The organism is Erythrobacter sp. HKB08 (genome assembly GCF_004114695.1).
GTDB lineage: Bacteria > Pseudomonadota > Alphaproteobacteria > Sphingomonadales > Sphingomonadaceae > Parerythrobacter_A.
In genome coordinates, this window is record NZ_CP035310.1 from 957,583 (window position 1) to 1,012,473 (window position 54,891).

51 protein-coding genes, 2 tRNA genes and 1 pseudogene (2 of these 54 cut by a window edge) are annotated in these 54,891 nt (G+C 63.7%); 32 read left to right on the top strand and 22 right to left on the bottom strand.

All coding sequences use genetic code 11. The features are described 5' to 3' along the window. Positions 1-5, top strand: partial view of an isopenicillin N synthase family oxygenase gene (locus EO245_RS04510; RefSeq protein WP_128891809.1) — the final stretch only. The gene continues 913 nt to the left of window position 1, outside the view; the window shows 5 of its 918 coding nt (coding positions 914-918); its start codon lies beyond the left edge, outside the window; the stop codon is at positions 3-5. A gap of 248 nt (positions 6-253) precedes the next feature. Next, entirely contained in the window at positions 254-3,694 is a 3,441-nt protein-coding gene (locus EO245_RS04515) for a TonB-dependent receptor (protein ID WP_128891810.1), read from the top strand. 85 nt (positions 3,695-3,779) lie between these two features. On the opposite strand, the gene EO245_RS04520 is transcribed toward EO245_RS04515, so the two are convergent. Then, on the bottom strand, positions 3,780-6,581 hold the full coding sequence (locus EO245_RS04520; protein WP_128891811.1) for an MASE1 domain-containing protein: 2,802 nt from the start codon (positions 6,579-6,581) through the stop codon (positions 3,780-3,782). Between the two features lie 82 nt (positions 6,582-6,663). Here EO245_RS04520 and EO245_RS04525 point away from each other — a divergent pair, with 82 nt between their 5' ends. The 4 genes from EO245_RS04525 to EO245_RS04540 all read left to right on the top strand — a co-directional run bounded on the left by EO245_RS04525 (position 6,664) and on the right by EO245_RS04540 (position 9,799). After that, positions 6,664-7,389, top strand: a complete 726-nt coding sequence (locus EO245_RS04525) for a hypothetical protein (protein WP_128891812.1) — start codon at positions 6,664-6,666, stop codon at positions 7,387-7,389. Between the two features lie 66 nt (positions 7,390-7,455). Next, on the top strand, positions 7,456-8,493 hold the full coding sequence (locus EO245_RS04530; protein ID WP_128891813.1) for a mannose-1-phosphate guanylyltransferase: 1,038 nt from the start codon (positions 7,456-7,458) through the stop codon (positions 8,491-8,493). Next, on the top strand, positions 8,490-9,284 hold the full coding sequence (locus EO245_RS04535; protein ID WP_128891814.1) for a class I mannose-6-phosphate isomerase: 795 nt from the start codon (positions 8,490-8,492) through the stop codon (positions 9,282-9,284). The genes EO245_RS04530 and EO245_RS04535 overlap by 4 nt, the downstream gene beginning before the upstream one ends. Before the next feature lie 74 nt (positions 9,285-9,358). Then, complete coding sequence (locus EO245_RS04540; protein ID WP_128891815.1) at positions 9,359-9,799, top strand: DUF2721 domain-containing protein; 441 nt, start codon at positions 9,359-9,361, stop codon at positions 9,797-9,799. Here EO245_RS04540 and EO245_RS04545 read toward each other — a convergent pair. The 3 genes from EO245_RS04545 to EO245_RS04555 are packed head-to-tail and all read right to left on the bottom strand — an operon-like array spanning position 9,796 to position 12,070. Continuing rightward, complete coding sequence (locus EO245_RS04545) at positions 9,796-10,107, bottom strand: polyhydroxyalkanoic acid system family protein (protein WP_128891816.1); 312 nt, start codon at positions 10,105-10,107, stop codon at positions 9,796-9,798. The genes EO245_RS04540 and EO245_RS04545 overlap by 4 nt on opposite strands. After that, positions 10,107-10,856 carry a hypothetical protein gene (locus EO245_RS04550; RefSeq protein ID WP_128891817.1) on the bottom strand — a complete coding sequence of 250 codons (750 nt, stop codon included), beginning with the start codon at positions 10,854-10,856 and terminating at the stop codon, positions 10,107-10,109. Before EO245_RS04550 ends, EO245_RS04545 begins: the two co-directional genes overlap by 1 nt. Then, the gene (locus EO245_RS04555) at positions 10,856-12,070 is read right to left on the bottom strand and encodes a toxic anion resistance protein (RefSeq protein ID WP_128891818.1); all 1,215 of its coding nucleotides are present in this window, start codon (positions 12,068-12,070) and stop codon (positions 10,856-10,858) included. Before EO245_RS04555 ends, EO245_RS04550 begins: the two co-directional genes overlap by 1 nt. 163 nt (positions 12,071-12,233) lie before the next feature. Between EO245_RS04555 and EO245_RS04560 the strand changes: the two genes are divergently transcribed. Next, the gene (locus EO245_RS04560; protein ID WP_128891819.1) at positions 12,234-13,763 is read left to right on the top strand and encodes a TIGR00341 family protein; all 1,530 of its coding nucleotides are present in this window, start codon (positions 12,234-12,236) and stop codon (positions 13,761-13,763) included. An 8-nt stretch (positions 13,764-13,771) separates the two neighbouring features. On the opposite strand, the gene EO245_RS04565 is transcribed toward EO245_RS04560, so the two are convergent. Continuing rightward, positions 13,772-15,511, bottom strand: a complete 1,740-nt coding sequence (locus EO245_RS04565; protein ID WP_128891820.1) for a fatty acyl-AMP ligase — start codon at positions 15,509-15,511, stop codon at positions 13,772-13,774. A 268-nt stretch (positions 15,512-15,779) separates the two neighbouring features. Between EO245_RS04565 and EO245_RS04570 the strand changes: the two genes are divergently transcribed. The 4 genes and pseudogenes from EO245_RS04570 to EO245_RS13505 form a co-directional block, all read left to right on the top strand. Beyond that, complete coding sequence (locus EO245_RS04570) at positions 15,780-16,214, top strand: regulatory protein RecX (protein ID WP_370246175.1); 435 nt, start codon at positions 15,780-15,782, stop codon at positions 16,212-16,214. 5 nt (positions 16,215-16,219) lie between these two features. Beyond that, on the top strand, positions 16,220-16,726 hold the full coding sequence (locus EO245_RS04575; RefSeq protein ID WP_128891821.1) for a DUF192 domain-containing protein: 507 nt from the start codon (positions 16,220-16,222) through the stop codon (positions 16,724-16,726). Positions 16,727-16,773: 47 nt separating this feature from the next. Next, entirely contained in the window at positions 16,774-17,169 is a 396-nt protein-coding gene (locus EO245_RS04580) for an NADH:ubiquinone oxidoreductase subunit NDUFA12 (RefSeq protein ID WP_128891822.1), read from the top strand. A 176-nt stretch (positions 17,170-17,345) separates the two neighbouring features. Then, positions 17,346-17,582, top strand: a pseudogene (locus tag EO245_RS13505) (DUF2155 domain-containing protein); the annotation flags it as partial. Positions 17,583-17,617: 35 nt separating this feature from the next. Here the strand turns inward: EO245_RS13505 and aat are convergent. Continuing rightward, positions 17,618-18,403 (bottom strand): leucyl/phenylalanyl-tRNA--protein transferase, encoded by a 786-nt coding sequence (aat, locus tag EO245_RS04590; RefSeq protein WP_234026959.1) that lies wholly within the window; start codon positions 18,401-18,403, stop codon positions 17,618-17,620. A gap of 74 nt (positions 18,404-18,477) precedes the next feature. On the opposite strand from aat, the gene EO245_RS04595 reads away from it, so the two are divergent. Both EO245_RS04595 and EO245_RS13365 read left to right on the top strand, forming a co-directional pair. Next, positions 18,478-18,553: transfer RNA gene (locus EO245_RS04595), tRNA-Trp, on the top strand. A gap of 117 nt (positions 18,554-18,670) precedes the next feature. Then, positions 18,671-18,820, top strand: coding sequence for a hypothetical protein (locus EO245_RS13365; RefSeq protein WP_164931262.1), 150 nt, complete (start codon positions 18,671-18,673; stop codon positions 18,818-18,820). A 74-nt stretch (positions 18,821-18,894) separates the two neighbouring features. Here the strand turns inward: EO245_RS13365 and EO245_RS04600 are convergent, their stop codons facing one another. Beyond that, a complete protein-coding gene (locus EO245_RS04600; RefSeq protein ID WP_128891823.1) occupies positions 18,895-20,418 on the bottom strand; it encodes a sodium:alanine symporter family protein in 1,524 nt (507 codons plus the stop codon). A 242-nt stretch (positions 20,419-20,660) separates the two neighbouring features. On the opposite strand from EO245_RS04600, the gene secE reads away from it, so the two are divergent. Beyond that, on the top strand, positions 20,661-20,870 hold the full coding sequence (gene secE, locus EO245_RS04605; protein ID WP_128891824.1) for a preprotein translocase subunit SecE: 210 nt from the start codon (positions 20,661-20,663) through the stop codon (positions 20,868-20,870). A 19-nt stretch (positions 20,871-20,889) separates the two neighbouring features. Beyond that, entirely contained in the window at positions 20,890-21,426 is a 537-nt protein-coding gene (gene nusG / locus EO245_RS04610) for a transcription termination/antitermination protein NusG (RefSeq protein ID WP_128891825.1), read from the top strand. 90 nt (positions 21,427-21,516) lie between these two features. Here the strand turns inward: nusG and EO245_RS04615 are convergent, their stop codons facing one another. After that, positions 21,517-22,209: a PspA/IM30 family protein gene (locus tag EO245_RS04615; protein ID WP_128891826.1), complete on the bottom strand. Its 693-nt coding sequence runs from the start codon at positions 22,207-22,209 to the stop codon at positions 21,517-21,519. A 372-nt stretch (positions 22,210-22,581) separates the two neighbouring features. On the opposite strand from EO245_RS04615, the gene rplK reads away from it, so the two are divergent. The 3 genes from rplK to EO245_RS04630 all read left to right on the top strand — a co-directional run bounded on the left by rplK (position 22,582) and on the right by EO245_RS04630 (position 24,339). Further along, complete coding sequence (gene rplK, locus EO245_RS04620; RefSeq protein WP_128891827.1) at positions 22,582-23,013, top strand: 50S ribosomal protein L11; 432 nt, start codon at positions 22,582-22,584, stop codon at positions 23,011-23,013. 4 nt (positions 23,014-23,017) lie between these two features. Beyond that, positions 23,018-23,710 carry a 50S ribosomal protein L1 gene (gene rplA, locus EO245_RS04625; RefSeq protein ID WP_128891828.1) on the top strand — a complete coding sequence of 231 codons (693 nt, stop codon included), beginning with the start codon at positions 23,018-23,020 and terminating at the stop codon, positions 23,708-23,710. A 98-nt stretch (positions 23,711-23,808) separates the two neighbouring features. Next, positions 23,809-24,339, top strand: coding sequence for a hypothetical protein (locus EO245_RS04630; protein WP_128891829.1), 531 nt, complete (start codon positions 23,809-23,811; stop codon positions 24,337-24,339). Positions 24,340-24,352: 13 nt separating this feature from the next. On the opposite strand, the gene EO245_RS04635 is transcribed toward EO245_RS04630, so the two are convergent. Both EO245_RS04635 and EO245_RS04640 read right to left on the bottom strand, forming a co-directional pair. After that, on the bottom strand, positions 24,353-25,120 hold the full coding sequence (locus EO245_RS04635; RefSeq protein WP_128891830.1) for a molybdopterin-binding protein: 768 nt from the start codon (positions 25,118-25,120) through the stop codon (positions 24,353-24,355). Between the two features lie 59 nt (positions 25,121-25,179). Continuing rightward, positions 25,180-26,682 (bottom strand): NAD(P)/FAD-dependent oxidoreductase, encoded by a 1,503-nt coding sequence (locus tag EO245_RS04640; RefSeq protein ID WP_128891831.1) that lies wholly within the window; start codon positions 26,680-26,682, stop codon positions 25,180-25,182. 114 nt (positions 26,683-26,796) lie between these two features. Here EO245_RS04640 and EO245_RS04645 point away from each other — a divergent pair, with 114 nt between their 5' ends. Continuing rightward, positions 26,797-28,809: a TonB-dependent receptor gene (locus EO245_RS04645; RefSeq protein WP_128891832.1), complete on the top strand. Its 2,013-nt coding sequence runs from the start codon at positions 26,797-26,799 to the stop codon at positions 28,807-28,809. Here EO245_RS04645 and EO245_RS04650 read toward each other — a convergent pair. After that, positions 28,803-29,846 (bottom strand): ACP S-malonyltransferase, encoded by a 1,044-nt coding sequence (locus EO245_RS04650; protein WP_128891833.1) that lies wholly within the window; start codon positions 29,844-29,846, stop codon positions 28,803-28,805. The genes EO245_RS04645 and EO245_RS04650 overlap by 7 nt on opposite strands. Beyond that, entirely contained in the window at positions 29,843-32,032 is a 2,190-nt protein-coding gene (locus tag EO245_RS04655; protein WP_128891834.1) for a thiamine pyrophosphate-dependent enzyme, read from the bottom strand. Before EO245_RS04655 ends, EO245_RS04650 begins: the two co-directional genes overlap by 4 nt. A gap of 151 nt (positions 32,033-32,183) precedes the next feature. On the opposite strand from EO245_RS04655, the gene EO245_RS04660 reads away from it, so the two are divergent. From EO245_RS04660 to EO245_RS04680, 5 genes are read left to right on the top strand one after another with little or no spacing between them, the layout of a single operon-like run. Further along, a complete protein-coding gene (locus EO245_RS04660; protein ID WP_128891835.1) occupies positions 32,184-33,125 on the top strand; it encodes a hypothetical protein in 942 nt (313 codons plus the stop codon). Further along, positions 33,122-33,994: a ThiF family adenylyltransferase gene (locus tag EO245_RS04665; protein ID WP_128891836.1), complete on the top strand. Its 873-nt coding sequence runs from the start codon at positions 33,122-33,124 to the stop codon at positions 33,992-33,994. Before EO245_RS04660 ends, EO245_RS04665 begins: the two co-directional genes overlap by 4 nt. After that, a complete protein-coding gene (locus EO245_RS04670) occupies positions 33,991-35,124 on the top strand; it encodes a hypothetical protein (RefSeq protein WP_128891837.1) in 1,134 nt (377 codons plus the stop codon). Before EO245_RS04665 ends, EO245_RS04670 begins: the two co-directional genes overlap by 4 nt. Positions 35,125-35,147: 23 nt before the next feature. After that, positions 35,148-36,212 carry a GNAT family N-acetyltransferase gene (locus EO245_RS04675; protein WP_234026960.1) on the top strand — a complete coding sequence of 355 codons (1,065 nt, stop codon included), beginning with the start codon at positions 35,148-35,150 and terminating at the stop codon, positions 36,210-36,212. Beyond that, complete coding sequence (locus EO245_RS04680) at positions 36,209-37,183, top strand: hypothetical protein (RefSeq protein WP_128891839.1); 975 nt, start codon at positions 36,209-36,211, stop codon at positions 37,181-37,183. Before EO245_RS04675 ends, EO245_RS04680 begins: the two co-directional genes overlap by 4 nt. Here EO245_RS04680 and EO245_RS04685 read toward each other — a convergent pair. From EO245_RS04685 to EO245_RS04700, 4 genes are all read right to left on the bottom strand, one after another. After that, positions 37,180-38,808 (bottom strand): hypothetical protein, encoded by a 1,629-nt coding sequence (locus EO245_RS04685; RefSeq protein ID WP_128891840.1) that lies wholly within the window; start codon positions 38,806-38,808, stop codon positions 37,180-37,182. The genes EO245_RS04680 and EO245_RS04685 overlap by 4 nt on opposite strands. Before the next feature lie 175 nt (positions 38,809-38,983). Next, the gene (locus EO245_RS04690) at positions 38,984-39,448 is read right to left on the bottom strand and encodes an META domain-containing protein (RefSeq protein ID WP_128891841.1); all 465 of its coding nucleotides are present in this window, start codon (positions 39,446-39,448) and stop codon (positions 38,984-38,986) included. Positions 39,449-39,548: 100 nt separating this feature from the next. After that, positions 39,549-40,178, bottom strand: a complete 630-nt coding sequence (locus tag EO245_RS04695; protein WP_128891842.1) for a hypothetical protein — start codon at positions 40,176-40,178, stop codon at positions 39,549-39,551. Positions 40,179-41,184: 1,006 nt separating this feature from the next. Further along, positions 41,185-41,658, bottom strand: coding sequence for a MarR family winged helix-turn-helix transcriptional regulator (locus EO245_RS04700; protein WP_128891843.1), 474 nt, complete (start codon positions 41,656-41,658; stop codon positions 41,185-41,187). A gap of 77 nt (positions 41,659-41,735) precedes the next feature. On the opposite strand from EO245_RS04700, the gene EO245_RS04705 reads away from it, so the two are divergent. The 6 genes from EO245_RS04705 to EO245_RS04730 all read left to right on the top strand — a co-directional run bounded on the left by EO245_RS04705 (position 41,736) and on the right by EO245_RS04730 (position 48,337). Then, positions 41,736-42,623, top strand: a complete 888-nt coding sequence (locus tag EO245_RS04705; RefSeq protein ID WP_128891844.1) for an alpha/beta fold hydrolase — start codon at positions 41,736-41,738, stop codon at positions 42,621-42,623. Beyond that, complete coding sequence (locus tag EO245_RS04710; RefSeq protein ID WP_128891845.1) at positions 42,620-43,033, top strand: hotdog fold thioesterase; 414 nt, start codon at positions 42,620-42,622, stop codon at positions 43,031-43,033. Before EO245_RS04705 ends, EO245_RS04710 begins: the two co-directional genes overlap by 4 nt. Continuing rightward, complete coding sequence (locus EO245_RS04715) at positions 43,027-44,139, top strand: efflux RND transporter periplasmic adaptor subunit (protein WP_128891846.1); 1,113 nt, start codon at positions 43,027-43,029, stop codon at positions 44,137-44,139. Before EO245_RS04710 ends, EO245_RS04715 begins: the two co-directional genes overlap by 7 nt. Before the next feature lies 1 nt (position 44,140). Then, positions 44,141-47,233 carry an efflux RND transporter permease subunit gene (locus tag EO245_RS04720; protein WP_255416952.1) on the top strand — a complete coding sequence of 1,031 codons (3,093 nt, stop codon included), beginning with the start codon at positions 44,141-44,143 and terminating at the stop codon, positions 47,231-47,233. A 536-nt stretch (positions 47,234-47,769) separates the two neighbouring features. Further along, entirely contained in the window at positions 47,770-48,099 is a 330-nt protein-coding gene (locus tag EO245_RS04725; protein WP_128891848.1) for a hypothetical protein, read from the top strand. Further along, positions 48,089-48,337, top strand: a complete 249-nt coding sequence (locus tag EO245_RS04730) for a helix-turn-helix transcriptional regulator (RefSeq protein ID WP_370246176.1) — start codon at positions 48,089-48,091, stop codon at positions 48,335-48,337. The genes EO245_RS04725 and EO245_RS04730 overlap by 11 nt, the downstream gene beginning before the upstream one ends. A 28-nt stretch (positions 48,338-48,365) precedes the next feature. Here EO245_RS04730 and EO245_RS04735 read toward each other — a convergent pair whose 3' ends face one another. Both EO245_RS04735 and EO245_RS04740 read right to left on the bottom strand, forming a co-directional pair. After that, positions 48,366-49,526, bottom strand: a complete 1,161-nt coding sequence (locus tag EO245_RS04735; RefSeq protein WP_128891849.1) for a site-specific integrase — start codon at positions 49,524-49,526, stop codon at positions 48,366-48,368. Positions 49,527-49,691: 165 nt separating this feature from the next. Then, positions 49,692-49,782: transfer RNA gene (locus EO245_RS04740), tRNA-Ser, on the bottom strand. 212 nt (positions 49,783-49,994) lie between these two features. Between EO245_RS04740 and EO245_RS04745 the strand changes: the two genes are divergently transcribed. Together EO245_RS04745 and EO245_RS04750 are read left to right on the top strand one after the other, a co-directional pair. After that, a complete protein-coding gene (locus tag EO245_RS04745) occupies positions 49,995-50,852 on the top strand; it encodes a DUF1134 domain-containing protein (RefSeq protein WP_128891850.1) in 858 nt (285 codons plus the stop codon). Between the two features lie 75 nt (positions 50,853-50,927). Continuing rightward, positions 50,928-52,106, top strand: a complete 1,179-nt coding sequence (locus tag EO245_RS04750) for an aromatic amino acid transaminase (RefSeq protein ID WP_128891851.1) — start codon at positions 50,928-50,930, stop codon at positions 52,104-52,106. Here EO245_RS04750 and EO245_RS04755 read toward each other — a convergent pair. The 4 genes in view from EO245_RS04755 to EO245_RS04770 are tightly spaced (at most 48 nt apart) and all read right to left on the bottom strand, a layout consistent with a single transcriptional unit that may run on beyond the window. Then, complete coding sequence (locus EO245_RS04755; RefSeq protein ID WP_128891852.1) at positions 52,103-52,723, bottom strand: riboflavin synthase; 621 nt, start codon at positions 52,721-52,723, stop codon at positions 52,103-52,105. The genes EO245_RS04750 and EO245_RS04755 overlap by 4 nt on opposite strands. A gap of 11 nt (positions 52,724-52,734) precedes the next feature. Next, complete coding sequence (gene ribD, locus EO245_RS04760) at positions 52,735-53,712, bottom strand: bifunctional diaminohydroxyphosphoribosylaminopyrimidine deaminase/5-amino-6-(5-phosphoribosylamino)uracil reductase RibD (protein ID WP_370246179.1); 978 nt, start codon at positions 53,710-53,712, stop codon at positions 52,735-52,737. Next, positions 53,690-54,154: a hypothetical protein gene (locus EO245_RS04765; RefSeq protein WP_128891853.1), complete on the bottom strand. Its 465-nt coding sequence runs from the start codon at positions 54,152-54,154 to the stop codon at positions 53,690-53,692. Before EO245_RS04765 ends, ribD begins: the two co-directional genes overlap by 23 nt. A gap of 48 nt (positions 54,155-54,202) precedes the next feature. Next, positions 54,203-54,891, bottom strand: partial view of a M48 family metallopeptidase gene (locus EO245_RS04770; RefSeq protein WP_128891854.1) — the 3' portion only. 34 nt of this gene lie beyond the right edge of the window; the window shows 689 of its 723 coding nt (coding positions 35-723); the start codon falls outside the window, past its right edge; its stop codon occupies positions 54,203-54,205.

The window sequence follows — 54,891 nt, forward strand, 5'->3', positions numbered from 1 at the left end:
CCTGATTCGGTCCCTCCGGGCGGAGACTTCCTCCCGGGGCAAATTGATTCGTGCCTGTTGCATTGCAGCAACAGTGCTAAATCACTGATTTGTCACATTTAATCGGTATGTGACCTGCCTGTGCATAAGAATCGGGCCGGATGTCATTGTCTGGTCACAAAATGTCCTTTTGCGCGTCACTTATCGAACCTATCGGGCCGTCATCCGCAACCCGACCGTTTCACTCGAGCACCAAACAGGGACTGTCTCACTCATGAAACTCAAATATCTCCTGGCAGCGAGCGTTGTCAGCCTGTCGGCGACCACCATGGTCGCGGCTCCGGCTGCCGCGCAGCAGATCACCTCTGGCATCGAAGGCCAGGTAACCACCACCACCGGCGAAGCGATCTCCGGCGCAACGGTCACCGTGACCGACACGCGTACCGGCCAGACCCGCACGCTGACCACCGGCACTGACGGCAACTTCCGCGTCAGCTCGCTGGTCCCCGGCGGTCCCTACACCATCACGGTTACGGCAGGCGGCTACGAAGGCCAGTCGGTCGAAGGCCAGTTCATCAACATCTCGGGTAACACCGACTTCACCTTCGAGCTGTCCGACGCGACTGCCGGTGCAGCTGCCGAGAACTTCATCGTCGTCACCGGCGAGCGCGCCAACGTGCAGCAGCTCGCTGTCGGCCCGGGCACCGCGTTCGGCGAGCAGACACTCGAGAACTTCCCGAGCCTGACCCGCGACGTTCGCGACATTATCCGCCTCGACCCGCGTGTCAGCCTCGAGCGTGACAACGAAGTCGACCGTATCTCGTGCCTCGGCGGTAACGACCGTTCGAACACCTTCACCGTCGACGGTATCGTCCAGGCCGACGTGTTCGGCCTCAACGGCACGCCGTTCGCAGCGCGTAACGCACTGCCGCTTCCCTACGACGTGGTTCGCGAAACCTCGGTCGAGTTTGCTCCGTTCGACGTCGAGTACTCGGACTTCACCGGCTGTCTCGTGAACGTCGTCACCAAGTCGGGTACCAACCAGTTCCACGGTTCGGCGTTCTTCACGCTGCGTAACTCGGACCTGCGCGGCGACTCGCTCGACGGCAATGCCGACATCGTTTCCGAATTCGAAGAGAAGCGCTGGGGTGCGACCCTGGGCGGCCCGATCATCCCCGATCGCGTCTTCTTCTATGCCGGTTACGAAGAAACCGACCTTGGCGATGCCAACGAGTTCGGCCCGGCCGGCGGCGGTTTCGCCAACGAAGCCGACTTCGTCACCCAGGCGCAGTTCGACCGTTTCGCGCAGATCGCGCGTGACGTTTACGGCCAGGATGTCGGCGGCTACCCGCGCACCCTGCCGGAATCGAGCGTCCGTTACTTCGGCCGTATCGACGCCTACATCAGCGACGACCACCGTCTCGAAGCGACCTACCAGCGCCTCGAAGAAACCAATGTCGAGAGCGACACGGGCGGCCAGAACCTGACCGGCCTCAACTCGTTCGAGGACGAAGGTACGGTTTCGGACTACTACTCGGTCCGTCTCTACAGCGACTGGAGCGACACGATCTCGACCGAGCTGCGCCTGAGCCGCGCAGAAGTCGGCGACGTCCAGGGCCCGGTCGGTTTCGGCGAAGCACAGTCGGACAACCCGACCGTGCGTCTTGCAGTCGGCGTCGAGCCGGTTGCTGGCCAGACCACGCAGAACGGCATCCTCAGCACCGGCCCGGGCATCTTCCGCTCGGCCAACGCGCTGAACACCACGGTCGACCAGGCGAAGTTCCAGATGAACATCGACGCCGGTTCGGGCCACCTGTTCAAGATCGGTGCCGAAATCAACGACCTAGAAGTCTACAACCTGTTCGCCATCAACGCGACCGGTACGCTGTTCTTCCGCAACCTTGACGATTTCGAGAACGGCATCGTTGCTTCGGGCGGCTTCTCCAGCGTCTTCGCTGGCGCTGACGACCTGATCGGCGGCGGTCTCGGCGGCGGTGTCATTTCCGCTACCCCGACCGGTGACATCAACGAAGCGGCTGCAACCTTCAACCGCACCATCTACTCGGTCTATGCACAGGACGAGTGGCAGGCCACCGACCAGCTCTCGCTGACCGCCGGTCTCCGCGTCCAGTTCTACGACGGTGATGCGCCGCGTGCGAACCCGCAGTTCCTCAACCGTTACGGCTTCACGAACGCCAACCCGTTCAGCAAGCTCGACCCGGTCCTGCTGCCGCGCTTCTCGGCCACTTACGAGTTCGACAACTCCGGCTTCTTCAGCAACTCGCGACTGACCGGCGGTGTCGGCATCTTCGCGGGCGGCGACCCGGTGGTGTACTTCTCGAACGCCTTCTCGAACAACGGCTTCTCGACCGGTGAAGGTTCGACCTTCGACGGCGAGTGCGCCGGCCTGCTCGACGGCAACGGCAACTTCGACGTCGTCACCAACGGTTCGTTCACGGGCTTCCCGACCTGCGCGATCACCGCAGGCTCGAACCAGGCTGCTGCGGGTCTCGCCGACACGCAGTCGACCGACCCGGACTTCGACGTCCCGACGGCGGTTCGTGCGAACCTCGGTTTCCAGAGCGACTTCGGTACGGAAACCGGCTTCTTCAGCGACTGGCGCCTGAACCTCGACTACATCTACACGCGGTTCAACGACACGCTGAACTTCGTCGATCTGTCGCAGGCTCCGGACCCGAGCCGTGGCCTCAACGGCTTCACCGTCGATGGTCGCCCGATCTACCGTGCGATCGATCCGTCGAACACCGGTTGTGACGCGACCCTCGAAGGCACCGGCGGCACCCCGCCGGTCTGGACTAATCTTTCGCCGGCGTGCTTCAACACCCGCCGCGACGACGAAATCCAGCTGACCAACGGCCCGAGCTACGAAAGCCACGCGGCGTCGATCCTGCTGTCGAAGAACTTCCGCAGCGGTATCTTCACCGAGGGCGGCAATGCCGGCCTGCGCTTCGGCTACGCCTACACGAACTCGAAGAACAACCGGAACGTCGGTTCGTCGACCGCTACCTCGTCCTTCGACGTGACCGCGGCCTTCGATCGCCAGAACCCGGCCATCTCGACTTCGAACTACGAGACCCGCCACAACTTCACCGCGTCGTTCTACCTTCGCGAGGAGTTCTTCGGCGACTACGGCACCACCTTCGGCATGTACTTCCGTGCACGTGAAGGCCGTCCGTACAGCCTGACCTTCGATGGTGGTGGCGTCTTCAACGACAGCTCGTCGGGTTCGGACAACGCCCTGCTCTACATCCCGTCGGGCCCGGCCGATCCGAACGTTTCGCCGCTGTCGGACGCTGCCGCGGTTGCTTCGCTGCTCGACTACCTGAACAACAGCGATGTGGCCTCGCAGTGCGACATCGACTTCGGTGAGAGCATCGAGCGTAACTCGTGCCGCAACGACTGGTCGTTCGACCTCGACCTGCGCTTCAGCCAGGAACTGCCGTTCCTCGGTAGCGTGACCGGCCTGGTCGACGATCGCATCGAGCTGTTCGCCGACTTCGACAACTTCCTCAACTTCATCGACGACGGCGCAAACATCACCCGTTTCCGCACCGAGTTCCTCGATCTGGTTGACGGCGGCGTCGATAACCAGGGTCGCTACATCATCCGCGGCTTCAACCCGGACGACCGCGAGTTCATCTCGACCTCGAGCTCGATCTGGCGCATCCAGGTCGGCGTCCGCTACGAGTTCTAATCGAACCCGAGCGGTACACGGTACCAGACAGGCGGCGGTCCCTTCGGGGGCCGCCGTTTGCTTTTGGGGGGCGCGGCGTCTGGCTTCAGGCTGCGTCGAGCAGTTCCTCGGCAAGCCGGTTGCGGACCTTGAAAGATACGTCGGCCTTGAGCGCGCGTTCGAGCGCCCCGGCTTTCTCGCCAAGGTCATCTTCGCCGAACATACCGGCGGTCCCGGCAAGCTTGTGAACCGTCCGGGCCAGCTCCTCCGCTAGCTCGCCCTCCAGCCGGTCCTGCCTCAAGGCAGCCGCTACCGCTTCAAGCGCTTCCGTCCGGCGCATCTGCCAGCGTTCTTCCAGCGTCGGCTCGGCACCCTCGGTGCGCTGCTTTTCAATCGGTGTCGTTTCTTCCGGCGTGGCCGCACGTTCGACGATCCGCGTCCGTAACCAGCGCTGCAGGGTCGCGACCAGGTCCTTGAACTGCAGCGGTTTGGCGAGATGGGCCTGCATCCCGCTGTCGAGCGCGGCCCTGATATCGTCTTCATAGGCATTGGCGGTCAGCGCCACGATCGGCAGTTCGTCGGCTCCAATCCCCAGCTCGCGCACCGTGCGCGTCGCGGTGTAGCCGTCGCATTCGGGCATCTGCACATCCATCAGGACCAGTTGGTATGGCTCCCCTTGCGCCTTGGCCGACATGATCGCGCCGACCGCCTGTTGGCCGTCCTCGACGATATCGGCAGGCAGGCCGCAGCGTTCGAGCATGGTCGAGATGAGGATACGGTTGATGTCGTGATCCTCGGCCAGCAGCACGCGCGAGCCGCCCAGCAGCTCGATAGTCTCTTCGTGGCGCGGGAAATCCGGCAGCCCGTTCTCGCCTGCCTCGGCGGCGAGCAAGGGGATTTCCAGCCGGAAGCGCGAGCCTTCTCCCTCGGTGCTGCTTGCAACGAGCGAGCCGTCGAGCAGCTGCGCCAGCCGCCGGCTGATCGACAGGCCGAGCCCGGTGCCGCCATATCTGCGCGAGACATTGTTGTCGGCCTGCTCGAACGGATTGAAGATCGATTCCAGCCGGTCCTCCGCAATGCCGATGCCACTGTCGCATACGGTTACCGCGAGCATCCCGCCGGCTTCCTCCGCGACGATCCGCACGGCACCCTCGTGAGTGAACTTGATCGCATTGCCGAGCAGGTTGAGCAGGATCTGCCGCAGGCGCAGTCCGTCGGACAGGATCACCTCCGGCAGTTCGTCCTCGAACGAGGTGGAAAGCGTGATGCCCTTCTCCTCCGCGCGGGCGGACTGGAGGGAAATGCAGCCTGCTACGAGGTGGCGCAGGTTCACTGGCTCGTGAGAAATGACGATCTCGCCCGCCTCGATTTTCGAGATATCGAGGATGTCGTTGAGCAGCAGCATCATGCTGCGTCCGGATTCCGACAGGAGCTCGGCATGGCGGCGCTGTTCGGCAGTCAGCTTGCTCGCAAGCAAGAGATCGACGAAGCCGAGCACGCCGTTCATCGGGGTGCGGATCTCGTGGCTCATGTTGGCGAGGAACTGCGACTTGGCGACTGCGGCATTTTCCGCATGGCGGCGCGCACGCACCAGCTTCTGTTCGAGGTTCACCCGTTCGGTGACGTCGCGGTAGCAGACAAGGATCGAATTGGGCTCACCGCTCTCGCTGTCGCGTACAAGCGCGCAATTGGCCTCGATAAAGACCGGTTCGCCGTCCTTGTCGTCGATCCTGCGGCGATAGGTCAGCCGCTCACGCTCCGATTCCGCATTGAGCAGGCGTTGCTGGAGCTTGCTGATCCGCTCCTGCTCATCGGGATGGACACGGTCGTCGGCGGTATTGCCGACGAAGCGCTCGACGGGCTGGTCGAGAACCTCCGCCACCGAGGCCGACGCGTAAGTGCACACGCCGTCCATGTCGTAGCGCATCAGAGCGTCGGACATGTTGTCGGCCAGCAGGGTGAGCTGCGCCTCGCTCGCCTCGAGCGCCCTGACCGTCTCCTTTTGCCGCCAGAGCAGCGCGGCAACGGGGAAACCCGTCGCGAAGGACGCTGCAAGGAACGCCTGCAGGACGACCAGCTGTGCCTGCAGGCTCCCGTCGACAAGCTGCATCGGTCCGCGCCCGTACCAGGTGCACGCGATTGCGATGACGCCCACTTTGAGAACCGAGAACGCCGTCCCCAGCGCACCGAGCCGGAAGGCGTGAACCAGCACGATGAGCGGGACGAGGAACAGCAGCGGGAAAGAGCTCTGAACGAAGACGAGGAAGGTGAGCGAGGTCCCCATGGCGGTTAGGATCAGCCACTCGAACACCTCTTGCCGCGATGGCAGGCGCGGGTCGCGCGCCGCATCGATGAAAACCATCAGCGTCGGCGCGATGATGATCATGCCAAGCCCGTCGGTCGCCATCCACTTTAGCCAGCCGAGGAGGAGAGAGCCTTCCGATGGGCCAAGCCCCGACATGGCAAAGGTTGCGGAAATCGACGGCGCAATGATGCCGGCAAGTCCGACGAAGCGCATCAGATCGCCCACGCGGCGCATATCGGGACTTTCCCCGATGAAACGCCTGGCGAGGAACAGCGATGCGACGATCTCGAGGCTGTTGGCGCTCGACAGGATCAGCGCGTTCCAGCCCGGGTCGCCAGTAAGCAGGTTCGCGCCGAAATTGCCTGCCCACATCGCGCCCAGAACCATCGGCTCATACCGCAGGGAAAACCGCAGGAGGCATGCGACCGCGATCGCATTGGGTATCCAGACCATCGCGATGCGGCCGCTGCCGCGCGTGAATTCGATCGACAAGTGCGCGAGCACACCGAACAGTGCGCCGACCGCCAGGGCAACGGCGGCTGCCTGTACGAGTGAAGCGAGTGGCGGAAACGAAAGCCCCGCCGGTCGATTGATTGCATGCATCGCCAGTCTCCTGGCGGTGCGCTATAGTTTCGGTGCCTCGGGAAATTGCAGCCGGGCACCTAGGGAGAAGCGCGTAGATTCAATGGTTTCCGGCGAAGGATATGCCAACCAGCGGCGCAAGCCGCGCATCGGCACGATCGTGCTGATCGTCCTGCTGCATATCGCGGCGATCTATGGGCTCGCGCGCGCTTTCGCGCCCGGTGCCGTGCAGACGGTCGAGCAGTCGGTCGTCGAGGCCTTCACCGTTACCGTGACCACCCGCGAATACGAGGAACCGCCCGAGCCCGAACCGGATGAAGGCGCGGCGGGCGATCCCGGTGAACGTGCGACCCCGAAACCGGTCACCGCGCCCACGCCCAAGGTCCCGCTGGAGCGTAATACGCCGGTTCCCCGCGCATCCTCGACCGGCGATGCAAACCGCTCCGGCGCACGCGAGAGCGGCGATGGTACCGGCGCGAGCGGACCGGGCGAGGGCACCGGTAGCGGGCGCGGAGGGGGCGGGCCGGGCGGCGGGATCGCGGTCAAGCCGTCGGTCGCTTCGGGCGAACTCAACACCGCCTCGGACTTTCCCGTTCCCGAAGGCGGCAGGGCAACGCGCTTCGGCAAGTCGGTCACCGTGGTCTTTACCGTCACGACCGACGGGCGCGCGCGCGATTGCTCAATTGCACGCAGCAGCGTCGATGCGGCAACCACTGCGCAAGTGTGCCCGCTGGTGCTGCAGAAGATCCGCTTCAACCCTGCTCGCACGGCCGACGGGACACCGGTCGAGGCACGCTACGGATACCGGGTGGATTTTCGCGAGCGCTAGGCGGATAATCGGGTGAACGATCAAGGGTAACGCAATGGCAAGGCTGTTGCGCTATGGCGGGAGGCTATGGGCTCGAGCATCCATCCGGTGATCCTGTGCGGCGGGAGCGGCACGCGGCTGTGGCCGCGTAGCCGTGCATCGCGCCCGAAGCCTTTCCTGCCGCTGGTCGGACATCGGACCTTGTTCGAGCAATCGCTCGACCGGGTGGCCAATCGCTCGGTCTTCGCTGCTCCGACGATCGTTGCAGGCAAGGCGCACCGCGAGCTCGTGCGCGAGCAATCGGGCGACGTCGAAGGCCTTGCCATGATCGAGGAGCCTTTCGGTCGTAACACCGCGCCCGCCATAGCGCTGGCAGCGCACCGTGCGGGCGAGGATGCCATCCTGCTGGTTTGCCCGAGCGACCATCACATCGCCGACGCGCCCGCGTTCGCGGCGGCAGCCGAAACCGCCGCCGCGCTGGCAGGCGAGGGCTGGCTGGTCGCATTCGGTATCGAGCCGACCCGGCCCGAGACTGGTTACGGCTACATCAAGCGCGGCGAGAATATCGGCGGCGGTTTCGCCATCGAACGCTTCGTCGAGAAGCCCGACGCCGCGCGTGCCGAGCAATTTCTCGCCGACGGCGGCTACAGCTGGAACGGGGGCATTTTCTGCTTCCGCGCCGGCACCTACCTCGAAGAACTGGCCCGACAGCGCCCCGATATGGCTGCTGCGGTCGAACGCTCCGTAGCTGGCGGCCAAGAGGCAGACGGCATCTTCCATCCCGACGCCGAAGCATTCGCTGCGATCGAAGGCGAGTCCATCGACTACGCCGTCATGGAAGGAACCGAACGGGCAGCGATGGTCCCCGTTTCGATGGGCTGGTCCGACATCGGCAACTGGCAGGCCCTGCGCGAAGCGCTCGACGCGGATGCGAATGGCAATGTCACGCGCGGCCGCAGCGAACTGGTCGATTGCCGCAACGTGATGGTCCAGTCCGACGGTCCGCGCGTTTCGGCCATCGGGATCGAGGATATCATCATCGTCGTCGACGGCGACGAGGTGCTGGTGACGACGGCCGACGGCGCGCAGGCGGTCGGCAAGCTTGCCGGGGCGAGCGGACAATGAGCGCCTGGCATCGTCTTCCGACCCGCGAGGTCGAAAAGGTGTGGGGCCGGCGGAACCTGCCGCAGCCTTTCGCTGCTGGTGCGGGCCAGCGTATCGGCGAGATCTGGTTCGAGCCGCTGCCACCCTGCGAAGGGCTGCTCGCCAAATATCTCTTCACCAGCGAAAAACTCTCGGTCCAGGTGCATCCCGGCGATGCCGATGCGCCCGAGGGGATGAGCGGCAAGGAAGAATGCTGGCTGGTTCTCGATGCCAAGCCGGGCGCGAAACTCGCCGTCGGCTTCGAGCGCGAGGTCGACCGGGAAACCATGCGCGCCGCCGCACTCGACGGGTCGATTGAAGGCATGCTGAGCTGGTTCGAGGTGAAGCGCGGCGATTTCTTCTACATCCCCGCCGGTACGGTTCATGCGATCGGGCCTGGTATCAGCCTCGTCGAAATCCAGCAGAACAGCGACATCACCTATCGCCTGTTCGATTACGGTCGCCCGCGCGAGTTGCATCTCGATGCAGCGCTCGCCGTGGCGGAGGGCTGTCCGCACGATGCGAGCCTTCGCTCGAAGCTGGACTTCGGGCAGTCGCGGCGCCTCGTCGATGGTCCCAAATTCAGCCTCGACTACGTCGTCGGCGGCGATGCGCCCGGCATTGCCGGACCATGCCTGGTCATGCCGCTGGCCGGTTCGGTCGCTGTCGGTTCGCAGGTGGTCGAGGCGGGCGATTGCGCGGCGCTCGACGACTTTGCCGATGCGGTCCTTGCGCCCGGCGCGAGTGCATTGGTCGCTGCCAGCCTCGCCTGACTTCGCGCCCCTTGCGTGAGGGGCGGCAAGCTCCCAAGTACGCGCGCATCCGACCTGCCAGTGGAGCCTGCGCCGTGATCGCCGAAACAATCCAGCTCGCCCTCGCGCCCGTCTTCCTGATGGTCGCCATCGCCAGCATCCTTAACATGCTCACCGTGCGCCTCGGCAGGGTGGTCGACCGCTCGCGCCAGCTTCAATCGCGGCACGGCGAGACCGAGGGCATGGCGCATGACCAGATCGTCGCCGAAATGCGCATCGTCGCGCGGCGGATCGACAGCATCAACCGGGCGATGCTGGTGCTGGTCCTGAGTGCAATGCTGATTGGGCTGACGGTGGTGGCACTGTTCTTCGACGCGCTGCTCGGCATCGAGCTGGCGATGGTCGCATCGGCGATCTTCGTCGCCGCGATCGCGCTGATGATGGCCGGGCTGTTCCTGTTCCTGCGCGAGACGCGCGAAGCCTCGGCTGCGCTGCGAATCCCGAAGACTTTCCTAGAACTCGACCGCGACCTCTAGTCGTCCTTGGGCGCCTCGAGCATCTTGGTGCCTTGTTCGCGGAAGCCCTTGGCGATGATCGGCTCGACGAAGCTCAGCATCATCGGCAGGTCGACTTCGAAAACCATTTGGTTGTCCTCGACATCGACGTGGCCCTGGATCGACTGACCCATCGCGCCGACCACGAGAGCCAGCCGGTCTTCGCTCACCCAGTCGCTTTCGACCGTCGCGCCGGGGAAGGGGATGTGATCGGTAATCTCGCCCGTGCGTTCACGCAGGCGGCGGCGGACTTCCTCGCGCGGCAGGCTGTGCGGGACCGCGACGCGCATTATTCTTTCTCCGTCGAGGTATTTTCGCCTTCGCCGTAGCGATAGTCGAGATAGCGGTGCTTGATCGCGAGGTCGTCGAGCGAACCTTCGGCGAGCTGCCGGGTCACGCTGTCGATTTCCCTGCTGATCTTCTGCAGGCTGTCGGTCAGCTGCTCGTCCGGAGTTGCACCGGCGCGCTTTTCGCCGCGCAGGTGGGCCGGGATCTTCTGGTAGCTGTCGACCGTCTCGGGCAGCACTTCGCCGACCAGCTTGCGCACCTCGCGAACAGCCGGGTGGTCCTGCGGCACGGTTTCGAGTTGGAGGCCAAGCGCATCGAGCTGCACGCCCATGTCGCTGATCACGTTCGCTGCGGGCGGCGGCAGGGCGGGGCGCTGGTGCTCGAGCCAGAGCTCGGTCCGGCCGACCATCTGGCGCGTATCGCCCTTGTTGATGTCGGAACGCGTCGGGACCTTCATGCGCGGGAAGGCACTGAAGGCGAAGACCGCCGCGACGATCGCGAAGAGCGTCATCAGCACGCCCCAGAAGCCGATCCCGTTGAGGATCAGGCCCGCAACGCTGGTCGCCGCGAGGATGCCGACGACCGCGATGGCGATGCGGGTCAGCTTGGCGACCATGTGCTTCATCTTGAGGTCGGCCGAGCCGCGCCCGATCGAGCCGGTGCGGCGATGTCGCCCGCCCGCGCGATTGTCGTCGCGCAGGGCCCTGCTTTCCTGGATGATGCGGTCGCTGTCTTTGGTCAGGTCGTTCATCAGCCTTCGATCGACAGGAGGGAGGATTCGCTGATCTGCTTGCTCGCCTGCGACTGGCCTTCGGCGCGGGCGATATAGCCCTTCGACTTCTCGACCTCACCGGACAGCGCTTCGACCGTCTGCTTCATCGAATCGAGCGCGCGCAGCTTGAACTCGTCGACCTCGTCCATCGTGTCGTAGATGTTCTGGAAAGCGCGCTGCAACGTCTCGAGCGGAATGGTGCTCGCCGCGGCCTGCTCGTGGATCTTGCCGGTCTGGTCGCGCAGCATCTGGCTGGTGGAATCGATGATGCCGGCCGTCGTGTCGTTGAGCGCGGTGATCTGCTGCAGGACGAGGCGCTGGTTGGTCATCGCCTCGCTGACGGTCACCGCCGTGCGCAGCGCGCCGACGGTCGTGGTGCTCGCACGGTCGACGCCCTTCACGAGCTCGACATTGTTCTTCTTGACGAGATCGAGTGCGAGATAGCCCTGCACGCTGACAGCCATCTGGGTCAGCAGGTCCTGCGTGCGCTGGCGGACGTAGAACAGCGCGGTTTCGCGCACCGCCTTGGCTTTCGCCGGATCGGTCGCATCGAGTTCGGCGGCTTTCTCTTCCAGCTTGGCATCGAGCGTCTTGGAGATGTGGATCATCTGCTCAAGATTGCCCATCGCTTCCCACAGCTTGGCGCGTTCGACATCGATCGCGGCATTGTCCATCAGCAGCTCGTCCTTGCCGTTGCCGAGCTTGTTGAGGATTTCCTGGATGTGGGTCTGCGCGCTCTGGTAGCTGCGGAAGTAGTTGTTCAGCCGGTTGCCGAACGGGATGATGCCGAGGAACTTGCGCGGGCCGGTGATCTTGCCGCGCTTCGACGGATCGAGGTCCTCGACCACGCGGCGCAGTTCGGAAAGGTTCGCACCGACGCCCTCGTCCTTGTCCATCGCGCGGATGGGGCGATCGAGGAAGCGGTTGGAATGGCCGGCAGCAGCCGCGATTTCCTTGCGGCCCATATTGGTCAGCTGGTCGACCTTCTTGCCGAATTCGGGCGAATTGGCGTCTTCGGCAACGAGATCTTCGACGAAACCGTCGACTTTCTCTTCCAGCTTGCTCTTCACCTCTTCGGACACCGGCACGAGACCCGCGGCCTTTTCCGGCGCGACGGTCGGAACCGGATCGGGCGGGGTCAGGTCGAAAGCGGTATCGGTTTCCGTCTTGGTGGTGGTGTTGGTGCTGGCCATCGTGTGCTCAATCTCCCGGCGGGACCATCCCGCTCCTGCTCGTTACTGTATTAGGTGCATAAGACACAAAAAACAAGCATTGCGCCCCCTTAAGCGCTGCGAGTCTCCGCTTTTTTTGTCGCTTGGCAAGCGCTAAAGCCCTCTCATCGAAGTTCGGGAGGCTATGATTTCGACGGACCAACCTGCAGCGCCGACCACGGTCGCACCCAATCGCTGGGCGTTCCTGCGCGTGGTCGTGAGCCTGCGCCTGTGGTGGCGTGAATCGGTCATCGGCACGGTCGACCAGCCCGCGGTCATCGAGAAGCGGCGCGAGGAATGCCTGCTCTCGGCGCGCTACCTGTTCATGACCGCCATGTCGGGCGGCATCGCCATCCTCGGCCTGCTGTTGTCGTCGCCGGCGGTGGTGATCGGCGCAATGCTTCTTTCGCCGCTAATGGGGCCGATCATCGGCCTCGGCTTCGCTCTGGCTGTGGGCGACTACCACTGGTTGAGGCAGGCAGCGGTTTCGCTCGCCTATGGCTCGATCATGGCCATCGCATTGTGCGCGCTGATCGTCTTCTTCTCGCCGCTCCAGACCGTGACCGAGGAAATCGCCTCGCGAACCCGGCCCAATCTGTTCGACCTGCTGGTCGCGATATTCTCCGCGCTTGCCGGTGCCTATGCGATGATCCGCGGGCGCGAGGGCACGATCGTCGGCGTGGCGATCGCGACCGCCTTGATGCCGCCGCTCGCCGTGGTCGGCTTCGGCCTGGCGACTTTCAACTGGACGGTCTTTTCCGGCGCGCTGCTGCTCTACATCACCAACCTTCTCGCGATCGCGCTCACCTCGTGGGCGATGGCGCGCTTCTACGGCTTCCGCTCGACGTTGTCGGAGCGCCAGACGCAGTTCCAGAACTTCAGCGTCATCGCGGTCTTTATCGCGCTCGCCATCCCGCTCGGCTTCTCGCTGCGCTCGATCGCGTGGGAAGCCAATGCACAGCGCATCATCCGCTCCGAGGTGATGGACCCGTTCGACGGGCGAGCGCGCATGTCGGATTTCCAGATCGCCTGGGAATCGGAGCCAATCGGCGTGTCCGCAACGGTCCTGACGCCCGTGCTGATCGAGAACGCCGAATCCCAGATCGCCTACGACCTCGAAGAGCAGCTCGGCCGTCCGGTCTCGCTGATCCTCACCCAGTACCAGGTCGGTACCAGCGCGAGCGCCGCCGAACAGGCGCAGCTCGCCGCGGCCCGCGCGCAGGAAGAGGCCGCAGCCGCCCGGGCCGACGAGCTTGCCGAACGCGTCGCGCTTATCGGCGGGGTCGAGCCGAAGGACGTGATCGTCGATCGCCAGCGTCGCCGCGTGATGGTGCGCGCTCGCGCCCTGCCGGGGGCGAGCCTTGCGACCTATGCGGAACTCGAGCGGCGCATCTCGGCGACCGAACCCGACTGGCAGGTCAATCTCGTCCCGCCGGTCGCCCGCATTCCGGCCTTCTCCTACGATGGTGAGGAATTCACCGAGGCCGAGGAAACCGCACTGACGCTCGCCGCATGGGCATCGGCGCGCAACGGCATGGGCCTCCGGGTCATCGGCCGCGGAGACGATCTGGAAAAGGTGCGCGCCGCCCTCGCCGAGAAGGGCGCAACCGATATCGTCGTCGTGGATCAGCGCGGACCCGTCCGGCTCGAATGGGTCGCGCCGGACGGTAGCTAGCTAGCCGGTCAGGCCGCTTCCATCAGCGGCAGCGGCTGGATCTCGCCTGCAAGGTAGAGGCGCTTGGCCTTGGCGCGGCTGAGCTTGCCCGACGAGGTGCGCGGCAGCGTGCGCGGCGGGACTAGCTCGACCACGCAGTTCATGCCGGTGACCGAGCGGACCTTGTCCTTGATCTGCTCGTGCAGGCGGACGCGTTCTTCCGGATCGGAAACGCGGCAATGCACCAGCACGGCAGGCGCTTCCTCGCCATTCTCGGTTTCGACCGAGAATGCGGCGATGTCGCCGTGGTTGAAGCCGGCAAGCTGCTCGACCGCCCACTCGATATCCTGCGGCCAGTGGTTCTTGCCGTTGATGATGATCATGTCCTTCGCGCGGCCGACGATGAACAGATAGCCATTGGCCATGTAGCCCATGTCGCCCGTGTCGAGCCAGCCGTCGACGAGGCATTCGTCGGTCGCTTCCTCGTTGCGGAAGTAGGAGTGCATGACGCTGGTCCCGCGGCACCAGACCTTGCCGATCTGGTGATCGCCCTTGACCTGGCCCTTCTCGCCGCGGATTTCGACGTCCATGCCGGGGATCGGCTTGCCGCAATTGACGATCGCGCGGTAGCGTGCCGGGCGCGACAGGTCGGCACGAGTGCCCGACAGGCGCTCTTCCTCAATGAGGTCGACCTGGATCCCTTCGCCCGGAGGCATGACGGTGACTGCGAGCGTCGCTTCGGCAAGGCCGTAGGAAGGGGTGAAGGCGCTGGCCTTGAAGCCCGCATCGGCAAAGGCGTTGACGAAGCTCTGCATGACGTCGGGTCGGATCATGTCCGCGCCGTTGCCAGCAATGCGCCAGCGCGACAGGTCGAACCGGTCGCCGACGTGGCTCTGGCTCGAGATGCGGCGGGCGCAGATGTCGTAGCCGAATGTCGGCGAATAGCTGAGCGTCGTGCCCTTGTTTCGGCTGATCAGGTCGAGCCATGCGAGCGGACGGCGCGCGAAATGCTCGGTCTTGATGTAGTCGATCGAGGCTTGGTTCGCGACGACCGACAGGAAGCAGCCGACGAGGCCCATGTCGTGGTACCACGGCAGCCAGCTGACCACGCGGTCGTTGGCGCGGAAGTCCATCGAGACCGAGTGACCCTGCAAATTGTGCAGCAGCGCTTCGTGCGTGACGGCGACGCCGGTCGGGAAGCGGGTCGAGCCGGAGGAATACTGCAGGTAGCAGATGTCTTCCGGGCTCGCCTCGGGCAGGTCGACATCGGGCGCCTCGCGCTCGGCGAAGCTTGCCCAGTCGATCCCTTCGCAGCCCTGGCGATCGGCGGCGGCCTTGGCCATTTCCGCAATCTCGGGCGGGTAGATCAGAACCTTGGGGTCCGAGCTTTCGAGCTGGACCGCGAGCTGGTCGATATAGCCTTCCTTGCCGCCGAAGCCGGTCGGCAGCGGCAGCGGTACCGGCCAGGCGCCCGCATAGACGCAGGCGCAGAACATGGCGGCGAATTCGGGGCAGGTTTCGGCGATGAGGGCGACGCGGTCGTCCTTGCCGATCCCCGAGGCCACCAGCCTGCGCGCCATGACCAGCGCATCGTCGCGCATCTGGCTGTAAGGGTACACGCGCTCCAGCGTTCCGCGCATGTCGTGAAAGTTCATGCCCTTTTCGCTGCGGGCGGCATATTCGATAGCTTCGTTGAAAGTCGCAAAATCGGACCTGCGACGCGGCAGGTCGCAATCATTCGGCGTCGGCGTGAGTGCGGCGTCGGTCATGATGTGTGTGGTAGGAACCCGTCCCTCTGGCGCGTGTTTTCGCGCCTGTGTTAATCCCCATCGACGGCGATTTTTCCGCCATCTTGTCTTCAAACTTTCCCATTTCATAAGGACTGTGGCACGAATATGGCCGATGGATGAGGTCGAACGCTCCCGACGGTCGCGCAATCGTATTCGCAAGCCCTTGAATCGCCAGCGTTTCGAGGATCTTGCGCTCTCCTATGTTGCAAGATTTTCCACCACTGCCGCCAAATTGGAGCGGTATTTGTTGAGAAAACTGCACGAAAGGGGCTGGGAAGACGAGGGCGAGCCGGGTGTTCCGGCCCTGGTCGAACGCTATGTCGAGCTCGGTTATGTCGATGACGAGCAGTTCGCCCGCAGCAAGGCCGGATCGCTCCTGCGGCGCGGGTATGGCGCGCGGCGGATCGGCGAGAGCCTGCGCGAGGCGGGCATCGGGGAGGCTATCCGCGAGCAGATGCAGCCGGACGAAGCACAGCGGCGCGAAGCGGTCGTCGCGCTGGTCCGCCGCCGCCGTTTCGGGCCCTTCTACCGCGAGGAGCTTGCACCCGACCGGCGCGAGAAACAGCTCGCGGCAATCGTGCGTGCCGGGCATTCCTTCGACCACGCACGTTTCGCCGTCGATGCGGGCAGCGAACAAGTGCTTGAAGAATGGTTGGAAGAGGCGCGCGAGGAACTAGAGTGAGCGCCATGAATACAATCATCCGATTCGCTGCCGGAGCTTTCGCGCTCGGCCTTATCGCCTGCTCGCCGCAGCAGGCTGCGGAAACCGCGCCGACCGAGGCGGCAGAGGCCAGCGTCCATCCGGTCTCGGGCCTGCAAATCGTCCCGCTGACGGTGACGAGCGGCGATACGGTGCATCGCTTCGACGTCGAAGTTGCCGCGACTTTCGAGGAGCAGCGCCAGGGGCTGATGTTCCGAACAGAACTGGGTCCGAACGAAGGGATGATCTTCCCGCGCAATCCGCCCGATCTCGCGAGTTTCTGGATGCGCAATACCCCGCTACCGCTCGACATTATCTTCGTCGGCACGGACGGCCGGATCATGAATATCGCGGCCGAAACGGTCCCCTATTCGCTCGAATCGGTTGCCGCCGAAGGGTTGACCAGCCTCGTGCTCGAAATCCCCGGCGGACGCGCTGCCGAACTGGGAATCGGGCCGGGCGACCTCGTCGAATACGAAGCCCCGGCCAATTAGCGTTTTGACGCTTGGCCAGCGGCGCGCATTGGGCTAATCGCGCGGCCATGAGTTTCCTCGGCAAGATCTTCACCTGGTGGAACGGCGCCACCATCGGCACCATGCTCTACAGCTGGCGCAAGGGCGAGCACGTCGGCACCGACGCGCAGGGCAACAAGTACTACCGCTCCAAGCCCAAGAAGGGCGAGCGTGAGCGTCGCTGGGTGATCTACGACGGCGCGAACGACGCCAGCCGCGTGCCGGCCGAATGGCATGGCTGGCTGCACGGCTCGTTCGACGACGTGCCGGAAAGCCACCTGCCGCCGCCCAAGATCTGGGAAGTCGACTACACGCCGAACGCGACCGGCACCGCGGATGCATACCGTCCGCAAGGTGCTCTCGAGCGCGGCGGCAAGCGTGCCCGCGCAGTGGGCGACTACGAAGCCTGGTCGCCGGACGCTTGAGCATGCACCGGGCGTCCCTGCGCCTGCTGACGGCTGCGACCGGTGCGCTGGCACTGGCGGCTTGCGGCAGCCAGTCGCCGCCCCCGGCCGATGCGCCGGAAACGGATATTCCCGAAGAGCTCCAGTCGGGCGCCGCGCCCGACCAGCCCGCTGCCGAAGCGGGCCTTGGCACGCCGATGGAAGAGCGGGTCGCGACGCTCGGCCTGCTCAACAAGCGCAACAACCTCACCGAAGACATCGAACTGCGCCCCGGCGAATCGCGCCGCATCGGCGATGTCATCATCCGCCTGTCGGCCTGCGAACGCACTGCGCCGTGGGAGATGCCGCAGGAAACCGGCGCGTTCGTCCAGGTCGTCGTGCGCGACAAGGTCGAGGACGAATGGCGGCGGATTTTCTCGGGCTGGATGTTCAAGCGCTCGCCGTCGCTGAACGTGGTCGAGCACCCGATCTACGACGTCTGGGTCAAGGACTGCGCAATGAGCTTCCCGGGCGAGGAAGACCCGTCGCCTTCGCGCCCCGCGCCGACCTCCGCGCCTGCGCCCGCAGCGGCTCCGTCGCCTGCGGCCTCGCCCAGCGAAGCGGCTTCCGACACCAACGAGGCGTAAGCTTCCGGCAGGCTCATGGCAGGCTTGCCGCCCGCTGCCGCCAGCCTTTCCAGATAGGCCTCCTGCGCGATCTCGATTGCGCCAAGCGAGGCGAGATGTTCGGTCATGAACTGGCAGTCGAGCAGCCGGTACCCGGCGCGCCGCATCAGCGCGACGAGCCAGGCGAGTGCGACCTTGCTGGCATTGTCCGCCCGGCTGAACATGCTCTCGCCGCAGAACACCTGGTCGAAGGCGACGCCGTAGAGCCCGCCGACAAGCTCTTCCCCTTCCCAGCATTCGATCGAATGCGCATGGCCGACCTCGTGCAGCTGGCGATAGCTCGCCGCGATGCGGTAGCTGATCCAGCTTTCCGGGTGCCCTTCGCGCGGCGCGGCGCACAGGCTGACGACATCGGTGAAGGCGCGATCGATCGTCACCCGGTAGGTGTCGCGGCGCAGCACCTTGCGCAGCGTCTTCGAGCAGCGGAATCCCTCGAGCGGCAGGATGGCCCTGTCGCGCGGTTCGACCCAGAAGATTTCCGGGTCGTCGCGCCCGTCCGACATCGGGAAGATGCCGCTGCGATAGGCGAGCAGGAGCGTCTCCGGCGGGATCAGGGGGAAGGGCGAGCCGTGCATGTCGCCTGTCCGCATACAAGAGTGCGCTGCACCGGCCTAGAGGCGCTTGCAAAGCGCGCGCGCCCGCTCTAGAGGCAGCGCTCCCGTGCAGGGGTGTAGCTCAGCTGGTAGAGCATCGGTCTCCAAAACCGAGGGCCACGGGTTCGAATCCTGTCACCCCTGCCATTTTCTCCCATTTCGATTTCCCGTCACCGGCCCCGCGATGCGCGGCCGGGAACCTGCGCGGCATTTCAGGCGTTTGGCGTGCTGGATGGAGGAAGAATCGAAATGGAGGCAAAGCCCATGTCGAGTATGTCTTTCCGTAGCAGCCGCCCGGACCGCTGGGTGGAACCGCGCCAGAGCATGGACCCGACGCAGCGCATGATGCGCCACGGTCCGGTCCAGCCGATGCACAAGCCGAGCTTCTTCGCCCGGCTCCTCGGCCTCGACTGACGCGGCAACAACGCCAAAACGAAAAGGGCCGGTCGCGCTGACCGGCCCTTTCCTTTTGTCGGTTGTGGAGGAGCCTAGTAATCCTCGGGCTCTTCCGGCGTTTCGGCGGTGTGCGTCGGGCCGGCATCCTTCTGCCCCTTGGCGAGCTTGAACACCACGCCGCTCAGCAGCGCGAGCGCCAGCAGGTTCGGCAGGGCCATCGCGGCATTCGAGATGTCGCCAAGGCGCCAGACCAGCTCGGACGGCTGGGCCGCACCGATGAAGATCACCAGGCACCACAGGACGCGCCACGCCATGTGCAGCTTCTTCTCGCCTTTACGGCTCGAACCCTTGATCCGGTCGTAGAGGAAGGTGATCGCCCGCTCCCCGTAGTAGGACCACGTCAGCAGCGTGGTGAAGACGAACAGGATCAGGGCGACCGACGCGACCAGCGTACCGATCGGCACGCCGCCGAGCGTCATCGGGAAGGCCGCGGCGAAGGCGCCGCTGGTCATCTCGAAGCCGACGCGGTCGGACTGCCATGCGTGCAGCACCGCTTCGCCGCCTGCGGTGAAGTCGCCGCGAACGGTCAGGATGACGAGCGCGGTCATGGTGCAGATGACGATGGTGTCGATGAAGGTGCCGAGCATTGCCATGCGGCCCTGCGTTTCCGGATCGTTGGTCTGCGCGACCGCGTGAGCGATCGCGGTCGAACCCTGGCCCGCTTCGTTCGAGAACAGGCCGCGTGCGACACCGGCACGGATCGCGATGATCATCGCAGCGCCCACGAAGCCGCCTGCCGCGCTCTGCGGGTTAAACGCGCCGTGGAAGATCAGGTAGAACGTTTCGCCGAGGTCGCCGAAGTTCAAGATCAGCGCGATCACCGCCATCACGATATAAGCCGCAGCCATGAAGGGCACGACCTTCTCGGCCACGCTACCGATCGACTTGATGCCGCCGATGATGACGATGAAGACGAGGATCGCGACGATCAGGCCGCCGAGCCATTCCTCGATGCCGAACAGTTCGTTGAGGCCGTCGGCCACCGCGTTCGCCTGGATCGAGTTGCCCGTGACGAGCGCGGAGAACAGCGTACCGAGACAGAACACCACGGCGAGCCAGGTCCATTTCTTGCCCAGGCCCATCATGATGTAGGTCATCGGACCGCCGCGCAGCACGCCGTCGCTGGTGCGCTCGCGGTAGCGGATCGCGAGCGAACCTTCGGCGAAGGCGAGTGCCATGCCGAACAGCGCGGTGATCCACATCCAGAAGATCGCGCCCGGACCGCCGAGTGCAATCGCGGTCGCGACGCCGGCGAGGTTACCCGTGCCGACCTGTCCGGACAGCGCGGTGGAGAGCGCCGCGAAAGGCGAAATCTCGCCGTCGCCCTGGCTCTTGCGGCCGGCGAACAGGCCCTTGAAGGCGCTGCCCAGCTTTACGATCGGGTAGAAGCGAAGGCCGATCATGATCCATAGGCCGATGCCCAGCAGGATGATCGTCATCGGCGGGAAGGGGAGGACTTCCACCCCGTTCCACGTGCCTACCCAGATGAAGTCGGATACGTTGGTGACCGGTTCGACCAACCGGTCGCCAAGACTTGGTGCCTGGCTTGTTGCCATTGTCAGGAAACCCCTCTTGCGTCCCTTGATGTCAGGCGGGGCACGCTAGAGAGGCGCGGGCCGCTTGGAAAGGCGCAATTGCCCGCCTCTCCCCCGCTTGCCTTTTACAGCGGCGGAGCCTACATGCGCTTCGTCTTCCGACATCGATGATGGAATAAGCCCCTCCCGGACTTGAACCGGGGCGGCGAACTCCCCATCCCGGAAGGCAGGAACAGATTTTGGACAGGACGGAAGGTCACGCCATGGCCGAGGAAAAGAAAAGCCGGACATCGCCCGCGGAATTCGTGCAGCAGGTGCGCACCGAAGCGAGCAAGGTCGTCTGGCCGACGCGCGAGGAAACCATCCGCACGGCGATCTTCGTCGGCATCATGATGGTGATCCTCTCGCTGTTCTTCCTCGGCGTCGATTCGGCCTTCAGCGCCATCGTCGGCTGGCTCCTCAGCCTCGCCTGATAGAAAAGTAAGGAACATCATGGCTCGCTGGTACATCATCCACGCCTATTCCGGTTTCGAGAACAAGGTTCGCGACGCGATCATCGCCGAAGCCGAGCGGCTGGGCCTGTCCGAAGCGGTCGAGGACGTGCAGGTTCCGACCGAGACGGTCACCGAGATCAAGCGCGGCAAGAAGGTCCAGGTCGAACGCAAGTTCATGCCGGGCTACGTGCTCGCCAAGCTCAAGATGACCGACGACGTCTATCACCTCGTCAAGAACACCCCGAAGGTGACCGGCTTCCTCGGCACCAACAACAAGCCGCAGCCGATTTCCGAGAAGGAAGCGGCGCGCTATTTCGGCGGTGTGGAAGAGGCCAAGGCCGCTCCGAAGAAGGACATTCACGTCGATTACGAGATCGGCGACCAGGTCAAGGTGCTCGACGGGCCCTTCGCCAGCTTCAACGGCGTGGTCGAGGAACTCGATTTCGACAAGGCGAAGGTCAAGGTTTCGGTTTCGATCTTCGGCCGTGCAACGCCGGTCGAACTGGATTTCGACCAGGTCGAACTAGTCAAGTAACCGGGCCACCGATAAACCCGATTACGAGAAGGGGCGCCTTGCCATCCGGCAGGGCGCCCCTTCGTTTTTTGACCAGAGATAGTCGCGGGTTCAGGCAGCCTTGGGCTTGCGCTTGCTGCCGGAACTCTTGCCCTTCGCGGGCTTGGAGGACTTGGCGCGCATCGCGGCCAGTTCCTCGTCGATATTGCGGTCGCGCTGCATTTCCTCGATCTCGCGATCGACCGAGGCATTGCCGCGGCACGATGCCGTATCGTCGGTCGCGAATTCGGTGCGACGCTCGAGCTCGCTGATGCGCTCCATGCGGCGATCGACACGGCTCGGCGAGCTGCCGGTGGTCCCGGAGCGTTCGCCGTCGGCGGCGCGCTGGTCACGCAGGCGGTCGCGCGTCTCGCTGCGCTTTTCCTCGAGCTCCTTGATAGCCGACTTGATCTCCGCGAGATCTTCTTCGGTATCGACGATGTCCTTGCGCAGCTGCTCCATCGACTTGCGGCATTCGTCGCGCGCGACGAGCGCCGCACGGGCGAGATCCTCGCGTCCGTTGTCGACTGCTGCCTGCGCCTTGTCGCTCCAGTCCGCTTCGCGCAGCTCGCACTGGGCGAGATTGGTTTCGAGACGGTCCTTCTGGCGGCGTGCCTTGGTCCGCTCGCCCTCGAGCGAAATGATCGCCTCTTCGCATTCGCGCTGAAGCTGGTGCAGCATCTTCGCCGGGTTCGAGGCGCGCTCGACCACATGCGTGACATTGCTCGAAATAAGTTCTTTCACCTGAATGGCGATACGATACATCTGCGTCCCTCCAATTTCCCCGATCTATACTTCATTCCTAAAAGACAAAGATTAACAATGGCTTTGGCTGATTTTCTGGTCGGAATGAACGCAGATCCGCAGTAATTAGCGGGTTTACCGCCTAACGCCCGAAGTGAATTGTATTTGCGCGTCATTTGCTCAAGGGCGTGGAGGCGGCTCGCTGGAGCAGGGCAAGGACACCCGAATCGCTTGCATTTACGGATGGAAACGCTATGTGCGCGCCTTCCCAAGCGACAGCTTCGGAAAAACCATGCGGGAGGAGGTTCGCCTCTGCCTGACCGCTCAACATGAGAATGGCATCGACGCCCGGCCCGCCGGGCAGCCGTTCGACAGTGTGAAAGGAACCGCCTCATGGCGAAGAAAATCGAAGGCTACATCAAGCTGCAGGTGCCCGCGGGCACTGCAAACCCGTCGCCGCCGATCGGCCCGGCACTGGGCCAGCGCGGCGTCAACATCATGGAATTCTGCAAGGCGTTCAACGCCGCTACGCAGGACCTCGAAAAGAACGCTCCGATCCCGACGGTCATCACCGTTTACGCGGACCGCTCGTTCAGCTTCACCACCAAGACCCCGCCGGCGTCGTACTACCTGAAGAAGGCTGCCAAGCTGAAGTCGGGTTCGAAGGAGCCGGGCAAGGTTTCGGCCGGGACCATCAAGCGCAGCGCGGTGAAGGAAATCGCCGAAGCGAAGATGGCCGACCTGAACGCGAACGACGTCGACCAGGCCATGAAGATCATCGAAGGCTCCGCGCGTTCGATGGGCCTCGAAGTGGTGGAGGGCTGAACCAATGGCTAAGCAGACCAAGAAGCAGAAGCAGGTTGCAGCTCTCGACAGCGAGAAGCTCTACACCGTGGACGAAGCAATCGCCACGCTGCGCGAACACAAGGCGAAGTTCGACGAGACCGTCGAAGTCGCGATGAACCTCGGCGTCGATCCGCGCCACGCAGACCAGATGGTCCGCGGCATGGTTTCGCTCCCGAGCGGCACTGGCAAGGACGTCAAGGTCGCAGTCTTCGCACGCGGCGACAACGCCGAGAAGGCTGCCGCAGCTGGTGCCGACAAGGTCGGTGCCGAAGACCTGATGGAAGACATGCAGAACGGCAACCTCGACTATGACCGCGTGATCGCCACGCCGGACATGATGGGTGTCGTCGGCCGTCTCGGTAAGGTTCTGGGTCCGAAGGGCCTGATGCCGAACCCGAAGCTCGGCACCGTCACGCCGAACGTGGAACAGGCCGTCAAGGACGCCAAGGGCGGCCAGGTCGAATTCCGCGTCGAGAAGATGGGCATCATCCACTCGGGCATCGGCAAGCTGTCGTTCAAGGACGAAGACCTGAAGGCGAACTTCAAGGCTCTGACCGAAGCGGTCGTCAAGGCGAAGCCGACGGGCGCCAAGGGCAAGTACGTCAAGAAGGTTTCGCTGACCTCCTCGATGGGTCCGGGCCTCAAGGTCGACCTGAGCGAAGTCGAAGGCGCGTAACTTTCGCCTGACACGAATTCGAAAGGGCCGGGGGAGCGATCCTCCGGCCCTTTTGCTTTGTCGCCGCCCCGCGCTAGTATGTGCGCGGGGGTACAATCATGGACAGATCGACACTGGGCGGTTGCGGCATGCTGCTCGCCTTCGCCATCCTGGCGATGGGCGCATGGGAACTGCTTTACGAAGGGTCGAGCGAGGGTTGGCAGACTCTCATCGTCGGCGGGGCGATCCTGCTGATCGGGTTCTTCGTCGCCTCGTGGGAAATCTGGTTCGGCGGCGTCACATTGCGCCGCGAGGAGCCTTCCGAGGCATCGCCGGAGGAAACGTCACCGCCTCCTCCGGCCGACGCGAAACCCGGACCGGCTCGCTTCACCATTCACCAGACCGGCGACGACACTGCTGTCGACCGTGCGCAGCGAATCCTCGAAGCGGATCCGCGCATCACCTCGATCGTCGAGGAGGGCGGGCGCTGGTATTCCGTGCCGGATGGCGACGACCTGCCCGAATGGAATGCGCTTCGCATTTATTGCGAGGTCGATGACCTCGATGCCTTCATGGAAGAGGTGAGCGAGACGCTGAAGGCCCAGCTTTCAGCGAGCGACTATGGCAAGCTGACCATCGCGCATTACTGAAAAGGCGGCGGGATCAGATGCCGCCCGGCGTGAAATCCCAGCCATTCTCGCCAAGCCCTTCGCACAGGGCATTCATGCAGCTCTGCAATTCGTCCGCATCGGTCGAGCGGATGACGAAGTTCGACCCGACCTTGCCGTCGCGGAAGAAGGGATAGCTGCCGATCTGGCATTTCTCGTGCGCCTGTTCGACTTCGGCGAGGAGCGCGGCGACTTCGCTTTCAGGGATGAAGCCGCCGACCGTCTCGCTGATGAGCGGCGCGCCGCCTTCGAGTTCTCCGGTCAGCGAATCGAGCATGCCGGCGGTGATGTGCGGCACCCCTGCCATCAGGAAGATGTTGCCCAGCCTGATGCCCGGCGCGCCCGACATGCGGTTGGGGATGAGCTCGGCACCGTCCGGCACACGCGCCATGCGCAGGCGGCCTTCGTTGATGCCGCCCTTGTCGGCATAGTAGCGTTCGAGGATCGCGCGCGCCTGCGGATGGATCACCACGTCGACGCCGAGAGCGGCCGCGATCGCATCGACGGTAATGTCGTCATGCGTCGGCCCGATACCGCCGGTGGTGAACATGTAGTCGTTCTCGGCCCGGACTTCGTTGAACGCCTTGACGATCTTCTCTTGCACGTCCGGCACGACGCGCACCTCGGCAAGGCGGATGCCCTGCACCTGCAGCCAGCGCGCAACCTGTGCGATATTCTTGTCCTGCGTGCGGCCGGACAGGATCTCGTCACCGATGATGAGAAGGCCGGCGGTCCAGATACGATCTTTGTCGGAAGAGCTCATGCAGCCTGACTAGGCGAGCCGTAGCCCGAGTTAAAGAGCGAAGCGGGACGGGCGGAGAATTACTCCGCCGCTTCCAACTGTTCTTCGGGCTCGATCGCGTTTGCGCCCGCCTTGCGGAAAGCCAGCAGCCCGTCGTCGACCGGTCCTTCGCGCATGATCTTGCGATCGTAGACATATTCCTGGTTGAGCCGCCAGGGATACTCCGTCGCGCTCTTCGGCATGATGTGCTTGCCGCGCTGGATGTAGCCGGAGGAGAAGTCGAACAGGTCGTCTTCCTCGAGGGTGTGATCGTCCGGCAGGTGCGGCACGGCAACGTCGCTGCCGCGCTTTTCCATCTCGTTCAATACCCGGCAGACGAACTCGGAATTGAGGTCGGCCCGCAGGGTCCAGCTGGCATTGAGATAGCCGAAGACCACCGCGAGGTTCGGCACGTTGGAGAACATGCAGCCCTTGTAGTAGAAGCGCTCGCTGAAATCGATCGGCTGGCCGTCCTGGCTGATGGCGATCTTGCCGTTGAGGGCGAGCTTGAGGCCGGTCGCGGTGACGATGATGTCGGCTTCGATCACGTCGCCGTTTTCAAGCTCGATGCCGCCCTTCACGAAGCGCTTGATGCGCCCGGTGACGACGTCGGCCTTGCCGCTCTTCATCGCTTCGAACAGGTCGTCGTCCGGCACGAGGCACAGGCGCTGCTCCCACGGGTTGTAGGGCGGCGTGAAAGGCGTGAGGTCGTAATCGCTGCCCATCGACTTGCGGATGCGCTTGTGCAGCCCCTCGGCGACCTTCTGCGGCTTGGTGCGAGCCTGCTTGAAGCCGAAGTCCTGCATCTTGATGTTCTTCCAGCGCGTGATCTTGTACGCGACTTCTTCCGGCAGGATCTTGCGCAGGAAATTGGCGATCCCGTCCTTCGCGGGACGCGAGAACATCCAGGTCGGGGTACGCTGGAGCATGGTGACCTTGGCCGCCTTGTCCGCCATCGAGGGCACGATGGTAACGGCTGTTGCGCCCGAGCCGATAACCACCACCTTCTTGTCCGTGTAGTCGAGGTCTTCCGGCCAGAACTGCGGGTGGATCACCTGTCCGTCGAAATCGGCGAATTCGAAGCCCGGATCATAGGGCTGGTCGTAGTCATAATAGCCCGAGCCGAGATAGAGGAAGCTGGCCGTCATGGTCGCGGTCGACCCGTCGGCTTTTTCCATCGTCACGTGCCAGCGCGCCTCGCCGCTGTGCCAGTCGGCCGAGACGACCTTGTGCTGGTAGCGGATGTGTTGGCGGATATCGCGCTCGTCGACGATCCGGTTGAGGTATTCGAGGATCGACGGGGCATCGGCGATCGACTTTTCGTGCTTCCACGGCTCGAACACGAAGCCGAGGGTGTGCATGTCGCTGTCGGAACGGATGCCGGGATAGCGGAACAGGTCCCACGTCCCGCCAAGGTTCTCGCGCCGTTCGACGATGGCGTAGCTGCGGCCCGGACACATCATTTCCATGTGAGCCGCCATCCCGATCCCCGAAATGCCGGCGCCGACGATCAGAACGTCGAAATCGCTGGTTGATGCCAACATGCTCTCTCTCCTCTTGACGTTTAGGTAAATCATTCGAAGCGCCAAGGCGAGTCCCGATGGCAAATTGCAACTGACTACGCCGGAACCATTCGCTAGGGCCCGGTTATGCCTTGCATGAAAGCCATTGCCGCACTGCCCATTCTGGCCCTTGCCGCCACCCCGCTCGCCGCTCAGGAAGCTCGCGAGGAAACGGACGAAGACGAGATCGTCGTCGTCGGCCAGGGTCTCGAGGAGACCCCCGCCGCCGTCGCCTATGCCGCGCGCGAACTGGAGCGCGAGCAGATCGTCACCTCGCCATCGGGACGGATCGAGGACGTGCTCGGCGCGGTCGCGGGCTTCCAGCAATTCCGCCGCTCGGACAGCCGTTCCTCCAATCCGAGCGCCCAGGGCGTGACCCTGCGCGCGCTGGGCGGAAACGCGACCAGCCGCGCGCTTGTGCTGCTCGACGGCGTGCCGATGGCCGACCCGTTCTTCGGCTACATCCCGCTGTCCGCGATTGCGCCCGAGCGGCTTTCCTCGATCCGCGTAACGCGCGGCGGGGGTAGCGGGCCGTTCGGTGCAGGCGCGCTGGCAGGCACCATCGAACTCACCAGCGCCGATGCGGGCGAACTTGGCCTGCTAAGCGGTTCGCTCCTCGCCAACGATCGCGGGGAAACCGAGGCGAGCGCGACGGTCGCTTCCGAGCTAGGCGGCGGTTTCGGCGTCATCAGCGGGCGATGGGACCGCGGCAAGGGGTTCTACACCACCCCGGAAGCCGATCGCGTTCCCGCCTCCGCGCGCGCTGCGTTCGACAGCTGGTCGATCGGCCTGCGCGGTGTTGCCCCGATCTCGGACACACTCGAACTGCAGGCACGCGGACTGGCATTCCGCGACGAGCGCACCTTGCGTTTCGACGGCGCGGATTCCTCGAGCGAGGGGCAGGACGTCAGCGTCCGTCTGGTCTCGCGTGGCGACTGGCAGGTCGATGCGCTGGCCTATCTGCAGGCACGCAATTTCTCGAATGTGGTGATCAGCTCGACGCGCTTCACCCGCGTCCTCGACCAGCGCAACACGCCTTCGACGGGCCTTGGCGGCAAGCTGGAACTGCGCCCGCCGGTGGGCGAGGACCACGTCCTGCGCCTCGGTGTCGATTACCGCCGCTCGGACGGCGAATTGCAGGAAGAGGCCTACAGCGCCTTCACCGGCGCGCTTCGCGAGCGTCGCCGTGCAGGCGGGACCAATTCGGACCTCGGCTTCTTCATCGAAGACGACTGGAGCCTCGGACCGGTCGTGCTGACGGGCGGCGTGCGCGCCGACCGCACGGTCATTTCGGGCGGGTTCTACCGTGCGGTGGATGCTGGCGGGGCGCTCGTTTCGGAAACCATCGCGCCCGACCGCTCCGACTGGACGGTGACCTATCGCGCCGGCGCTGCGTGGCAGGCGAGCGATGCCATCCGCTTGCGCGCCGCAGCCTATTCCGGCCTGCGCCTGCCGACGCTCAACGAGCTTTACCGCCCCTTCGTGGTCTTCCCCGTCACGACCGAGGCCAATGCCGCGCTCGAGAACGAGAAGCTGGAGGGCTTCGAAGCCGGGCTGGACATCACGCCGGTCGAAGGCGTGGAATTCTCGCTGACGGCTTTCGACAACCGGGTCGAGAACGCGATTGCCAATGTCACGCTGACGCCGACGTTGCGCCAGCGGCAGAACCTGCCTGCTATCGACGCACAGGGCTTGGAAGCGGGGCTGTCGCTTACGCAGGGCGCATTCTCGCTCGACGCGACCGCGACTTACACCGATGCGACGGTCGACGGGCAGGGCGCTTCGCTCGCGCTCGACGGTAACCGCCCGCCGCAGACGCCCGAGTTTGCAGCTGCCGCGACGGCTAGCTGGCGTCCGTCCAAAGGCTGGCTGCTAGCTGCAACGCTGCGCCATGTCGGAAAGCAGTTCGAAAGCGACCAGGAAAGCGACGTGCTGCCCGCTGCGACGACGCTTGGCGCCTATGCTCAGATCCCGCTTTCCGGACGATTTTCCATCGTGCTGCGGGGCGAGAATCTGACCGACGAGACGATCGTCACGCGCAATTCGGACGGCAATCTCGACCTCGGCGCGCCGCGCACCGTGTGGGCCGGGGTACGGATCGGTTACTGAGCGGTTACCAGCCCGCGCTGCTCGGCCATGCCCATCGAGACGAGCAGCGGATCGCTTTCCTGCCGCGCCTTGAAATCCGCCTTGCTGCCCATTGCGCGCCAGTCGGCGAGGATCAGCGACTGCGCGACGGCCCCGCCGAGCGTGGTCCCCGGACCGGTCACGATGAACAGGTCCGGCGCGAACTCGCGCGCGGCGACGGTGATTGCCCGGGTGAAGTCGTAGCTTTCGGTCACCTGGTGCCCGAGCGTGTAGTCCCACAATGCATCGTTATCGCTCGCATGCGGCCACCAGATCGCGCCGCGCCCGTCGACCATCGGCAGCTTCGGCTGTGTGAACAGCTCTGGCGCCAGCGCCGCGCGGCCACGCTCGGCGACGGGCTGCTGGAGGTGCGTGTGGAACGCTGCATGATTGCCGAGCCGCATCGGGAAACGCCCGTCGATCGGCTCTGCCTCGCTCTCGAAGGCCTTGAGGCCCGCCTCGTTGCCCGCCAGCACCAGCATCCCGCCGAGGTCGATCGACAGGGCGAGCACATGCTCGGCGCGCGCGTCGATGTCCGCGACCATCGCCAGCAGCGCGGCCTTGCGCTCCGCGTCGGGTCGCCAGTCGTCGCCGAGAAAGGGATAGACCAGCTGGCCGCCGATGAGCGCGTCCTGCATGAAGGTGCCCATGGTGTTGGCGACGCGGAACCCGTCGCCCGGCGAAGTCGCCCCGGCACAGGCGAGCGCGGAGTACCAGCCCATCGAATTGCCCGTCACCGCAAGGATGTCGATTTCATCGCGGTCGATCGAGAGGAAGTCGCCTAGCGTCGCGGCGAAAATCAGCCCCGAAGCATTGTCGCCGCGCGTGTGCTTGGCGAGGCTGAACCGGTCCGCCCCGTCGAGCGCGCTCAGCGTTTCCTGCCCTGCTTCGGCGCGCTGGCGGTCGAATTCGGCGAGCAGTCCTGCATCGGGGAAGTGACGACCGAGATAGCCGAGTTCGGCCTTGTTGTAGGTTCCGCGCCCCGGGCAGACGACAACGGCGGTCTTGCGCGCGCTCATGCCTTGCCTCCGATCAGGTCCTGCGCGGCGGCAACGATACCATCGGCGCTCGGCATGGTAGTCGCATAGGCCGGGCCGGTCGGGATGAAGCTGTCCTCGGCGACATAGCGTGCGAGCGGCTTGTCCGTCCGTTCGCCGAGCATAGTCATTAGCGCTTCGGCAAGGCCGCCGGTCCGGCGCGTTTCGTCGACCACCAATACGCGGCCAGCATCGCCGATGGCTTCGAGCAGCGCCTCCTCGGGTAGCGGGCTGAGCCAATGCAGGTCGATCACGCGGCTCTTCACGCCTTCAGCCGCGAGCCGCTTCTGCGCCTGCAGCGAGAGATAGAGCCCGTTGGCATAGCTCACGATGGCAAGGTCGCTCCCGTCGCCATGCCTGGTCACCTGTCCGAGCGCGATGTTTTCGCCCGGTGCGGGATAGTGCCGCAGCCACCCGCCATCGCCCGCCTCGTGCAGGTCGCGCATCGGATAGAGCGCGATGGGCTCGAGGAAGACCACCAGCCGCTGCTCCTCGCGCGCGAGCCGCACGCATTCGCGCAGCAGCTTCGCCGCGTCCGCGCCGTTCGACGGGCAGCAAAGAACGAGGCCGGGAATGTCGCGCAACACCGCGAAGCTGTTGTCGTTGTGGAAGTGCCCGCCGAAACCCTTCTGGTAGCCGAGCCCGGCAATGCGCACGACCATCGGGTTGGTGAATTGCCCGTTGGAGAAGAACGGCAGCGTCGCCGCCTCGCCGCGCAGCTGGTCTTCGGCATTGTGGAGATAGGCGAGGAACTGGATTTCGGGCATCGGCACGAAACCGTTGTGCGCCATGCCGATCGCGAGCCCGAGGATCGATTGTTCGTCGAGCAGCGTGTCGATCACCCGCGCCCGGCCGAAGCGCTGGCCGAGTTTCTGCGTCACGCCATAAACGCCGCCCTTGGCGCACACGTCCTCGCCCATCAGCGCGATCTCGCGGTGTTCGAGCATGAGGTCGGTCAGCGCCCAGTTGATGCAGCGGCTCATGATCTGCGGCTGCTCCATCGCTTTCAGGTCGGAGCCGAATGCCGCTGCGCGCGCCTCCGACGAGGGGCCGTTGCTCGGCGTGTTCTCGCGCTTCGGCGGGATAAGGCTGCGCATCACGCCCTCGGCGCTGTCGAGGCGCGGGCGGGTGACGGCCTCTTCGCGGATCCGCTCGACGCGGGCGAGGGTCCGCTCGTAGATCGCGACTGCTTCGCCGCTGTCGAGCGCGCCCGCATCGCCCAGCAGGCGGACACTGTGGAGCAGCGGATCGTTCGCCTCGTCGGCCTCGACCTCGGCCTTCGACATATAGGTCGTCTGCACGTCGGCCCCCGCGTGGCCGTAGAGCCGAACGGTGCGGATGTGCAGGAATGCAGGCTTGCGCCGTGTCCGGACATATTCGGCAGCTTCGCGCGCAACGCGGAAGGTCTCGTAGATGTCGAGCCCGTCGCAGTGGAAATAGGCAAGGTCGGGCCGCTGCGAGAAATTGGCCGCGATCCAGCCGGTCGGGGTCTTGGTCGAAATCCCGATCCCGTTGTCCTCGCACACCCACAGGAGCGGCATCGGCACTTTCTGGTAGGCGGTCCAGCAGCTAGTGTTGATCGCACCCTGCGCGGTCGAATGGTTCGCGCTCGCATCGCCGAAGCTGCACATCACGATGGCATCGTCGGGCAATGCCTGGTGCTCGGGCCGCACTCGCTTGGCGAGGCCGACCGAATAGGCCGCGCCGACCGCCTTGGGCAGGTGGCTCGCGATGGTCGAGGTCTGCGGCGGGATGTTGAGCGCCTTCGAACCCAGCACCTTGTGCCGCCCGCCGCTGATCGGATCCTCGCTCGAGCAGGCGAAGCTAAGCAGCATGTCCCACGCGATCGATTGCCCGGGCACCTGGTTCGCCCGCTCGATCTGGAAGGCGGCATCGCGGTAGTGAAGGAAGGCCATGTCGGTTGGCCGAAGCGCGGCAGCGACTGCCGCCATCCCTTCGTGGCCCGAGGAGCCGATGGTGTAGAAGCCTTCGCCCGCCGCCTGCATCTTGCGGCTGGTGATATCGAGCGCGCGCGTCAGGCAGCCCGAACGATAGACCTGCACTGCCAATCCGGCATCGAGCGGCCCGGCCGGAGCTTTGCCCGCAGGCAGGTCGCCGGAAGCCGTCCGGCGCAGGAAATTCTCATGTACGATTTGCGCACGATCCATGCGTCAAGCTCTAGGACGCTTTGGTTTCCAATGAAACCGGAATGCGCGGCAGGCGGGAAAACTCGCCTGTGCCGGGCCGCCTCGGCAGAAGCGTATGACTTTCTTATCGATTATGGTGTATCGAGCCTTTGTCTGGGAGCGGGGGGTCGACATGCTCTACATGCTGAAGGCGATGTCGGGCGACCGGCTGTCGGTCTCGTTCAACGCGAGCCGCGAATTCCGCGTGCATATCTACGAGCAGCCCGGCGACGCGCTGCCAAAGCGTGAATTCGAGAAACTGAAGGCCGATTGCGAACAGGTCGTGCGCGCCTGCCTCAAGGGCGAAACGCTCGATTATGGCCTTTTCGAACCCGAGAGCGAGGCATGGTCGCGCAGCGTCATCACGCTGGTCCGCCGGCGCGACGATGGCCGCCCGGTCGCGTTCAACGCCATGCCGATGCTCGATGTGCGGCGCGGCAGCGCGAGCGACTGCGTGCTCCACCTCGGCCTCGTCATGGTCGACCCGGACGAGAGGAGCGGGGGGCTGTCGTGGATACTCTACGGCCTGACTTGCTTCGCGCTGTTCCTGCGTGGCCGGATGCGGCCCGTCTGGGTCAGCAGCGTGACGCAGGTTCCCGCCGTGGTCGGGATGGTGGCCGAGACGTTCAGCTCGGTCTTTCCTGCACAGCAGGGCACGCGGCAGAGCTTCACCCACCGGCACCTCGCGCACCAGATCATGCAGCACCATCGCGCCGCCTTCGGGGTCGGCGAGGATGCGGGCTTCGACCTCGACCGGCAGGTCATCACCGATGCCTACACCGGCGGGTCGGACAATCTGAAGAAGAGCTTCGAGGTCGCGACCAAGCACCGCAAGGATAGCTACAACGACTACTGCCGCGAGGAGCTGGACTACGCGCGCGGCGACGACGTGCTGCAGATCGGCGCGATCGACCTTGCCGCCGGGCAGCGCTTCCTCTCGCGCAGCGTTCCGCGCAGCGCCTTGCCGCAGCTGATGGTGCAGGCAGTGATCGTCGTCACCGGGGCCGCGCTCGCCCCGCTTGCGCAGTGGCTCGACGCATCCACCCCATTCGGCCGATTGAGGGCTTCAAAATGACCGCATTCACCTACGAGGAAATGACGACCCGCAACCGCGGCTTCGTCGACGAGCAGGAGCAGGAGCGCCTGCGCAAGGGGAGCGTTTTCATTCCCGGCGTCGGCGGAATGGGCGGGGCGGCCTTCATGGCGCTGGTGCGCGCGGGCGTCGGGCGCTTCGTGATTGCCGATATCGACGTGTTCGAAGTGTCGAACCTCAACCGCCAGCTGTTCTGCCGCGCGGATACTATCGACCGGCAAAAGGCCGAGAGCGCCGCCCGGCTCGCCCGCGAGATCAATCCCGAGATCGAGCTGGAAGTGCTGGGCCGCGAATGGACCGACCGGCTCGACGACATCCTCCCGCGCGTCGATGTCGTGATCAACGGGATGGATGACGCCGCCGCCGGCGCGCATTTCTATCGCAAGTGCCGCGAGCATGGCCGCACGCTGATCGACGCCTATGCCTCGCCGCTTCCCTCGGTCACCGTGGTCAAGCCGCAAGACCCGAGGCTGGAAGAACGGCTCGGCTACCCGACCGTGGGCGTCGACTGGCACGACATCACGCAGGACATGGCGGTCGAGTGCCTGATGAAGGAAATCGAATACGTCCTCGTCCATTCCTCGAGCCACAAATATGTCGATCTCGACGTCGCGGCCGAAGTGGCGGCGGGCACGCGCTCGCGCTTCTCCTTTTCGACCATGGTGACCATGTCGGGCACGCTGATGGCGGAGGAGGCGATCCGCATCATCCTCGGCCGCGAAGGCGGGACCGACAATCGCGGCTACTTCTTCAATGCGCATGCGGTGAAGGTCGAGAAGCCGCTCGCCGCGCCGCTCGCCTTCCCGAAGCGGTTGCTGGTGCGCCGCTTCATGAAGAAGCTGATGGGATGAAGACGGCCGCGCTAATCATCGCAGTGCTTGCGCTTGCCGCCGTCGTCCTGGCGCGCTGGCAGGCGGGCAGGCGTGCGGGCGAGGGCGGTGTCGCTGAAACCCTGCGCCGGGTCTATTTCCTCGTCGGCCTGCTGATCGCGCTGCGCCTCGCGCTGGCGGCATGGCCAGTGCAGCTGCTGGTCAGCGCGGTCATGGTCGTTGCCTCCTGGCTGCCGCTTGCGACCCTGCGGTTGGGGGAAGAACTGGCGCGACGCCACGCGCCTCGCCCGCTCAAGCTGGTCGCGCTGGGCGGGGCGGTCGTATTCTCGCTGCTGGCTGCGACGCTTGGATTGATCTGGACGTGGGAAGCCGTCATGGCGCTCGCGGCGTTCCAGCTCTTCGTCATCGGCGGCGTGCTCTGGCATCTGATGGCCAATCGCAGCATGGTATCGCTGGCCGAGCGGCGCGCGGCGGACCTTGTCGCGCTCGCACTGGCCTTGTCGATCCCGCTCCTGCTGACCGATTTCCAGCGGCTGTTCCCCGATCTCGCAGTGCGCGGTGGATCCTTTGCGGCGCTTCTTTTCGTGCTGGCGACAGGACGCCTGCTCACCGGCATGAGCCGCCCCGCCGCCCTGCTTGGTGATGTGGCCCTGACCGTGGGCGGCGGCGCGCTGGTCGCGGCTGCGGTCCATGTTGCCGGCAATTCCGGTTACGCCATGCTAGCAGGGGCGGTAGCGGTCGCGGTGGTGGCACTGGCTCTGCTGATCGATCGCCTGGTCCGTTCGCGCGAGGCAGCGGACAGCCTGCTCGGTCCGCTCGGTGCAGGCTATGAAACACGCGCCGAACTGCTCGCCTCGCACCCGCTCCTCGCCAGCGCCGTCACCTTGGGAGCGGAAGAGCTGTCCGACCTTCCCGCCGACGCCGTCGCCGAACTCGCGCGCCACCGGGTGGTGGCTTCCGACGATCTTGCGAAAGACGACCTTGCCGGCGGTGCGGCAGCGGAACTGTTCGAGCGCTTTGCTGCCAGCCACCTGCTGCGCATGTCGGCTGCGCCGCCACGCTTCCTCGCCATCAGCGGCGGAGCTCTCGGCAGCGATCGCCTGACCAGCGAACTCCACATCGCCGCGCGGCTGCTGGAGAATGCCAAGTGACGCTGGAGCTTCGCCAAGGGGACGTGCGCGCATTCTTCGACGCGCCGTTCAACGCCTATCCCAAATCGCTCGGCTACGTTTCGCCGCTCAAGAGCGATATCGAGCGCATGCTCGACTCGCAGAAGAATCCGCTGTGGACGGCGGGCAATCCCTTCGCCTTCTGGACCGCGCATCGCGGCGGCAAGCCGATCGGGCGAATCATCGCCCATGTCCATGGCCAGTCGAACACGCGCCACGGCTGGTCGCGCGCCCAGTTCGGCTTCTTCGATTGCGCCGATGACGCGGAAGCCGGGAAGCTCTTGCTGCTCGCCGCAGAGGACTGGGCGAGGGCGCAAGGCCAGCGCGAGCTTGTCGGCAATTTCAACCTCACAGCCATGCAGCAATGCGGCGTGATGACGGACGGGTTCGACAAGCGCGCCTATACCGACATGATCGTCGGCGCGCCGTGGCTTCCCGGCATGCTGGAAACCGCGGGCTTCGAACGCTTTTTCCCGATGTCGACATTCGAGATCGACCTGAAACAGGCTTCGCTCAAGGGACGCGAGCTCGACCCCGCGCATTTTCACTTCGCCCCGGTCGCCAAGCGCGTGTTCCCCGAGCGGATGGAAGAAGCGCGCCAGGTCCTCAACGACGGGTTCGACGAGAATCCGATGTTCGTCCCGCTGACGCAGGAGGAATTCCTGTTCCAGGCAGGCGAGATGAGCGCGATCCTCGATCCGCGGCTCTCCTCGATCCTGCACCATGACGGCGAGCCGGTAGGCGCGGTGATCTGCATCCCCGACCTCAACGGCTTCCTCTCCGACGCGCGCTCGCGCATCGGCCTGCTCACACCGTTCCATTTCCTGAAATACCGCCTACGCCGCAAGCGGGCGGTGATCATCTTCTACTCGGTCGCGCGCCGGATGCACGGGCAGGGCATCATGGGCGCCATGCTCGAACGCACGGTCAAGGCGCTGCGCGATGCGGGTTACGAGCAACTCGGCGGGACATGGATTTCCGACGAGAACCCGGCCAGCTGGCGGCAGGTCGAACGCCTCGGCGGGCGCGCTCTGCACCGGCTGCACCTGTTCCGGAAGGACATCGCATGACGCCGGACACCATGCGCGAGATTATTCGCGAGGCGATCGCTTCGCCCAGCGTGCACAACGTCCAGCCCGCGCGCTGGCATATCGACGGCGAGAGTGTCCTGCTGCTCGAAGATATTTCGCGGCGGCTGGCGGTCGGCGATCCGACCGGTCACGATGCGGCGATCAGTCTCGGAGCATCGGCCGAGGGGTTTGCATTGGCTGCCTCGAAGCGCGGCCTGCGTGCGCAGGTCGAACGGGCTGGCGGCGAGCATGCGGGGTACCTGATTGTCGCGAGGATCATGCTCGATGAGGGTGGCGCGCCTGATCCACTCGCAGATCATCTGGCGACCCGCGCGTCGTGGCGCGGTCCGTTCCATGCCCCTTCGCAAGCCGATCGCAAGGAAGCAGCGTTGCTTGGCGGGCAGGACCGCACGATCGTCAGCGATCCGAAGGTGATCGGGCATATCGCGGAGCTCTATGATGAGGCGAGCTACGGCTTTATGCGCCGCGAAGGGTTCCGCAGCGAACTCCGCCACTGGATGCGCCTTCGCAAGAGCCACCCGCGCTGGGCGCGCGACGGCCTCAATGCGGCGGCCATGAAGCTGTCGGGAATAGAGGCGTGGGGCGCAGGCCTCGTCCTCGGCCCGCTATTCAAGCCGCTAGCGGCGCTCGGCCTTACAAAGGCTTTACTGGCTGAGAAAAGCAGCTTCGCGCATGCGGCGGGCGTGGTCCTGTTCCATCACCCGCGGGGCGAGGACCCGTTCGAGAGCGGCCGCGCCTTCCATCGCCTGTGGCTTGAAATCGAAGCGGCGGGTTTCGGGTCGAACGTCCTCGCAGCGATCGCCGATGACGAGGCAATCGCATCGCACGTCGGCGAGCTTGCAGGCCTGCCTTCTGGAGATCGCCTCGTCAGCGCGTTCCGCATCGGGCGCCGCGACGGCGAGGGTTTTGCCCCGGCGCGCTTGCTGCTCGAGGACGTGCTGGTCGACTAGAGCGCTTTGAGAAATTCGAGCAGCGCCCGCCGCTCTTCTTCGCTCAGCTCCTTGCCGTATTCATGCCCCGTATTGCCGAGCCCCGGCTGGCGCGTATCAACCCATTGCGGGCGCGAGAACGGTCGATAGCCTGCCGGATAGCGCCCGCTCGTATCGACCCGCAAACCGACCGTTTCCCAGTCGAGCGCATGCCCGCCGACCATGAAGCGAGGCAGGCGTTTGCTCGGATCCAGCAACGCTTCGAGGCTCTGGACCGAACCATTGTGCAGGTAAGGCGCCGAGGCCCAAAGCCCGGCAAGCGGCGGCGCTGCGTAGCCCTCGCCGTTCCTTACCTCGATCGTCTGCGCATAGCTCGTCCCCGCGACCTTGCGCGCCAGCGCCGCATCGAAGGCGTCTGCGCGCAGCGGATCGGTGCCGACATCTCCTACCCAATCCGGGAAGTCCTTCAGCTGCGGTGTAGCCGCAGACCACTCATAGCTGCCGTGGCAGGACGCGCATTGCGCCTCGAATACAGCCATCCCGCGACGAGCGCGCGCTTCGTCGAAAGGCCCGGGAAATCGCAGCGGGCGATATTCCGCCAGCCATGCGAAGACCGCCATCGCATCTCCCTCGTGCGAGCGAGCGACATCGGGATGGATGCCCATGCTCGGAACGGTGAAGAAGCTTGTGATGGCAGCCAGCTCGCTTGCATCGGGCTTGCCTCCCGGCGCGGCATAGGCTCCGTCGCTCAGCAACCGGCTGCGCCGGTCGCGCAGCGCGAGCTCGGGGATGGAAACGAAGCCCGCTTCGCCCGGCCCGCCATTGAGCATGGGCGAACGAATCTGCTGCTTGAGCGCCGCGACCCCGTTGGTCGCGCCGGGCAGCCCGTTGGGGAAGGGCATTGCCCGCTCCTCACCCGCAAGCTGGGCCAGCCTTTGCCGCGCGAGCGGGAGAACGATGAAGCGCAGGCTCGCTTTCTCGCGCCAGCCCATCTCGGGGAAGAGCGTCGCGGCTGCATCGAGGAGCGCGCCATCGTCGTCCTCATTGCGCAGCGCCTCGAAAATGGCCGAGGTATATTGTTCGAGATCGAGCGAGGTATTGGGCATCCCCGGCGCGGCGATCTGCGGCATCGGATTGCCGCCGCGGTCATAGGCTATCCCTGCATGGCACGCCGCACAGCCGATGTTGGCGACCTCCACCCGCGCGCCGCCGACGGGCGCGATGGTGCCATGCGTCAATCCGAGTGGCTTGCTGTCGAAACGAGTGGCCAGCCCGTCCGGCATCCCCGTCAAGCGCTCCGGGTAAAGGAACCCGAACTGCTGCATGATTTTGCGCAGGGTGGCCTGGTCGATCTTCGCCTTCGGATCGGTTCGCCGATGATCGAGCACCAGCGCGGCAGCCGCGAGCTTCCAGGGAATCGCATTGGTTTCGAGCGCATCCTGCGAGATGCCGCCAAAACCGCCGCCGACGAACACCGCCGCTCCCCGCTGCTGGGGTGAAGCATCGTCGGCGAGCGCAGGCATCGCCGCGGAAGGCACGCTCCTGTCCGCCCCGAGGAACGCGAAGGCGCCGAGGAAAGCGAGGAGGACAAGGGCACCGATGAAAAGCTTCTTCGGTGCTCCTCGACGAAAGCCTTGCCGTGCCATTCTCCCTCCTCCGCTCGACGCTCAACCGCGTCAGCCGCGCCGTTTGCGCCGCGATAACCAAGGGACTATCGCTGCAAATCCTTGCGAAATCGAGAGTTTGCAGGAGATCGGCTGCGAAAGAAGCGATCGCTCACCGGCGCCGTGCCATTCCGCGGCGCCGGTCGCGAAGGACGATTTAGTCGCGCAGGAAGATGTAGTCGGCCTCGGGCGTGCGAATGGTCAGCGCGCTGCGGTCGCTCGCGAGAATGAAGCGCGTCGCGTCGGGAAGCCGCGAGGCGAGTTCCCCGCCGAAAGTCGGTGGGGGGCAATATGCGCGGGTCGAGGCGACAGGTCCGAAAGAGATCGAACCATTGCCTGCCGATGGCATCGAAGCCGACCACTCGGCATTCCCGCGATTGCAGTCGAGCTGCAATTGCGCCCTGTCGCCATCGACGAAGCTGAGCCGATGGCGCGACGAAAGTTCGGGGGTGAGCTGCGTCGACGTGCCCGATGTTTCGACGTCGGAAAGTCGCCAGTTCGTCCCGTCGAGCGGGTGCGGCGGAGCATAGATCGATTCGCAGCCGGTCACCAACAGCGCGGCCGTTGCGATGGCTGCGAGGCGGACAACGCCACCTCGTGCGGTATGGATCGTGTTTCGCATCAGATTCTCCCAATCCTGACGTGCGTTGGTCAGTGCTCCGCCATTCTACCTATCCGCTCCCTGAACAGGTTCGCTGACCCGCTCCGGGATCGGAGGGCGACTATAGCGCCCCCTCGTCCCCGGTGTACATGACTTCACCGACCGTTCCGTCACGATAGGCAAGGCAGCGCCACGGTGCCTGAGCGCCTTCGACATTTACGTAGATGCCGATGGCCGCCTCGGACTCCTCGATGCGGTTGGTTCCGATCACGCGCGCACCAGTCGTTTGCTCGACCTTGGAGGCGCAGCGCGTTTCGAGGCTGTTCGGCCCGCGTATGGCAACCTGCTGCCTTGCGGGAGTTGCGGCCTGAGCCGGGGGAGGCGCGGCCTCTACCGGTCCATTCTCACCCATGCCGGTATTGGCATCGCCCATCGGGATCGATACCAGCCGCACACCTTCGACATTGCCCACGATATTGCCGCCCACGGCTTCAGCCGAAGCTTCGCTGGGGCAGCCGACCAGCGTGGCGCTGTCGTCGAGGTAATTCGAGGTGGCTTCGGATTCGCCAAGCCGCCGGCAACGGTCGCCCGAATTGGGGTAGCCGTCCCCGAATGGCGCAAGGCTCTCGGGAATTTCGACGAGCGTTTCGGTCGCGCTTTCGTCGGAAGTGGTTTCCTCTTCCGTGGCTCCACCACCGCAGGCGGCGAGGGCGAGGGCCGCTGCCCCCGCCATGAGAGTTTGGAATTTCATGCCCGATTCTCCTTCCAGGTCAGCGGCACCGCGGGTGGCTGCCGATATCCATCGCCGAATCCACGCGACCCCTGACGACGATCATCTGGACGCACTGGCGGCTGGAACGATTGTACCAGACCGAGCCTTCTCCGTCCCGGCCGGATTCGAATCCTTGGACCGTGCGAACGCGCAAACGGGCATCGCAGCAAGGGCTAGCGACGGGTCCGATCGTGGCGGGGTTATCCGGGAAGAAGGTGGCGGAGACGGAGGTGGCAAGCGCAATCGCTTAAGTGCTTGTGGAAGCTAGGATCGGCAAGCCGTATGACCATCCGCTCCCACAATTACGCCCACAAAATTTTGAGTTGTGCAATTGGCTTTCTCGCCCTCAGTGGCCTCACACAGAGTTTCGCACAGATGAGGCCACGCGCACGTGCTCAGTACCTCTCAATCTTTGGGATGGAATCCCGACGTTCCGAAACGATTTTGATGGATCATGAAACAGCCTTTCGTCTGCCCGACGGACTTGGCTCTTGTTGCGAAAGGGCATGAAAAAGTTCAATCGTGAACAACTCGCAGCCAATCGGAATTTTATGTTTTGATTTCAATGGGCTATGGTGAAGTGAGTTGCACACGGATCAACGCAAACCCGCTCTACTCGTAGACGGGTTGATTCCGCCGAAAACAGTATTTCATAATGAAATCAGATTGATAGATCCCGAATTCGCGGGGTAGGGTGTGCTCCTGTTTCCAGCCACGGTCAACGATCCAGGAGAAGCGAGAAAAGATGCTGATGGGACAAACCCATTCCATGCAGATGGATTTTGAGCCAAGCTGGCGTTTGAGGTTGTTTCTGGTCCGTTTCCGGGTTGTCTGGTGTTGAACGGAAGCCGTGCGAAAGCGGACCGTCTGGTCACGACCCATTGTGGACATAAATGGCCAGGCAGCAAAATTGCCACCGCTTCTCGGGGATGGCACCAAATCCAGCTGGCCATGTAACATTCTCTTCGGGGGACCGTCGCTCTCGTTAGGCATCGCCCAAATTGTGCTGCATTGTGGCCAAGGTAGACTTGAATGCTTCCAAGTCCTCACCCTTTATTCCCTCAAGCAAGCGCGCATAGATCTGATCCGCCTCGACCCGCATTTTTGGAAGCAAGTCGATTGCAGCGGGCTGGAGGTGCACTTGCCACACGCGCCGGTCGTTTTTGGCGCTGCGCCGCTCGACCAAGCCCAGATGTTCTAGCCGGTCGATTGCTTGCCCGATGCTTGCCCGCTCCAGTTCAAGTTGTCCGGCCAGTTCCGTCTGGGTCATGCCGGGTGTGCGGTAGAGGTAGGCCAATGCACGCCACTGGGTACGGGTGAGGCCAAACTGTTCGACTGAAGTGTCGAAGGTGCGACGCAATCGTCTTGTCAGCTCTTCCAAGAGAAAAACCAATCGGTCTTGATCGGTCAGGAAGGCTGCTGCCTTTTCGTCGGCATCATTCTCGAACTTGGTTGCCATGCAGAGCACCTTAACACAGCACCGATTTAGATAAAGTCATTTACTGTAAGGCAATTTACAATATAGTGGTTTGCGATATGGAAAGCGTGACCACCAAAATCGAGGGATCGGGAGGACTTTCCCTTGCCGCAGAAGTGGTCGGTGACGACAGCGCGATGCCGGTCCTGCTCGCTCATGGTGGCGGCCAGACACGCCGCGCGTGGAAGCGGGTAACTGGTGATCTGGCCAGGGCTGGCTACCGCGCGATTGCCATTGATATGCGCGGTCATGGTGACAGCGAATGGTCTCGTAGCGGAGCATACGAAATGCGTGACTTCGCCTCCGATCTCGTTGCTATCGCTTCGAAGCTGGATCGCAAGCCAGCCCTCGTGGGTGCCTCTCTTGGCGGGCTTTCCGGGATTATTGCCGAAGGATACCTCGCCCCCGAAAGTTTTGCATCGCTAACACTTGTTGACATTGCTCCGCGCATGGATGCGGGCGGCGTGATGCGCGTAGTGGGCTTCATGGAAGAACATGTCGACCAGGGCTTTTCTTCACCTGAAGAGGCGGCAGAAATTATCGCCCGCTACATGCCCCATCGCCAGAAACGCGGTGCAGGGGAAGGACTGCGCCGCTATTTAAGGCAGAAGGGAGATGGCCGCTACTATTGGCATTGGGACCCTGCGTTCATCCGCAACATCATGACCGCTAAGCGAAGCGATCCGAACCATCAGGAACGGCAGTTCGATATGCTGAGCGATGCAGCAAGTCGGCTTTCCTTGCCGCTTCACCTCATTCGCGGCGGATCGAGTGATCTGGTTTCCGAAGACGCAGTGACACATCTGCGCGGTCTGGTTCCGCACATGGAATACACCGACATCGCCGATGCCACCCATATGGTGGTGGGTGATGCGAATGACACCTTCTCGATTGCTATCGTCAATTTCCTGATGCGACAGCACAGCCCCGAAGAGCCGGTTTCATGAATCAGAATCATACCCCGATTGATCGTGAGCGTCTCCATGAGATGTTGCGGATTGCCCCGTTTCATCGATGGCTCGACCTCAAGATTCGGTCAGTTACGCGTGATCAACTCGTGATCGAAATGCCCTGGCGTGATGAGATTGTTTCCAACCCGATGATTGGTTCGGCCCATGGAGGGGTTCTCGCGTCATTGATCGACCTCACAGGGCTTTATACCCTGCTTGCGCACGGTGTGACCGCGAAGGCGACCGCTGATCTGAGGGTCGACTATCATCGACCGGCGACCTCTGGACCGCTGATCGCAACTGGTAAGGTGGTAAAGGCCGGAAGGCAATTCTCGGTTGCCGAGACCAGTCTCACAGGGCCCAATGGCAAGCTGCTCGCCAGCGGCAGAGGTGCCTACATATGCTAGCGCGCCGTGCTCTTGCTGGGTTGGCTGTGTTTGCGCTGACGCTTGCTGGCTGTTCAGGCGAAACTGAGGGGGGCGAGACTGCGCCAGAAGCTCAGGCAGAGCCGCGCGAAGTTACGACGGCGATGGTCGAATCCCAACCGTTCGCTGAACCAGTTAAAGCATTCGGCACGATTGCAGCCAAACAGCGCAGTGCGATTGGTGCGCTTACCGAAGGGCCAGTAGAACGAATTTTCGTCAAGGTCGGCGACAGGGTATCTCGCGGACAACCGCTTTTTCGTATCCGCCAGGCCGACTATCAGCGACGCGTAGTTGAAGCACAGGCAGCAGTCGATCTGACAAGTGCGCAAGCGATTGAGGCCGAAAGGCGTTACGAACGCGTTATGGCCCTTGCCCCAAGGGGTTTCGTTTCGAAAGCCCAAGTTGACGCAGCTGAGACGGAGCTGGCTGTAGCGCGAGCGCAGAAGGCACAGGCCCAAGCGGCCCTCGGCACCGCACAGCAGGCATTGGCCGACACAATCACGCGTGCGCCATACGATGGCGTAGTAACCGCGCGGATGGTCGATGAAGGTGTATACCTGAACAATCGCTTTTCGATGGGAGGTCAATCAGCCGCGCTGGAATTGCAAGAGCTCGGGATCGTTGCCGCCATCGTCAACGCGCCGCAGGAATATGTCGACGCGTTTCGGCGTAACATGCCAGCGCGGGTCTACATTGAAGGCTTCGAGCAGCCATTCGACAGTACCGTGTACATCATCAACGACCGGGTTGATCCTGAAAGCCGGATGGTCGAACTGCGGCTGCCGATCCGTAATCCCGATTACCGCATCAGTTCAGGGCTGGCAGTCAGAGCCGAGATCTCGGTGCCGCCAGTGCAAGCGATCGTTCTGCCCCGCGCGGCAATACTCGGCGACAGCGCTACAGCCTACGTCTTCGTGGTCGTAAACGGAAAGGCACAGCGCCGGGAAGTGGCGTTCGATAGTATCGACCTCGATCGGGTGCGTATCCGCTCAGGGCTGGAACCGGGCGACGAGGTTATTCTCAATCCTCCGGCCACATTGCGGAATGACGAGCCGGTCAAATCAAGCAGAACCCGCGGCGCAAGCTGATATGTGGCTTGCAGACGTTTCGATCCGGCGACCGGTATTCGCGACGATGCTGATCGCTTCGCTCGTCGTACTTGGCTTGGTCTCGTTCAACCGGCTCGGCGTCGACCTCTTTCCTGAGGTAGAGTTTCCATACGTCTCTGTAACAACCGCTCTGTCGGGCGCTTCTCCGGGCACCATGGAAACCGAAGTCACCGACGTCATAGAGGAACAGCTCAACACGATCGCCGGCTTGCGCCAGATGCGATCGATTAGCGCCGAGGGTGTAAGCATCGTCAATCTCGAGTTCGAGCTGGAGGAGGATGCCGACCTCAAGGCGCAGGAAGTACGCGACAAGATGTCGCGGCTGGCGGCCGATCTGCCGGACGATTCCGAACCGCCGGTGATCGAGAAGGTTGATCCCGATGCCGCGCCGATCCTGTCGGTTCTCCTGTCAGGCGACATGCCCATCCGCAACCTGACCACTTTTGCTGATGAGGAGGTGAAAGAGCGATTGCAGCGCGTGCCCGGCGTCGGTTCGGTCGAGCTGGTTGGCGGGCGAGAACGCGAAATGCGCATATGGCTCGATGCGGCTGCGATGCGCGCGCGCGGAGTAACGGCAGACGATGTGCTCGGCGCGATCCAACGCGAGAATGCCGAACTGCCCGGTGGTCGCCTGGTTACCGAGGGGCGCACGCGCCAGTTCGGCATCCGCACCCTTGCCGAAGCACGAACGGCGGCGGAATTTGCCGCGATACCGATCCTTTACCGGCCCAATGGACAGACTGTTCGGATCGGCGATGTAGGGCGCGTCGAAGACTCCATTGAAGACGAGGAGAGCTATGCCCAGCTCGATGGGGAACCGGGCGTTGTTCTCGAAGTCCGCAAGCAAAGCGGCGAGAACACGGTCGCTGTGGCAGAACAGATCCGCGCAGAAATCGAAAGCATCCGGACCACCGCTCCCGAGGGCGTCAATTTCATCATCGCTCGCGACACGTCTCGCTTTATTGAACAGGCCATTGGCGACGTGCTGTTCGACCTCTTCATTGCCGTGGTGCTGGTGGTGGCAGTGACCTTCCTGTTTCTCCTTAGCTGGCGCGCAACGGTCATCGTGCTACTTGCTATTCCGACCTCGATTGTCGCAACCTTTGTTGCCTTCGCGGCTTTCGATTTTACTGTTAACATGGTCACGTTGCTGGCGCTGACAGTCGCTATCGGCCTGTTGGTCGACGATGCCATCGTTGTGGTCGAGGCGGTCCAGAACGACGTTGATGAAGGGGGAGACGCGACCGAAGCTGCCCACACTGCAACCAGACGAGTGGCCTTGGCAGTGCTGGCAGGCACATTCGCGACGCTGGCGGTGTTTGTGCCGATCGCCTTCATGGAAGGAATTGTAGGTCGTTTCTTCTTTCAATACGGTCTGGCAATCGTCTTTTCGGTCAGCGTGTCGATGCTGGTCGCCTTCACGCTCACACCAGCACTATCGGCAAGGTTGCTGCGCCCCGAACATGCGGAAAGTGGCTGGCTCGGACGCGTTGAACGGTTCCATATCGGGATGCGTCAACGCTACGAAAGGCTCGTGTCCTGGGCGATCAACCGCCGTTATCTCGTGCTTGGGGGGGCGCTCGCCAGCGTGCTGATCGGCGGATTTTTTGCCGCGCTCGTTCCGAGCACCTTCATGTCCACCACGGACCGATCCGAGTTCCTCGCGACGGTCAAGCTCCCTCAGGGCACAGGGGTTTCCGAGGCGAAGAAGGCGGCAGAGCAGGTCGATGCCTCGCTGCGCCAGAATCCTGAAGTCGAACTCGTTTTCGTGAGTGCGGGCAGCGGAATCAATCCGAAGATCAACGAACTGGATGTATATATCGGGTTGACGCCCAAGCGGTCGCGCGAGGCAACGCAGGACGACGTGATGACTTTCGCGCGGAACGAGATACTGGGAGATGTTCCGGCAGCGCGGGAGGTGTCCGTGGAGGAGGTTCCATGGGTATCGGGTGCCGGGGTCGGACAGACTGCAATTGAATTGATCATCACCGGACCGGACATCACAGCCATCAACGAATACGCGCGGTGGCTGGAGGGCGAGCTTGCCGCACGATCCGAATTTGTCGACGTACGTTCGTCTTACGAAGGTGGCAGGCCGGAACTGCAAATCGTCCTCGACCGCGACCGGGCCGCCGATCTCGGGATTTCTGCGCGCAGCCTGGCCGCCGCATCGCGAACGCTGGTTGGCGGAAGCGATGCAGGTACGTTTGAGGCTGATGGACGTCGCTATGACATTCGCGTGCGCCTGGAGGAAAGTGGACGACAGGGGCTTGGCGATGTCGAGGTACTTCCGCTCAGAACCGGACAGGGCACTCTGGTCGATCTTGCTGCCATTGCCGATGTCGACGTTGCGCTGAGCGCTGCGGAAATTGAGCGCATCGATCGATCGCGCCAGATTTCAGTGCTCGCCAATACGGCTCCCGGTGTGGCGCTGAGCGTTGCCGTGGCTGATGTGGAAGAGTTGCTCACCGCCAATCCGCCACCTGCCGGCTTGGCGACGCGAATGGAAGGCACTGCCCGTCGCCTCGCCGAAACCAGCGAGGCCATTATCTTTGCATTCGCACTCGCAATCGTCGCGCTCTACATTGTGCTCGCCAGCCAGTTCAACAGCTTCGGGCAACCCATTATCATCATGCTTACGGCACCACTGTCGTTCTCCGGCGCCTACTTCCTGATGTGGGCAGCGGGCCAGGAAATGAGCCTGTTCGCGCAAATCGGCATGATCGCTCTGATGGGGATTGTGATGAAAAACGGTATCTTGCTCGTCGATCTCGCCAATCGGTATTGCGAAGCTGGAAAGGATGCTGCTTCTGCAATGCGCGACGCCGCGCCAGAACGCTTACGACCCGTCCTCATGACTGCGCTTGCTGCCGTATTCGGGATGCTGCCAGTAGCGCTGGCGCAGTCAGATGCAGCGGAGTGGCGCAATGCTATGGGTTTCATCATCATCGGCGGGCTAACCACTTCGACTTTCCTGACTCTGCTCGTAGTCCCGGCAGCCTACGCGGCAGCCTCGGACCTACGAAGTGTCGTGACCAATTTCAGACCCCCGTTTGTGCAGAGACCGTCGTAGGAAGGCGCGCTGGATTCGTCGGTAACAGTTTTTGTGATCTGCGCGCGGTCGAACAAATACTGTCCGCTTTCCACCCTCATTATGAGACGTTGGTGGTCTATTAGAATGTCCGCTATCAGGATTGCGCAGAAGCTATCTCAATGTCTTAAATGGGGTACAAATCGGAAGCACCTTCTCGGCAGGAGTGGTTGCTCACGCTCCGATTGTGGAGTGGGCAAATGCTTCCCTAGATCAGTCAGTGCATTCGACTGGCACGACCTCCGTACATTGGAACTTGACAAGCACACCGTACGCAGCGGTGCCGCCGAGAGTTTTTGTTAGATATCATGATGTTGGACGTCATTTTATGGGTGTGGAACTTCTAACTTGAACGTGATTTACGAATTGGATTCGCAAGTCACTCCCAAGTCGGAGACATCCAAGCTGTTGAAACCACTGATGAACTTTTCATTTTCCTACAGGCTGGCCGTGACTTAAATTGGTCGTCGCCTTCCGAAGGGTGAGCCAGGTTCTTTGAACACAAGGAGCTTGGATAAATGAAAAGGAATCATTGTTTACAGACTTACGTTACCGCTCAAGTTGACGACTGGATAAAGGCCAAAGCGCGTGAGCGCGGGGTAAGCTCCAGCATCGTGGTTGGCGATTGCATCCACGATGCATGGACGCGCGATATGGAGGCAGACTTACGCACGCCTGCCACCGATCCGATGCGTCAGAATATCTTCATCACGGTCGCGCTGGATGCGTTGCTCACGTACCATCCCGAAACCGATCTGCGCGATCTAGTGGTCGATGCCTATCACCGTAGGCTCGTCCGCCTCGGCCTTGTCGCACCCCGTCCAGAGGGAGGCGACCATGGCGAATGAGATCGAGCAACTGTCGATGCCGTTTCTCATGGCGATTGGCGAAGATGTGTCGCGCAAAACGGACATCAAACGTGTCTTGAGGCTCAAGGAAGTGCGGCACAAGACAGGCCTTGGCCGGTCCACAATCTATCGCTGGATGGACGAAGGAAGGTTCCCCAAACCGGTCCGACTAGGAGCGCGTTCGGTCGCATGGATCGAGCACGAGATCGACGAATGGCTGATGAGCCGGAGCAAGTGATGATGCTCCGGCTCAGCCGCAATGCGGGTCAGTTGAGCCTGCCATTGCTGGTGCAAAAGGCAGCCCAATCGCGCATCAGGTCGCGCCGCTTGTCAAGGTAGTTGGTACGTCGATAAGCGGCCTCAACCTTGTTTGCGACGGTGTGCGCAAGCGCGGCTTCGGCGACCTCGCCGGGGTAACTGGTTTGCTCCGCCGCCCAGTCGCGGAACGAGGACCGGAAGCCGTGCACAGTGAAGGGTAATTTGGCGTATCGGAGGATCTTGAGCAGCGTCATATCCGACATCGGTCGCAAGACATTGCGACCGGGAAAGATCATGTCGCTGCACTCGGCGTAGAAGGGACGGGCACGTTGCAAGACATCGATTGCAGCGTCAGTAAGCGGAACTACGTGCTCCTTACCAACCTTCATGCGCTCGGCGGGAATGGTCCAGAGCCTGTTCTTGAGGTCGATCTCGGCCCATTTTGCACCCCGCACTTCCCCTGAACGGGAAGCGCACAGGATCAGGAATTCGAGAGCGAGGCGGGCAACGGTTGTGCGCTTGTGGAGATGTTCCAAGAACGCCGGAATGTCCTTGTATGGCATTGCAGCAAAGTGGCTATCCTGTTTGGGTTGGCGGGGAAGGGCGCGACCGAGCGAGCGCATCGGCGCTTCGGTTTCGCGCATACCATTGGCGTAGGCCCAGTCGAGAACGACCCCGATGCGTTGCTTCACGCGGCGCGCAGTCTCGGGCTTGTCCAGCCAGATTGGCAGCAGGCATTCGCGAATGACTGGACCTTCGATGTCATCGACCAGCCGGTCACCAAGCTTTGGAAAGGCGTACTTCTCAAGTGTCGTGATCCATTGCGTCTGGTGCTTGCCATTCTTCCAGCCCGCCTTCTGTTCCTCGTGAACAGTGCGCGCCGCATTGGCAAAGGTCGGCACCACGACCTCCTGCCTCTTGCGCTCTGCGATCGGATCAATGCCGCGCTGTATGTCGCGGCGCATTTCGAATGCGTTCTCGCGCGCTTCCTTCAAGTTGACGAGCGAAAGAGAGCCGAGCCCGATATCGCGACGCCTCCCTTTGATCGTGCTGCGGAGCACCCAGTAACCCTTGTTCTGGGCAGTTAAGACAAGCGCCAAACCGTCGCCATCTCCGTAACGTCCTGGTTCCTTGAGGTTTCGAATCTGTAGTGCGGTGAGCTTTCCCATATCCATCCTTTCCATTCCGCTCCCACATCTGCTCCCACAATTCTTCGTAGAAATAGTGGGAAGATGTAGAACATAATAAGAACATAAGAATCCAATGCAAGGCCGAAAAACTGCAGAATTCTGCGACTTTCACGGCCTTATTGGGATCTCAGGGGATGTTATAGGTGGCGGAGACGGAGGGATTCGAACCCTCGATACCCGGTATGGGTATGGTTCCTTAGCAGGGAACTGGTTTCAGCCACTCACCCACGTCTCCGCATTCGCCGTAGCGATTAGGGGGCGCGCTATAACGGGGCGCTTGGCGGGCGGCAAGGGTGGATATCGCATCGCGGCAATTCAATCGTTTCGACCCTGTGCGGACTCGTCTGACCGTATTTTCGATTCGGCCTGCCGCGCATCCATTGCCTGTTCATGTGCAATGGATTCTCTTGGACGCGGGTTATTGTTTTGACGGATCGGGAGACGGCCATGCCGTTGATTCAACTGGCACAGCAGCGTTTCGCCAAGGGTGTCGCAGGTTTCATCGCGGGTGCGCTCGCCTTTGCAGCGCCGGTCGCCGCGCAGATCGAGACGGTCGATCCGTCGGTCGCGATCGATGGTGACCTGATGGAACAGCCGGGCGATGCGCCGGTGTACGACGCGCCGGCCAGTCCTCCGGAACAGGTGAATGCTCCGCAAACCGACACGCGCCCGTCGGTCAGCGAAGTGTTCGACGGACAGGGTGGCGCTGCCGATGGCGCTGAGGTTGCGCCCAGCTGGAGCAATCCGGTGGTCACCTCGGGTGATGCATCGGAAGCGGCGAGTCAGGCTGCAGGCGACCCCGAGGTCGCGGCTGCGCAGGATGCGACCTACAAGGAAGACGACCTGATCGGCGCGGCGCAAGGCGTGTTCGGCAAGGGTGCCGAAGGGGTCGCGCGGCTCATCCAGGACCTGCTGAAAGAGCAGGGCGAGCCCAACGCGTATATCGTCGGGCGCGAAGCGGGCGGGGCGTTCATCCTCGGTGCGCGCTACGGCTCGGGCACGCTCTATCACAAGGTCGAAGGCCAGAAGCCGGTTTACTGGACCGGTCCCTCGATCGGCTTCGATGCAGGCGCGAATGCGGGCAACACCTTCGTGCTCGTCTACAATCTCTACGACACCGAAGAGCTTTACGAGCGCTTCCCCTCGGGCGAGGGGCAGGCCTATGTCGTCGGCGGCATGACCGCGAGCTATCTGCGCAAGGGCGACACGGTGCTCATCCCGATCCGCGTAGGCGCGGGCCTCAGGCTCGGGGTCAACGCGGGCTACATGAAGTTTTCCAAGAAGCAGCGCTGGCTGCCCTTCTAGTCGCGAAAGAAAACCTGCCGGGAAGGCAGGCCAAATGACTTGATAGAGACGGCATCCCTGATGCAAGGGAGCGGCATGCTCGACCGTCTCGAACCGCAATCGCCCGACGCGCTGCTGGCGCTCATCAAGCTCCACGCCGCCGACGAGCGCGAGGACAAGATCGACCTTGGCGTCGGCGTCTATCGCACCGACGACGGGGCGACCCCCGTATTCAAGTCGATCAAGGCCGCCGAAGAGGCGCTGATCGGCGAACAGCAGAGCAAGTCCTATCTCGGGCCTGAAGGCGACCTCGGCTTCGTCCACTCGCTGATGCCCTATATCTTCGGCAAGGACGCGACGATGGGCGGCCGGATCGAAGGCATGCAGACGCCCGGCGGCACCGGCGCTGTCCGCCTCGCCGCTGCGGTTGCCAAGCATGCCGGCGCAACCCGCATCCACATGGGCACGCCCAGTTGGCCGAACCACGCGCAGATCTTCCGCGATCTCGATCTCGAAGTGGCCGCTTTCGACCATGCCAATGCGGACGGAACGGCAAACCTCGAAGCGGTGCTCGAAGCGATCCGCGGGGCGGGCGAGAACGAAGCCGTCCTGCTGCATGGCTGCTGTCACAACCCGACCGGTATCGACTACACGCCCGCGCAATGGGTCGAGATCGCCGAAGCGCTGGCCGAAAGCCCCGCGCTGCCGATCCTCGATGTCGCCTATCACGGCCTTGGCCACGGGCTCGAGCAGGATGCCTATGGCGTGCGGCGCGTGCTGAACGCGGTCGACGAGGCACTGATCGCCTACAGCTGCGACAAGAACTTCGGCATGTACCGCGACCGTGTCGGCGCGCTTTATGTGATGGCGAAGAATTCGAGCGGGCTCGACCCGATCCTCTCGAACCTCAATGCGCTGGCTCGTGCGAGCTGGTCGATGCCGCCGGACCACGGCGGCGCAGCGGTGCGGCTGGTGCTGCGCGACGACACGCGCAGGCAGCAGTGGCTCGACGAGCTGGAATCGATGCGTAATCGCCTGCGCTGGGTGCGTGAGCGCTTGGCTGCGGCCGACAACCAGGTGAGCGGCCTCGATCTCGCCCCGCTGGCGGAGCAGAACGGGATGTTCGCGATGCTGAAGCTCGACAAGGACCAGATCGCGCGCCTGCGCGAAGAGCACGCGGTCTATATGGCGGGCTCGGGCCGGATCAACGTGGCCGGTCTGACCAAGGGCAATATCGACAAGTTCATCGCTGCCCTGGCCGACGTCGCGGGTTAGCTCGCGCGCAGGCTTTCCATGCGTTTCAAATAACGGGCAAGTACGTCGATCTCGAGATTGACGGCATCGCCCGCCGCGAGCGTCCCGAGCGTGGTGACTTCACCGGTGTGCGGAATGATGTTGAGCATGAAGTCGCATGCCCCGTCGCTCTGGTCTTCGACCGAGTTCACTGTCAGCGACACACCGTCGACGGTGATCGATCCCTTCGCCGCGATGTAAGGCGCCAGCTCGGCAGGCGCGCGGATGACGAGACGCGTCGAATCGCCGATATCCGCGACCTCGACCACCTTGCCGACCGCATCGACATGGCCGGTGACGATATGGCCGCCGAGTTCGTCACCCATCTTGAGCGCGCCTTCGAGGTTGAGCTTGCGCCCCTCGGTCCACAGGCCCGGCACGCTGCGCGACACGGTCTCTCCGGACACATCGACCGCGAACCAGCTATCGCCCTTCGCGCCGCCACGATCGACCACCGTCAGGCAGACGCCCGAACAGGCGATCGACGCGCCGATGGCCATGGCTTCAGGGTCGAACGGGCAGGCGATGCGGATATGCAGGTCGCCGCGCTGCTCGACGCTTTCGATGGTTCCGATTGCAGTGATGATGCCGGTGAACAGATGCGCCTCCTCTAGCGGGTGCGCTCATAGGCTTCGAACGTGTCGCTGCCAAGCTGGCGCCGTTCGACCATGCGCCAGCGGCGGTGCGCATCGCCGAGCGAGGCCAGGCCGATGTCGCCGATTGCGGGTCGTCCGCCGCCGATGAGGATCGGAGCGCGATAGATTTCGAGCCGGTCGACGAGGTCTTCCTCGAGGAACCCCGCCGCCGTCTGCGCGCCGCCTTCCACATAGAGGTACTGGATGCCGTCGAGATTCGCGATCTGGCCCGGCGCATTGATGACCCGCACCCCATCGGGCGGGATGCCGCGCGTCAGGAGGATGCGCTGCGGACTGCGATCATCGAGGCCCGGCAGGCGGACATCGAGGCGCGGCTGGTCCGCGCGCCAGGTGCCGCCGCCGACGAGGATCGCATCGCTCATGGCGCGGCGCGAGTGGACATGCGCGCGGGCTTCCTCGCCGGTGATCCACTGGCTATCGCCGCTGGCAGTAGCGATGCATCCGTCGAGCGACATGGCGAGCTTGAGCGTGACATGCGGTCGGCCAAGTTCCCGCACGGCAAGGTATCCGGCGAGGCTGGCGCGCGAGGCTTCGCAGGGCATGTGCTCGGCTTCGACGCCGCCATCCTTCAGGATTTCGAGGCCTTCGCCTGCGGTGCGGGGATCGGGGTCGAGTACGCCGAACACGCAGCGGCCGACTTCGGCCTCGACGATCGAGGAGGCGCAGGACGGGCCGCGCTGCGACCGGTGTGCACAGGGTTCGAGCGAGCAGTAGAGCGTCGCACCCTTCGCCGCCTCGCCCGCCTGCGCGAGCGCAACGGCTTCTGCATGGGGGCGTCCGCCGGCCTGTGTCCAGCCGCGTCCGACAACCTTGCCTTCGGCGACGATGATCGCCCCGACCGCAGGGTTGGGCGCACTGATGGGCCGGGCACGCGCGGCGAGGCGAGCCGCCGCGGCCAGCCAGTCGGCATCACTCGGCCGAGGTGTCACCAGTGCCTGTCTCTGTTTCGCGGCCGAGAAGTTCCGCCCGCTGGCGCGCTTCCTCGGCTTCTTCACGGGCGCGCTCTTCAGCGATCTCGCGTTCCATTTCCTCGGTATCGAGCCCGGTCGCCTGACCAAGCGCACGATAAAGCTCGCGGCGGCGCTCCTCGCGTTCTTCGCGTGCCTGGCGCAGCGCATCCTGCTGTTCCTGGTTGGCGCGGTTGGACGCGAGGATCTCCTCGTCGCTGCGTCCTTCCTCGAAGGTCGAGATGTAGATCACTTCGGGCTCGGCCGGCAGTCCGATGACGCGTTCCTGCGTGAACAGGAAGATCAGGCCGAAAGTCATCAGCATCGATACGCCGAGGATCGGCCAGCGATGCGGGTTGGGGCGAGAGAACTCGCTCCAGAAATCCTTGATGCCCGGAACGGGATTGAGGCGGCGGAGAAAACGCATGGTGCGCAACATAGGCGCTCGCGCGGCGCTTCGCCAGTGAAAGCGCCCTTATCCGAAATGGCGGTAGAGCGAGCGCCCGTGCTGTTTCAGCCAGCCGTCTGCGGCGCGGATATCGTGTTCGAAGATCGATGCGAGGAAGGCGTGGAACTGCGGCCCGTGGTCGAAATGGACGAGGTGCGCGACTTCGTGCGCCACGACCGAGCGGCGCACTTCGTCGCTCGCCATGACGAGCCGCCAGTTGATCCTCACCGTGCCGGAAGTCGAGCAGCTGCCCCAGCGACGCTTGGCGCTCGACAGGGCGAGGCTTGGCGCTTCGACCTCTGCGCGCTCGCAATAGAATGCGAGGTCGGCGTGGAGCAATTCCTTGGCCTCTGCCTTGAGCCAGCGCTCCACGCGGGCGGAGATGGATTCCTCCGGGCCGCCGAGGTGGAGGGCGTCCTGCGCGAAAGCGACCCTGCGCGGCTTGGTCGCATCCCACTCGATCCTCACCGGAGCTCCGCGGAAGGCGATCTCGCTCCCATGACCGACCGAGGTGCGCGGCTGCGACTTGGCGAGCTGCCTGCCGAGCCATTCCTCTCGCGAACGGGCGAATTCGAGCGCCTCGCGCGTCCGTCCCCAGCGCGGGATCGAGATGCGCACGGCGCTGCCGTCGGGTTCCATCCGCATGGTCATCCGCTTTGCCGTGGGATGGCGCCGGATGTGCAGCGGGATCATCTTCCCGCCGATCTCGATCCGGG

Bases quoted from the DNA above. Each gene is read 5' to 3' on its own strand.
- EO245_RS04525 (WP_128891812.1), top strand. From the start codon at position 6,664: ATGGTTTCCGGCGAAGGATATGCCAACCAGCGGCGCAAGCCGCGCATC.
- EO245_RS04735 (WP_128891849.1), bottom strand. From the start codon at position 49,526: ATGGGAAAGCTCACCGCACTACAGATTCGAAACCTCAAGGAACCAGGA.
- EO245_RS04560 (WP_128891819.1), top strand. From the start codon at position 12,234: ATGATTTCGACGGACCAACCTGCAGCGCCGACCACGGTCGCACCCAAT.
- EO245_RS04685 (WP_128891840.1), bottom strand. From the start codon at position 38,808: ATGGCACGGCAAGGCTTTCGTCGAGGAGCACCGAAGAAGCTTTTCATC.
- EO245_RS04750 (WP_128891851.1), top strand. From the start codon at position 50,928: ATGCTCGACCGTCTCGAACCGCAATCGCCCGACGCGCTGCTGGCGCTC.
- EO245_RS04665 (WP_128891836.1), top strand. From the start codon at position 33,122: ATGACCGCATTCACCTACGAGGAAATGACGACCCGCAACCGCGGCTTC.
- rplA (WP_128891828.1), top strand. From the start codon at position 23,018: ATGGCTAAGCAGACCAAGAAGCAGAAGCAGGTTGCAGCTCTCGACAGC.
- EO245_RS04550 (WP_128891817.1), bottom strand. From the start codon at position 10,856: ATGAACGACCTGACCAAAGACAGCGACCGCATCATCCAGGAAAGCAGG.
- EO245_RS04655 (WP_128891834.1), bottom strand. From the start codon at position 32,032: ATGGATCGTGCGCAAATCGTACATGAGAATTTCCTGCGCCGGACGGCT.
- EO245_RS04515 (WP_128891810.1), top strand. From the start codon at position 254: ATGAAACTCAAATATCTCCTGGCAGCGAGCGTTGTCAGCCTGTCGGCG.
- EO245_RS04645 (WP_128891832.1), top strand. From the start codon at position 26,797: ATGAAAGCCATTGCCGCACTGCCCATTCTGGCCCTTGCCGCCACCCCG.
- EO245_RS04660 (WP_128891835.1), top strand. From the start codon at position 32,184: ATGCTCTACATGCTGAAGGCGATGTCGGGCGACCGGCTGTCGGTCTCG.
- EO245_RS04630 (WP_128891829.1), top strand. From the start codon at position 23,809: ATGGACAGATCGACACTGGGCGGTTGCGGCATGCTGCTCGCCTTCGCC.
- EO245_RS04535 (WP_128891814.1), top strand. From the start codon at position 8,490: ATGAGCGCCTGGCATCGTCTTCCGACCCGCGAGGTCGAAAAGGTGTGG.
- EO245_RS04730 (WP_370246176.1), top strand. From the start codon at position 48,089: ATGGCGAATGAGATCGAGCAACTGTCGATGCCGTTTCTCATGGCGATT.
- EO245_RS04615 (WP_128891826.1), bottom strand. From the start codon at position 22,209: ATGTATCGTATCGCCATTCAGGTGAAAGAACTTATTTCGAGCAATGTC.
- EO245_RS04580 (WP_128891822.1), top strand. From the start codon at position 16,774: ATGAGTTTCCTCGGCAAGATCTTCACCTGGTGGAACGGCGCCACCATC.
- EO245_RS04575 (WP_128891821.1), top strand. From the start codon at position 16,220: ATGAATACAATCATCCGATTCGCTGCCGGAGCTTTCGCGCTCGGCCTT.
- nusG (WP_128891825.1), top strand. From the start codon at position 20,890: ATGGCTCGCTGGTACATCATCCACGCCTATTCCGGTTTCGAGAACAAG.
- EO245_RS04565 (WP_128891820.1), bottom strand. From the start codon at position 15,511: ATGACCGACGCCGCACTCACGCCGACGCCGAATGATTGCGACCTGCCG.
- EO245_RS04545 (WP_128891816.1), bottom strand. From the start codon at position 10,107: ATGCGCGTCGCGGTCCCGCACAGCCTGCCGCGCGAGGAAGTCCGCCGC.
- EO245_RS04725 (WP_128891848.1), top strand. From the start codon at position 47,770: ATGAAAAGGAATCATTGTTTACAGACTTACGTTACCGCTCAAGTTGAC.
- EO245_RS04695 (WP_128891842.1), bottom strand. From the start codon at position 40,178: ATGAAATTCCAAACTCTCATGGCGGGGGCAGCGGCCCTCGCCCTCGCC.
- rplK (WP_128891827.1), top strand. From the start codon at position 22,582: ATGGCGAAGAAAATCGAAGGCTACATCAAGCTGCAGGTGCCCGCGGGC.
- EO245_RS04635 (WP_128891830.1), bottom strand. From the start codon at position 25,120: ATGAGCTCTTCCGACAAAGATCGTATCTGGACCGCCGGCCTTCTCATC.
- EO245_RS04555 (WP_128891818.1), bottom strand. From the start codon at position 12,070: ATGGCCAGCACCAACACCACCACCAAGACGGAAACCGATACCGCTTTC.
- EO245_RS04530 (WP_128891813.1), top strand. From the start codon at position 7,456: ATGGGCTCGAGCATCCATCCGGTGATCCTGTGCGGCGGGAGCGGCACG.
- EO245_RS04520 (WP_128891811.1), bottom strand. From the start codon at position 6,581: ATGCATGCAATCAATCGACCGGCGGGGCTTTCGTTTCCGCCACTCGCT.
- EO245_RS04600 (WP_128891823.1), bottom strand. From the start codon at position 20,418: ATGGCAACAAGCCAGGCACCAAGTCTTGGCGACCGGTTGGTCGAACCG.
- EO245_RS04765 (WP_128891853.1), bottom strand. From the start codon at position 54,154: ATGCGTTTTCTCCGCCGCCTCAATCCCGTTCCGGGCATCAAGGATTTC.
- secE (WP_128891824.1), top strand. From the start codon at position 20,661: ATGGCCGAGGAAAAGAAAAGCCGGACATCGCCCGCGGAATTCGTGCAG.
- EO245_RS04745 (WP_128891850.1), top strand. From the start codon at position 49,995: ATGCCGTTGATTCAACTGGCACAGCAGCGTTTCGCCAAGGGTGTCGCA.
- EO245_RS04720 (WP_255416952.1), top strand. From the start codon at position 44,141: ATGTGGCTTGCAGACGTTTCGATCCGGCGACCGGTATTCGCGACGATG.
- aat (WP_234026959.1), bottom strand. From the start codon at position 18,403: ATGCGGACAGGCGACATGCACGGCTCGCCCTTCCCCCTGATCCCGCCG.
- EO245_RS13365 (WP_164931262.1), top strand. From the start codon at position 18,671: ATGTCGAGTATGTCTTTCCGTAGCAGCCGCCCGGACCGCTGGGTGGAA.
- EO245_RS04670 (WP_128891837.1), top strand. From the start codon at position 33,991: ATGAAGACGGCCGCGCTAATCATCGCAGTGCTTGCGCTTGCCGCCGTC.
- EO245_RS04680 (WP_128891839.1), top strand. From the start codon at position 36,209: ATGACGCCGGACACCATGCGCGAGATTATTCGCGAGGCGATCGCTTCG.
- EO245_RS04690 (WP_128891841.1), bottom strand. From the start codon at position 39,448: ATGCGAAACACGATCCATACCGCACGAGGTGGCGTTGTCCGCCTCGCA.
- EO245_RS04715 (WP_128891846.1), top strand. From the start codon at position 43,027: ATGCTAGCGCGCCGTGCTCTTGCTGGGTTGGCTGTGTTTGCGCTGACG.
- EO245_RS04650 (WP_128891833.1), bottom strand. From the start codon at position 29,846: ATGAGCGCGCGCAAGACCGCCGTTGTCGTCTGCCCGGGGCGCGGAACC.
- EO245_RS04640 (WP_128891831.1), bottom strand. From the start codon at position 26,682: ATGTTGGCATCAACCAGCGATTTCGACGTTCTGATCGTCGGCGCCGGC.
- EO245_RS04705 (WP_128891844.1), top strand. From the start codon at position 41,736: ATGGAAAGCGTGACCACCAAAATCGAGGGATCGGGAGGACTTTCCCTT.
- EO245_RS04700 (WP_128891843.1), bottom strand. From the start codon at position 41,658: ATGGCAACCAAGTTCGAGAATGATGCCGACGAAAAGGCAGCAGCCTTC.
- EO245_RS04710 (WP_128891845.1), top strand. From the start codon at position 42,620: ATGAATCAGAATCATACCCCGATTGATCGTGAGCGTCTCCATGAGATG.